Here is a 57,671-nt window from a genome sequence, read left to right as displayed (position 1 = left end):
TGGCGCAGCACCACCAGGTCGCCCATGTGGTGCGGCACCTCGTGCGCGAGCACCGAGACGGCCGCGATCATGCCCAGACGGATGTCGGCCATGAAAGCCGAGGCGATCAGGATGCCGTCACCAAAGCAGTGCACGCTGTCGCCCGTGAGCACGGCCCAGCCGCCGGCGCGCGGGGCGCCATGGTGATGGTGGTGGTGGCCATGCCCGTGGTCATGGCCCGCATGGTCATGGTCGTGGCCGTGGTCGTGCCCTGTGGCGGGCGCTGCATGGCTGTGCTCATGGCCGTGGTGCCAGAGCTCGGCCTTGTCCAGCAGGAAGAAGAACACCACGCCGATCAGCAGCGTGGCGAACAGGTCGTGCGCGCCCGCCTGGCTCTCGAAGGCCTCGGGCAAGAGGTGCATGAAGGCCGTGGCCAGCAGCGCGCCGGCCGCCAGGCTCAGGAGGTGCTGGGGCCCCACGCTGTCGCTGCGGCCGCCGAGCCCCAGGCGCATCAGCAGCGCGGCCAGCCACACGCTGCCGATGCCGGCCGCCAGGGTGGCGAGGATGATTGCTATCAGAGTCATAGCTGTATGTGCCCGTCCATTGAGCGTTATGGATTGATTCTTATGTCAATCGGGTGGCACCATGGGCTCTAAAAAAAAGCCGCCCCCTGGATGCAGGGGCGGCTGATTGTAGGAGAGCGGACCGGTCAGACGACGCCGTGCGTCTTGAACCAGGCCAGCGCCCGCTTCCAGCCGTCTTCGGCCGCTTCCTTGCGATAGCTGGGGCGGTAGTCGGCGTGGAAGGCGTGGGGCGCGTCGGGGTACACCACAAATTCCGAGGCCTTGCCGGCGGCGGTGCCACCGGCCAGGGCTGTTTTCATCTTATCAACCGTGTCAAGGGGGATGCCGGTGTCTTTTTCACCGTACAGGCCGAGCACCGGCGCCTTGAGGATGGGCGCGATGTCCACGGGGTGCTTGGGCGTGAGGTCGCTCTGCTGGCCCACCAGGCGGCCATACCAGGCCACGCCGGCCTTGACCGGGCCGTGCGCCGCATACAGCCAGGTGATGCGGCCACCCCAGCAAAAGCCGGTGATGCCCACGCGCGCGCCGTCGCCGCCATTGGCGGTGGCCCAGGCCACGGCGGCGTCCAGGTCGGCCATGACCTGCGCATCGGGCACCTTGGAGACGATTTCGGCCGTGATCTTGGCGGCTTCGGTGTACTTGGAGGGGTCGCCCTGGCGCGCGTAGAGCTGCGGGGCAATGGCCAGGTAGCCGGCCTTGGCGAAGCGGCGGCAGGTGTCGGCGATGTATTCGTGCACGCCGAAGATCTCCTGGATCACCAGCACCACGGGCAGGCCGGTCTTGCCGGCCGGCGCGGCACGGTAGGCGGGCACCTTGAAGTCGCCCACGGGGAAGCTGATCTCGCCCGCCGTCAGGCCGTCGGCCGGGGTGGCGATGGCCGTCTGCGCCATCAGCGGTGTGGCCGCGGCGGCATAGCCCAGGCCCAGGGCCGTCTGCAGGGCCAGGCGGCGCGAGGGGCCGGCGTCGGTGGTGCGGCCGGGCACCAGGGCCTCGGCATCCTGTCGGTGGTCGTCGCTCAGCATCGGTGATCTCCAAAAATGAATGGGGCAAGGCGAGCGCGCAGTCTAGGCGGTTTGCGCGGGGGCTGCCACCGCCCGCCCAAACCCATGGGGCAGCGAACGGCTTTTCGGCACTATGGGGGAACGTAGTCGCTCGGGTACTTGAGCGAATCCACCAGCAGGTGCGGCATGCGCATGCCCAGATTGATGCCGCGCGGCAGGATGGGCGCGGTGAACCATTTGTCGTAGAGGCGATGCAGCTCCCGCGTCGCGATGAGCCGGCGAAGTTCCCCATCCACCAGGGCCTTGAGCGCGGGGTTGTCCTTTTCGAAGGCGATCGCATAGGGCTCGATGGTCATGGGCTTGCCGATCACCCGAAGGTCCTCGGGCCGGGCATGGCTGGCGCGCAGGCCGAACAGCAGCACGTCGTCCATGGCGAAGGCGTCCACCTTGCCCTCGACCACCCAGGCAAAGCCCTGGGCATGGTCGCGCGCCGGCTCGATGCGGAGGCGCACGGACTTGGCCTGCGCCTCCCGGGCGAGCGAGTCGATGTTGGTGGTGCCGGCCGTGGACGCCACCACCTTGCCGTCCAGGTCCTCGATGCGCTCGTAGAACCGGCTGGACAGCACCACCATGCGCGAGGACGCGACGAAGTGCGGGATGGTGAACGCCACGCGCTGGCGGCGAGCGGCGGTGTTGGTGGTGGAGCCGCACTCGAGATCCACCTCGCCTTTCTCGATGGCATCGAAGCGGTTGCCGGAGGTGACCTGGCGGTACTCCACCCGGGTCTCGCGCAGGCGCAGGTGCCGGCCCAGGGCCTGGGCGACCTGCAGGCAGACATCGACGCTGTAGCCCATGGGCCGGCCATCGGCCACATAGGACAGGGGCAGGGACGACTCCCGGTGGCCGATGACCACAGCCCCGCGCGCCTGAATGCGTTGCAAGGTGCCCGCGGCAGGCGCTTCGGTGGCCGCCGGCTGGGCCAGGGCGGGGCTGGCGGCCAGCAGCCCGCACCAGGCGAGCAGCGCGGCAAGAGCGCAGGCACAGAGACGCCACCCACGGGCAGACACGCAAGCCATGGTCGAACTCCTTGGAGGAAAAGCGCTGCGGGCGCATGGCCCGCAGCCGATCACGTGGCCGCGGGCACCGCGTCAACAACAATCACGTGGCCGCGGGCACCGCGTCCAGATAGGCCTGCCGCGCCAGCGCAGCAGCCAGCACGGCCGAGGGGTTGACCAGCGCCAGGCCGGGCAGGCGGCCGCCCTCGGACAGCGCCAGCGGGATCTCGGTGCAGCCCATGACCAGGGTGGCCACGCCATGGCGCTGCTGCAGTGCCAAGGCCACCGACTCGAAGCGCTGGCGCGCCAGCACGTAGTTGCCGGCCTTCACGCCGTCGTAGATGCCCTGCATGAGGCGCTCGCGTTCGTCCTCGGTGGGCAGGTGGCAAGTGATGCCCGCGCGCTCGAGTTCGCCCTGGTACAGGCCGGCATCGTAGGCGCCGCGCGTGGCCAGCAGGCCCACGCTGCCCACCTGGCGTGCGGCCAGGCGGGCCACCACCTCCTGCACGCCGTGCAGCACCACCAGTTGCGGAAAGCGCTGCTGCAGCAGGCCATGCCAGGCATGGGCCGTGTTGCAGGCAATGGCCACGGCGCGCGCGCCCAGGGCCGCCAGCCGCCCGGTGGCCTGCAGCAGCGGCTCGGCGGGCTGGTGCGCGCCCGCCCGGGTGTCGTCCAGCGCGGCTGTGCGGTCCGGAATGGGCACCTGGGCCAGCCAGTGCTCGGGGTAGGCCTGGTCGTGCACGGGAATGCCCAGTTGCACCATGCGCTCGCTGCAGGCCTCGACGAACAGGCGCGCGAAGTCCGCGCCCGCCGCGGGCCCCATGCCGCCCAGGATGCCCACGGTCTGCGTGGCGGGGCGAAGCGGTGCCATCAACATGCTCGGTGGCTCCATTCAGACGGCCGGCTTGTCGCTCTGGGCCGTGAGGTTGTCGCGCAGCTCCTTGCCCATGGGCAGCCTGAGGTTCTGGCCGCGCGGCGCGATCGGCGACATGAACCACTTGGTGTAGAGCTTCTCGAACTCGCCGGACTTCATCATGCCGCCGATGACGCCATTGACCAGGGCCTGGAACTGCGGGTCGTCCTTGCGCAGCATGCAGGCATAGGGCTCGACCTGCAGGGCTTCGCCCACCACCTCCCACTCGGCCGGGTTGCGCGCATTGGCCATGAGCCCGTAGAGCAGGATGTCGTCCATGGCAAAGGCCTCGGCCCGGCCGGTCTCGACCAGCAGCATCGAGTCCTCATGGTCCTTGCCCATGAGCATCTCCATCTCCAGCTTGTTGTCGCGGTCGTACTTGCGCACCACCTGGGCGTTGGTGGTGCCCGAGGTGGTGGACAGCTTGCGCTTGGCCATGTCGCCAAAGCCCTTGATGCCCGAGCTCTTCTTGGCCAGCAGGCGGGTGCCGGTGTAGAAGTAGTTGGTGGCGAACTGCACGTCCTTGCCGCGCACCGTGTTGTTGGTGGTGGAGCCGCATTCCAGGTCCACCGTGCCGTTCTGCACCAGGGGAATGCGGTTGAGCGAGGTCACGGGCTGCAGCTCGACCTTGATCGCGGGGTTGTTCAGGCGCTTCTTGACGGCGTCGGCCACGGCGCTCGCGATGTCCACCGCAAAGCCCACGGGCTGGCCGGGGCCGGCCAGGTAGCTGAAGGGAACGGACGATTCGCGGTAGGCCAGCGTGATCTTGCCGGTGTCGGCGACCTTCTTGAGCGTATCGGCCTGGGCGGCGCAGCAGGCGAGCAGGCAGGCGGCCAGCAGGGTGGCACGGGCGGCGGCGGAGGTTGGCATGGGGTTCCCTTTGCGACGGAGAAAAGAAATGGAATGGAAAGGCGTGGGTGCACTGTAGAAATTCAGCGCCGCCTTGAACAATTCATTTCTCCGGGTGGGCCATGCCGGAAAGTTATGGGGGCCGCCTGCCCCCTCCGATCACGGTCGGGGAGCCGGCAGCGCCTTGCTGGCCATGGTCTCGGCCACGGCCTGGCGCATGCAGGTGGCCATGGCGCTGGCCAACAGCGAGGCCGGCCGGTTGACGGTGCGCAGCGACTGGATGGGCACGGGGATGTGCGGCGCCAGGGCCAGCACGTCCACCTGGCTGCGGTCGGCCGAGGCGGCCGTGCAGGCATCGACCAGCGCCACGCCATGGCCGTGCTGCGCCAGGGCCAGCGCGGCGTGGTAGGTCTGCACCGTGATGGCCGTGCGCAGGCCCACGCCGGCCTCGCGGCAGGCATGGCCCATGACGGTGCCGATGGGATCGCGCACATCCAGGCGCACCACCGGCGTGTCCGCCAGGTCCGTGAGGTGCACGCAGCCGGCCTGCACCAGTGGCGGCGCCAGCAGGCCCTTGGGCGCCACGCAGACCATGTAGCCGTCGGCAATCAGCTCCTGGCTCAGCGAGGGGTGGGCAATGGAGCTGAACACAAAGCCCACGTCCGCCTCCTGCAGCACCAGGGCCGAGATGATCTGGGGCGAGTGCAGCGCGTCGATGGTCACGTCCACATCGGGGTGCAGCGCACGGAAGCTGCGCAGCGCACGTGGCAGCACCTCGTAGCTCAGCGCCAGCACGGTCAGGATGTGCAGCGAGCCTTCGCGCCGGTCGCCCTTGAGGCTGGCGGCCAGGCGCTGCACGTCGTCGAGCTGGGCGAACAGGCGCTCGATGTGCGGGTACAGGGTCTGCGCCTCGGTGGTCGGCACCAGCCGGCCCTTGAGCCGGTGGAACAGCGCAAAGCCGAGCTGCAGCTCCGCATGGGCCAGGATGCGGCTCACGGCCGGCTGGGTGACGTTGATGAGCCGCGCGGCAGCGCTCACGCTGCCGGTGAGCATCACGGCGTTGAAGACTTCGATGTGGCGCAGGCGCATGGCTTCCTACCTTGCAATGAACGGGCCAGACATGCAAACGCCTCTCGCAGGTCATAGGGCCTGCGGCCGACAATACTGGCGCTGCCCAAGCCAGGACCGCCGCGCAAGGGCCGCCCCGCCGCGCTGGCGGTGTCCCCCTTCCCGAATGGCGCAGCCATTCGAGAGAAGGGAGAAGGCGCGAAGCGACTCAGGGGGTTGTCCTCAGTGGGCTTTGTCCCAGTTGGGGCCCACGCCGACCTCGGCCAGCAGCGGCACCTTGAGCGACGCCACCTCGGCCATGAGGCGCGGAATGTGGCTGCGCACCCAGTCCACCTCGCCCTCGGGCAGCTCGAACACCAGTTCGTCGTGCACCTGCATGATCATCTTGACCTGGGGCTTGTGCGCGTCGAGTTCCTTTTGCACCGCCACCATGGCCATCTTGATCAAATCGGCCGCCGTGCCCTGCATGGGGGCGTTGATGGCCGCGCGCTCGGCGCCGCTGCGGCGCGGGCCGTTGGGCGAGTTGATCTCGGGCAGGTACAGGCGCCGGCCGAACACGGTCTCCACATAGCCCATGGACTTGGCGGCGGCCTTGGTCTCGTCCATGTACTGCTTGACGCCGGGGTAGCGCTGGAAGTACTTGTCGATGTAGGCGGCCGCGGCCTTGGTCTCGATGCCCAGGTTCTTGGCCAGGCCGAAGCTGCTCATGCCGTAGATCAGCCCGAAGTTGATGACCTTGGCATAGCGGCGCTGCTCGCTCGTGACCTGGTCCACCGCCACGCCAAAGACCTCGGCCGCGGTGGCGCGGTGCACGTCCAGCCCGGCATGGAAGGCGTGCAGCAGCGACTGGTCGCCGCTGATGTGGGCCATGATGCGCAGCTCGATCTGCGAGTAGTCGGCACTCGCGATCACGCTGCCCGCGGGCGCCACGAAGGCCTCGCGCACGCGCCGGCCTTCGGGCGTGCGGATGGGGATGTTCTGCAGGTTGGGGTCGTTGCTCGACAACCGGCCCGTAACGGCCACGGCCTGCGCGTAGTGGGTGTGCACCCGGCCGGTGCGCGGCAGCGCCAGCAGGGCCAGCTTGTCGGTGTAGGTGCCCTTGAGCTTGACCAGGCTGCGGTGCTCCAGCAGCTTGGCGGGCAGCGGGTAGTCCTCGGCCAGCTTTTCCAGCACCTCTTCGTCGGTGCTGCGCGCGCCGGTGGCGGTCTTCTTGACCACGGGCATGCCAAGCTTGTCGAAGAAGATCTCACCGAGCTGCTTGGGGCTGCTCAGGTTGAAGGGCTGGCCGGCGATCTCGTAGGCCTCGGTTTCGAGCTGCAGGATGCGCTGGCCCAGCTCGTGGCTCTGGTTGGCCAGCGTGGGCGCATCGATCAGCACGCCGTTGCGCTCGATGCGGTAGAGGGCCTCGCTGCTGGCCATTTCCAGCGCGTAGATGGCGCTCAGCTTCTCATTGGCTTCGAGCAGGGGCCACAGGGCCTTGTGCACGTCCAGCGTCTGGTCGGAGTCCTCGCAGGAGTATTCGGCGGCCTTGGCCACATCGACCTGGGCAAACGGGATCTGGTGCGCGCCCTTGCCGCACAGGTCTTCGTAACTGATGCCGCTGCGCCCCAGGTGGCGGTCGGCCAGGCTGGCCAGGCCGTGCGGCTTGTGCACTTCGAGCACATAGCTTTGCAGCATGGTGTCGTGCACATAGCCCTGCACCTCGATGCCGTGGTTGGCGAACACATGGCGGTCGTACTTGGTGTGCTGGCCCAGCTTGTGGTGGCGCGGGTCTTCGAGCCAGGGCTTGAGGCGTGCCAGCACCTCGTCGATGGGCAGTTGCGCCGGGGCCTCGGGCCCTTCGTGGCGCAGCGGAACATAGGCCGCGGCACCGGGCTCCACGCTGAAGCTGATGCCCACGATCTCGGCGCGCATCTCGTCGAGCGAAGTGGTCTCGGTGTCCAGGGCCGTGAGCGGCGCCACGTGCAGGGTGGCCAGCCAGCGGTCGAACTCGTCCCAGGTCAGGATGGTGTCATAGCGCCCCTTGGGTGCCGGTGCCACGGCGGCGGCAGCAGCGGCCTCCCCCTGCGCCGCGGGCTCGGCGAACAGGTCGGCGGTGTCGGTGTCGCCGGCCTTCTTGCGTGCGGCCGGGGCGGCTTCTGCGGCGGCGGCCGGCTCGGCCGCCGCGCCCAGCGCGCGCGCCAGGCCCTTGAAGCCGTACTTCTCATAGAAGTTGCGCAGGCCATCGACCTGCTGCTCGCCCATGGCCATGGCGTCGAGCGCGGGCAGGCCCGCGACATGCTCGGCCAGGTCGCAGTCGGTCTTGATGGTGACCAGCTGGCGTCCCGTGGGCAGCCAGTCCAGCGTGTTGCGCAGGTTCTCGCCGGCCACGCCCTTGATCTCACCGGCGCGCGCCACGAGTTCGGCGAGCGAGCCGTATTCCATGAGCCACTTGGCGGCCGTCTTGGGGCCCACCTTGGGCACGCCGGGCACGTTGTCCACGGTATCACCCACCAGGGTCTGGTAGTCCACCATCAGGTGCGGGGGCACGCCGAACTCGGCCGTCACGCCGGCCACGTCGCGGCGCTTGCCGTTCATGGTGTCGATGATGGTGATGTGCTCGTCCACCAGTTGCGACAGGTCCTTGTCGCCGCTGCTCACGATGACTTCGATGCCCTGCTGTGCGGCCGTCACGGCCAGGGTGCCGATCACGTCGTCGGCCTCCACGCCGGGAATCGCCAGCACCGTCCAGCCCAGCATGCGCACCACCTCGTGGATGGGGTCGATCTGGGTGCGCAGGTCGTCGGGCATGGGCGCGCGCTGCGCCTTGTACTCGGGGTAGATCGCGTCGCGGAAGGTCGGGCCGCTGGCATCGAAGATGCAGGCCGCATAGTCGGCGTGCACTTCCTTGCGCAGGGCCTGCATCATGTTGATCATGCCGCGGATGGCGCCCGTGGCCGCGCTCGTGGGGTCGCCTGGCACGGCCCGCAGGTCGGGCATGGCGTGGAAGGCGCGGTACAGGTAGCTGGAGCCGTCCACCAGCACCAGGGTCTTTTTATTGCTCATGGGGAGCCATTGTGCACGGCCAGGGCACCCGCAGTACCCTGGCGCGGCGCGCTCTACAATCGGCCCATGCGCGCTGTTCACCTCTCCCTGCTGCTGGCCCTGGCTGGCGGCCCCGTACTGGCCCAGACCCCGGGCCAGAATGCCCCTGCGGGCACCCCCCGGCCCGCCGAGGCACTGACCACGCCCGAGCCCCTGTCCGGGCGCACCAACCAGCGCACCGAACGCATCCAGATCGAGGATGCGGGCAGCCGCGTCGACGAACTGCGCGTGGGCGGCCAGACGCAGAGCATCAACGTGCAGCCCAAGGCCGGCAACATGCCCAGCTACGAAGTGCAGTCGCCCGACGGCGCGCGCGGCCGCACCGGCGCCCTGAACGGCGCCGAGACCAACACCGCCCCCCGGGTCTGGAACGTCCTGAAGTTCTGAGCCCCGCTCCGTGTCCGCGCGCGCCTGCGCGCCGCACGCCCTGTTCCGCCCCTTCTTCCTTCTCCTTCCCGCACTTTCCCCGCTGAGCGATGGCCGTTTTCACTGAAGTCTCCAATGAAGAGGCGCGCGCCCTGCTGCGCCGCCTGAACCTCGGCGAGCTGGTCGCGCTGCGCGGCATCGAAGGCGGGATCGAGAACACCAACTACTTCCTCACCAGCGACCAGGGCGAGTTCGTGCTCACGCTGTTCGAGCGCCTCACGGCCGAGCAATTGCCCTTTTACCTGCACCTGATGAAGCACCTGGCGCACGGCGGCGTGCCCGTGCCCGACCCGCGCGGCGACAAAAGCGGCGACATCCTGCACAAGGTGTGCGGCAAGCCGGCCGCCGTGGTGAGCAAGCTGCGCGGCAAGAGCCAGCTGGCCCCCGGCCCGGTGCACTGCGCCGCCGTGGGCGCCATGCTGGCGCGCATGCACCTGGCCGGGCGCAACTACGACCGCCACCAGCCCAACCTGCGCGGCCTGCCCTGGTGGAACGAGACCGTGCCCGTGGTGCTGCCCCACATCGACGCCAGCCAGGCGGCGCTGCTGCGCGCGGAACTCGCCTACCAGAACCATGTAGCGGCCTCGTCCGCCTACGCCGCCCTGCCCACCGGGCCGGTGCATGCCGACCTGTTCCGCGACAACGTGATGTTCGACGGCGAGGAGCTCACGGGCTTCTTCGATTTCTACTTCGCCGGCGTCGACACCTGGCTGTTCGACCTGGCCGTGTGCCTGAACGACTGGTGCATCGACCTGCCCACGGGTGCCCACGACCCCGAACGCGCACGGGCGATGCTGGACGCCTACCAGGCCGTGCGCCCCCTCACCGCCGCCGAACGCGAGCTGCTGCCGGCCATGCTGCGCGCCGGCGCCCTGCGCTTCTGGATCTCGCGGCTGTGGGACTTCTACCTGCCGCGCGAGGCCTCCATGCTCAAGCCGCACGATCCGACGCACTTCGAGCGCGTGCTGCGCGGCCGCGTGGCACAGCCCGTGCACGCCGGCTGAGCCGCGCGCTGCCCAGAAAAACCGCCCCGGAACCGGCATTCCGCGAGGAATGTCACGCCCCGGGGGACTTTCGCAAGCCCCCATGCGGCCCCGGCCATGGTGGGCTGGGGTAAATTCGGCACTGTCTCGCCATCCATCCGCCAGGCCCGGGCACACGGGCCGTTGTCCAGAGCCGCCCTTCTCCGTCCCCATGAAACTCAACATCGTCCCCGCACGCACCGGCATGACCTGGGTACAGCTCGGCATCCGGTCGTTCTGGCGCCAACCCATGGCGCTGGCGGCGTTGTTCTTCATGACCATGGCCGCCATGTCGCTGGCCAGCCTGGTGCCCCTGGTGGGCCCGGCCATCGCGCTGGCCCTGCTGCCCTCGGCCACGCTGGCGATGATGGTGGCGGCGGCAGAAACCACCATGGGCCGCTTTCCCACGCCCGCCGTGCTGCTGGTGGCGTTTCGCACCGGCCAGCAGCGCCTGCGCGACATGCTCACGCTGGGCGCCCTGTATGCCGTGGGCTTTCTCTCCATCATGGGGCTGTCGGCGCTGATCGACGGTGGCCTGTTCGCCAGCGTCTACCTGGGCGGTACGCCGCTCAAGCGCGAGGTGGCCGAAAACGGTGCCTTCCAGGCCGCGATGTGGCTGTCCATGCTGCTCTACCTGCCGCTGTCGCTGACCTTCTGGCACGCGCCAGGCCTGGTGCACTGGCATGGCATCCCCCCGGTGAAGGCCCTGTTCTTCAGCCTGGTGGCCTGCGTGCGCAATTTCGGCGCCTTCCTCGTCTTCGGCCTGGGCTGGATGGGCGTGTTCCTGATGGCCGGCGTGGCCGTGGCCCTGGCCTCGGGCCTCATGCTCGCGCTCGGACTGGGGTCCGCAGCCAGCGGCATCATGGTCGGCACGGCCATGGTGCTGGCGGCGATGTTCTTCACCTCCATCGTCTTCACCTTCCGCGATTGCTTCCAACCGCCTGCCAAACCCTCATCGGAGGAATCCCATGACGAACAGCCAGCACCAGCTCCAGGGCCGCACTGAGGACGAAGTCACCTGGTACCAGCGGCGCAGCCTGCTGCAGGCGGCTGCAGCCTGGGCCGCCGCTGGCGGGTTCACCGCAGCGCACGCGCAGCAGGGCCGCAACGTGGTGGAGATGCGCGGCGACGTGCTGCGCAATGGCCAGGCCCTGGCCGCGGGCGAGGCCATTGCGCCCGGCGACCGGGTCGAGACCGGGCCGGGCTCCAGTGTGGTCTTCACCGTGGGCAAGGACGCCTTCATGGTGCGCCAGAACACCCGCATCGCCCTCGAAGGCGAGACCCCGGCGGCAGTGAAGGTGCTGCGCGTGCTCTCCGGCGCGGTGGCCAGCGTCTGGGGGCGTGGCAGCGAGCGCCAGGTGGTCATGCCCACGGCCACGGCCGGCATCCGCGGCACGGGAGTGTATGCCGAGGTGTTCCCCGAGCAGGATTTCCGCAGCTACTTCTGCAACTGCTACGGCACGGTGGACATTGCGGCCGGCGGCGAATCCGTCGTCAGCCAGGCCTCCTACCACCAGGCCTTCTGGGCCGAGGTGGCGCCGCGCAATGGCCGCATGCTGACGCCGGCCGGCGCCATCAACCACACGGACGAGGAGCTCGAATTCCTGGCCCGGCTGGTGGACCAGCGCACGGCCTGGCAGATCGCCGGGCGCAAGGGCAGCAAGGACGGCAGCGGGCAGATCGGCTACCCCGCAGCGCCTGGCGGCAGCGGTGGCAGCAGCACGCCAGCCGCACCGGCCCCGGGCCCCACCTCGCGCGCACGGCCCCCGTCGCCCTATGGCTCCGACTACTGAGTCTCACAGCCAGCTCTGCCGGGCAGCGCCCATGAAAAAAGGCTGCCACGCCTGCGCGTGACAGCCTGCAAAGAGGCAACAGACTGCCCAGCAAAAACCTCACACCCCGATAGGGCCGCCGTCCGCCTTCTGGATGACCACGGTGGACGAGCGGGGGCGCACGGTGCCCGTCGGGGCGGTCGTGGCGTCGTTCGTACCGTAAGCCGGCCAGTTCACCGGGTGCTGGATGTTCAGGAAGATGGTCTTGTAGTCCGGCGTGTAGGCAAAGCCGGTGATCTCGGCCTCGTTGGGGCCCACGAAGAAGCGGCGCAGATCGCCCTGGTTCTGGGCGTTGATGACCGGGCCCGTGCCCTTGCTGTCGGTGGTCATGGCGCCGGGGATCACGGCCAGCATCTGGTCGTTGGTGGCACGGGCCACGGCGTTGTTGCGGCCGCCATCGATGCCGTTGTCGGTCTGGATCCACATGATGCCGCGGTCGTCGAAGGCCAGGCCATCGGGGCTGGCCAACTGGTTCAGCGTGGTCAGGCCCGAGCGGTTGGTGTCGGCAGCCGCACCGGCGTCGGAGCCGAACACGAAGATCTCCCACTTGAAGGTGTTCGCATTGGGCGTGTCGTGCCAGCGCACGATGTGGCCGTTGGCGTTGTTCAGGCGCGGGTTGGCGGCGTTGGTGCCGGTGGTGGCGTTGCGGCTGGTGTTGTTGGTCAGCGTCACGTACACGTCGCCATTGGAGGGGTGCACGGCCGTCCACTCGGGGCGGTCCATCGGGGTCGCGCCCACGAAGTCGGCGGCGGCGCGCGTGTTGATCAGGATCTCGTCGATGGTCTTGTACTTGTCGCCGAGCTTGGTTCCGTCCTTGCCCACGGCGGCCAGCGTCAGCGGCAGCCAGGTGCCCGAGCCGTCTTCGTTGAAGCGCGCAACGTACAGCGTGCCCTTGTCCAGGTACTTGGTGCCCACGGCCAGGCGGTCGCTGCGGCGGGCATCGGCCGGATCCCAGTTGGCATCGGACACGAAGCGGTAGATGTACTCGAAGCGCGAATCGTCGCCGCTGTAGAAAGCCAGGGGCTTGCCGGCTTCGGGCTTGCCATAGGCCGCGCCTTCGTGGGCGAAGCGGCCCATGGCCGTGCGCTTGGTGGCCACGCTGTCGGGGTTGTAGGGGTCGATCTCGACCAGATAACCAAAGCCATTGACTTCGTTGCGCCAGTCGTTGAGGGCGCTGGTGCCGCTCGGGGTCACGTTGAAGCGCGCGAACTCGCCTTGCACTTCGGTGGCATCGCCGGCAGCGGTTTCCCACTTGTAGCGGCCGGCGGACGTGGGCACGCCCACGCGCACCTGGTGCGCAGGCTGGCCCGATGCCTGGGTGTTGACGAAGCAGGCCGCCCAGTTCTCCTCGGCGGTGATGTAGGTGCCCCAGGGCGTGGTGCCGTTGCCGCAGTTGTTGTTGGTGCCGCGCACCGTGGTGCCCGTGGGCGAGTACGGGGTCTTGACCCAGTCGGTGCCGCCGACCGGGCCATTGAGGGCCATGGGCGTGGCCGAGGTGAAGCGGCGGTTGTAGCGCGAGTTCTTGACGATGGCCCAGGCATTGCCCGTCTTGCGGATGTGCATCACGGCCACGCCATGGGCGTTGACTTCCTTGCGCACTTCTTCCGCGGGGCGCTTGTTGTTCACCGTGGTCGGGCCGGCGGGGTGCAGGGCCTTCTCGTCGATGTACTCGTGGTTGACCACCAGCAGGCCTTCGCTGGAGCTGCCGTCGAGCGGGAAGTAGTGCATGCCGTCGTGGTGCATGCCGGTGGAGTTGAGCAGGTCCTTGGAGGTGTTCTTGCCGTCGCGGTCCCATTCGGCGGCGCTGTCGTTGAGCGGCGTGCCCCAGGCACCCAGCACCTGGGCCACATAGCCCGGTGGCACCACGCAGGCGTCGGTCATGGAGTTGGCCAGCGAGGTGAAGCCCAGCTTGAGCGGCTCGTCGTCGCTGCCGCCGCAGGCGGACAGGCTGGTGCCGGTCAACAGGGCCAGCGCCGCACTCAGGCCACCGCGCGTGACAGTGCGGCGTGACAGCTGAACCTCCAGGATGGCACTGAAGGGGGTGTTGCCCGCGTCGTTGCGAACGACCTTGTCAGAAATAGTTTTGCTCATGAGAGCCGCACTCCTCGTGGTATTGGTTGGTCATGGGAGAGCGCAGTCTAGGAAGCGGATATGACTGATCCGTGACGCAAGAGCATTCGGCACGCAGGGCGATTCGGGGGCTGTGGAGCAGCCGCCACAGCACCGTCAAATGCTTGTCACACAGTGTTCTTAGCATCCGCCACCAAGAGAGCAGCCCGGCTGCCTGGCCCTGCCCGCAGGGCACAAGGGCACCGGAGCGCTCTCTATAAAAACCCATATAACAAACCACGGAAGCTGCACTCCACCATGACCTCTGCGTCCACCCCTTCGCGCCGCCAGGCCCTCCAATTCCTGGCCGGCATTCCCCTGCTTCCCCTGACCACGGGCGGCGCTGCCGCCGCGCTGCTGACCGCCTGCGGCGGCGGCGACGATGGCGCCAGCTATGTGTCCACGGCCTTCACCTCGATGGCCGCGCCCTCGCTGGCCAACCCGGCGGCCATGGCCACCAACACCGTGGGCTCGACCATGCAGGTCACGCTGAGCGACAACTCGGTGCAAAGCTACGCGCTGGCCTACCAGCCCTTCTTCATCACCGGCGACACGGTGGCCAACGTCAAGGGTGGCACCATCGTCGCCGGCAGCTACTACGACATCAACAACCAGCCCATCATCGACACCACGGTGGCCGGCAAGGAGCGCCAGTTCTTCTCGGACGCACCCGATGGCACTTCGCTGCTGACGGTGCCCAACGCCAAGGTCGACGGCGTCAAGGGCAACCACGTGTTCGCCGTGGTGCAGTTCGAATACACCACCTGGGCCCAGGACGGCAAGACCGACATGTACGGCAAGCTGCCCTCGCCCATCGCCGTGCTCACGCTGGACCAGGACCCCAACACCGGCAAACTGAGCCTGGTGAAGTACCACAACGTGGACACCTCCAAGGTGCACGGCCTGTGGATCACCTGCGGCGCCAGCCTCTCGCCCTGGGGCACGCACCTGTCGAGCGAAGAGTACGAGCCCGACGCGTTCACGGCGTCCACCAACGCCCAGTTCCAGGCCTATGCCAAGAACCTGTACGGCGACGCGAGCCGCGCCAACCCCTACCACTACGGCCACATGCCCGAAGTGACGGTGAACGCCGACGGCACCGCCAGCATCAAGAAGCATTTCTGCATGGGCCGCATCTCGCACGAGCTGGTGCAGGTCATGCCCGACCAGCGCACCGCCCTGATGGGTGACGACGCCACCAACAGCGCCTACTTCGTGTTCGTGGCCGACCGCGAGAAGGACCTGTCCTCCGGCACGCTGTACGCCGCCAAGGTGGGCGCCGGCTTCACCGTCGATGCCAAGGCCACCGCCGGCGCGCCGCTGACCTGGATCAAGCTCGGCTCTGCCAACAGCGCCGAGATCGAAGCCCTGGCCAACACGCTCAAGCCCACGGACATCATGGCCGTGGCCACGGCCAACCCGAACGATGCCAGCTACACCCGCATCGTCGCCAATGGCAAGGAAGAGTGGATCAAGATCAAGCCCGGCATGGAGAAGGCCGCAGCCTTCCTCGAAACCCACCGCTACGCCGCCTTCGTGGGCGCCAGCATGGGCTTCACCAAGATGGAAGGCACGACCGTCAACGCCAAGGACAAGATCGCCTACTCGGCGCTGCAGAACGTGCAGACTTCGATGGTGGCCGGCAACGCACTGAACGTGGCGGGCAACGGCGTCTCGGTGCCCAAGGCCATCAACGCCGGTGCCGTGATGGCGCTGAACCTGCGCGGCGGCCAGAAGGACACGGCCGGCGCCGCCATCAACAGCGACTGGATGCCCGTGGACACCAAGGCCCTGCTGGTGGGCGAGGACATCACGGCCGACGCCCTGGGCAACACGGCCAACCCCGACACCATCGGCAACCCCGACAACCTCAAGTTCTCGGAAAAGATGCGCACCCTGTTCATCGGCGAGGACAGCGGCCAGCACGTGAACAACTTCCTGTGGGCCTACAACGTGGACACCAAGAAGCTGTCGCGCCTGATGTCCATCCCCGCGGGCGGCGAATCCACCGGCCTGCATGCGGTGGACGAGATCAATGGCTGGACCTACATCATGAGCAACTTCCAGCATGCCGGTGACTGGGGCAGCATCCACAACGTGGTCAAGCCCACGCTGGATCCGCTGATCATCGCCAACTACAAGAACAAGGCCGGCGCAGCGGTCGGCTACCTCACGGCCACGCCCAAGCAGCCACGCCTGGGCTGATCGGCAACGCCGCGCGACAGGCAGTCATGGGATGCCGCGCCTGGCGCGGCTGGGCGGGGCCCTGCAGCGATGCAGGGCCCCGCCCTTTTTCGTGGGTCGCAGGCCGCTGCGCCCTGGATGCCGGAAAATTCCCTTCCCGCACCAATGCAAATAAAACCCATTCTTATAATCACTGCGATCAAAGGCGGGCTGCACCGTGGCGCCGCCTTCCCCAGCGGGCTTGCGCCCCACCCCTGTCCACTGGACTTCCCACGGCCTGGCGCCTTGCCGGACCAGACCGTTCCCGGCAGGTCTGCCTTGTCACCCGTCTTCGTTGTTTGAGGAGAAACGCATGAAAACCAAGCTGTTGCACACCACCACCCTGGCCGCGGCCCTGATTGCTGCGAGCCCCCTGGGCCTGGTGGGTGTGGCGCAGGCGCAGGGCACGACCGCCCAGGCCCAGCAGGCCGTGACGGCAGCGGCGGTGGCTGCGCAGTACGCCACGCTGGTGCATGCCAACTACGAAGACACGCTCACCAGCGCCAAGGCCATGCAGGCGGCCATCAAGGCCTTCACGGCCCAGCCATCGGCCGAGGCCCTGGCCGAGGCACGCAAGACCTGGCTCGCAGCGCGCGAGTTCTATGGCCAGACCGAGGCCTTTCGCTTCTATGGCGGCCCCATCGACGACGACAAGGGCCCCGAGGGCCAGATCAACGCCTGGCCCATGGACGAGTCCTACGTGGACAGCGTGGAAGGCAAGCCCAAGGCCGGCCTGATCAACAACCGCAAGATCGCCATCACCAAGAAGGCGCTGGCGGCGCAGAACGAGCGCGGCGGCGAGGAGAACATCGCCACCGGCTGGCATGCCATCGAGTTCCTGCTGTGGGGCCAGGACCTGTCGGAAACCGGCCCGGGCAATCGCAGCTTCGAAGACTTCGTGGACGGCAAGAAACCCAACGCCGATCGCCGCCGCCAGTACCTGAACGTGGTGACCGAGCTGCTGATCGACGATTTGTCCTTCCTCGTGAAGTCCTGGGCGCCCGAGGGCAAGTCCAACTACCGCGCCAAATTCGCCCGGGGCAACATGGAGTCTGTGCGCAAGATGCTCGTGGGCCTGGGCTCGCTCTCGCGCGGCGAGCTGGCGGGCGAGCGCCTGGAGGTGGCGCTCAACAGCCAGGACCAGGAAGACGAGCACTCGTGCTTCTCGGACAACACGCACCGCGACGCCGTGACCAATGCCCGGGGCATCCAGAACGTCTGGCTGGGCGAATACAAGCGCGCCGACGGCAGCCTGGTCAAGGGCGCTTCGCTGCGCGACCTGGTGGCCGCCAAGAACCCGGCCCTGGCCGACAAGACCAGCCAGCAGATCGCCGCCTCGGTGGCCGCGGCCGAAGGCATCCAGGCGCCGTTCGACCGTGAGATCATTGGCGGCAAGGACGCGCCGGGCCGCCAGCGCATCCAGAAGACCATCGACAGCCTGACCCAGCAATCCAAGGACCTCGTGGAAGCCGCCAACGCCATCGGCATCACCAAGCTCACGCTGGTCCAACCCTGAGGCGTTCTGCGCCTTCCTTTCGCTCCCATGCCCCTTTTGCAAGCCCCTTACCGCCAGCGCGCCCTGCGCCTGGCGGTTGCCAGCATCGGCCTCGCGGCCCTGGGCGGCCTCATGGCCGACACCCCCGCCGACCCGCTCGGCGAGAAGGTCGGTGGCAACACCACGGTGTTCGCCACGGGCCGCAATGCCTTCTCCTTCCCCGCCGCCAACCTGGACGATGCCGAGCGCACGCGTTTCGTGATCGGCAATTCGTTCTTCCGCCGCAACTGGGTGGAGGCACCGGCCTCGACCAAGGCGCGCGACGGCCTGGGCCCGCACTTCATCGCGCGCTCGTGCGGCGGCTGCCACGTGCAGGACGGCCGGGGCGAGCCGCCGGCCATCTTCAACCGCCTGGGTGAGACCAAGGACCCGACGGTGGCCCTGCTGATCCGCCTGTCCATTCCGGGCGCGGATGCGCATGGCGGCCCCAGGCACGACCCGGTCTATGGTGACCAATTCAACAACGCGGGCGTGCAGGGCGTCAAGCCCGAGGGCCGCGTGACCCTGCGCTACAAGACCATCAAGGGCAAGTTTGCCGACGGCACGCCCTACGAGCTGCTCGACCCGAGCTACGGCTTTGCCGACCTAGGCTACGGCCCCATGCACCCCGAGATCATGGCGAGCCCGCGCATCGCGCCGCAGATCATCGGCGTGGGCCTGCTCGAAGCCATCGCCGAGGCCGACATCCTGGCCAATGCGGCCGACCAGGCCGCCGCGGGCGGCCCGATCAAGGGCATGCCCAACCGCGTGTGGGACGCGCCCTCGGGCCAGATGAAGCTGGGCCGCTTCGGCTGGAAGGCCAATGTCGCGACCATCGCGCACCAGACCGGCGGCGCCTTCCAGGGCGACATGGGCATCACCTCGAAGCACTTCGCCAACGAGACCTGCACCCCCACCCAGAAGGACTGCCTGGCCGCACCGAGCGGCAAGAGCGCCGCCGCGCAGGGCCAGCCCGGCGTGGAGATCGATGACAAGACCTTCGACGACGTGGTCTTCTACCAGGCCACGCTGGCGCCGCCCGCGCGGCGCAACCCCAAGGATGCCCAGGTCGTGCGCGGCCAGGCGCTGTTTGCCGCCGCTCAGTGCGCCACCTGCCACCGGCCGAGCTATGTCACCCAGGAAGGCCCGTTCCCGCACCTGACGAGCAAGGCCCTGTCGGGCCAGCGCATCTGGCCCTACACCGACATGCTGCTGCACGACATGGGCGAGCGCCTGGCCGACAACCGGCCCGACTTCGCCGCCAATGGCCGGCAGTGGAAGACCCCGCCTCTGTGGGGTACGGGCCTGATCAAGGACGTGAACGGCCACACCCGGCTGCTGCACGACGGCCGCGCGCGCGGCGTGCTCGAAGCCGTTCTGTGGCATGGCGGCGAGGCCGAAGCGGCCAAGAACCAGGTCCTGAAGATGAACAAGGCCGAGCGCGATGCGCTGGTCAAGTTCGTGGAGTCGCTATGAAACACCCATCCCTTCGTGCAACAGCCGCCGCACTGGCTTTGAGCGCCCTGCTGCTGCCCGCCCAGGCCCAGACCGGCTGGAAGCGCAACGCCGTGCCCTTCTACGACACCACGCATGCGCTGCAGAGCCTGTATGGCCACTGGGGCAAGCCGCGTGCGCAGGAGCTGGCCACGGCCGCACAGGCCCTGGCACCGGCCGTGCGCGCGCTGTGCGAGGCCCCTGCGGGCCAGTCGCAGGCCGCCCTGGCCAACGCCCGCGGCGCCTGGCAACGCAGCATGATGGCCTGGGAGACCCTGGGCGCCGTGGCCGTGGGCCCCGTGATCGCGCGCCGCACGCAGCGCCAGATGGACTTTGCACCCACGCGCCCGGCGCTGATCGAGCGCGCCATCAAGACCCAGCCGCAGGGCGCCAAGGCCTTCGAGCGCGTGGGCACGCCCGCCAAGGGCCTGCCAGCGCTGGAATGGCTGCTGTGGACGCAACCCGTGGCACCGGCATCGCCCGCCTGCAGCTATGCGGTGGAGGTGGCGCTGGACATCGAGCGCGAGGCCGTGGCCGTGGCCGGCGCCTTCGACACCGCGGCCGGCACCGACTGGGCGGCCGAGGACGAGCAGGAGCGCTCCACCGCCGCCATGGGCGAGTTCATCAACCAGTGGGTGGGCGGCATCGAGCGCCTGCGCTGGGCCCACATGGAAAAGCCGCTGCGCGCCGCGCAGGGCACGCGCACGCCCGAATACCCGCGTGCCGCCAGCAACCAGGCATCTGCCGCCTGGAAGGCCGAGTGGAGCGCCCTGCGCACCCTGGCCGTGCTGCCCGAAAGCGCCGCCACGCCCACGCCCGGCGAGGCCCTGGTGCCGCTGGAAACCTACCTGCGTGGCCGCGGCCTGAACCCGCTGGCCGACCAGCTGCTGGCCACCACGCAGCGTGTGGACAAGGCCCTGCAGGCCATCGACCAGTCGGGTGCCACAGGCAAGGCCGGTGGCGAACGGGTGCTGCAGGCCTCCAAGGAGCTGGCCGCGCTCAAGCGCCTGGCCGAGGCCGAGATCGCCCCGGCACTGCAGGTGAGCATCGGTTTTTCGGATGCGGATGGAGACTGAAGTGCGCGCAGCGCTGAGCCGCCGCCAGGCCCTGGTGTTCATGGGCAGCCTGGCCGCCGTGCCCTTGGCCGCGCAGGCCGCACCCCAGGGCACAGAAATGCAGCTGCTGGGCGCCTGGCAGCAGGCCGATGGCAGCTACCGCGTCGGCGTGCTCGCAGCCCAGGCCGGCGGCCCCTCGCCCCTGCGCGCGCGCCATGTGCTGGAAGTGCCCACGCGCGCCCACGGCTTGGCCCAATTGCCCGATGGCAGCATGCTCGCCACCGCACGCCGCCCCGGCGACTGGCTGGTGCGCTGGCACCCGGGCCAGCCGGCCGCCAAGGCCCAATGGCACTGGGTGGATGCCACGCGCTCCTTCAACGGCCATGTGCTCGCCAGCGCCGATGGCCGCCACCTCTACACCACCGAGACGGATGCGGACACCGGCGCCAGCCTGGTGGCCAAGCGCGACGCGCGCAGCCTGGAGACCGAGGACGAGTGGGCCACGCACGGCATCGATGCGCACGAGCTGATCTGGGCACCCGCGGCCCGCGGAGAAAAGCCCACTCTGATCGTGGCCAACGGCGGCGTGCCCACGGCGCCCGAGACGGGCCGCGTCAAGCGCAACCTGCACACCATGGATTCGAGCCTCGTGCGCCTCAACGGCGAGAGCGGCGAGCTGCAGGGCCAGTGGCACTTGCCCGACCCACGGCTGAGCCTGCGCCACCTGGCCTGGAATGCCGAGCGCACGGTGCTGGGCATCGCCCTGCAGGCCGAGCACGATGAGGCGGCGGACAAGGCGGCCGCGCCCATCCTCGCGCTGTTCGATGGCCAGGCACTGCGCCTGTGCCCGGCCGGCCAGTCCATGGCCGGCTACGGGGGCAGCATTGCCAGCACCGCCGAGGGCTGGGCCGTGAGCTGCCCGCGCAGCCAGGGCGTGGCCACCTTCACGCCCGAGGGCCAGTGGCGCGGACTGGTGGGGCTGGAAGAAGTGTGTGCGCTGGCCGTGGGCAGCGGCCGGCTGTGGGCGGCCGGGGTTTCGCACTCACTCGAAAACGCGCGCTCACCCACACCCCTTGCCCATGCACACGCCAAGGAACTGGCTGGCGCACGCATGGACAATCACTGGATCAAATTCGGCTGACCCCGGCCCAGCGCCACATCCCGCAGGCTGCCATGCAGCGCCAGCTTGCGCACGATGGTGGAAAAGGCGCGCGTGGGCACCGATTCGCGTGCCACGGGTGACCACAGCATGCCCGGCGTGCGCACGGGCGTGGGGCTTTCGAGCCGCACCACCACCAGACCGGAGCCCGGCGCCACCACATTGGCCGCGACGATGGAGGCCAGCTGTGTCTTGCCCACCAGCTCCATCATGGGCGCCAGGGTGTTGATCTCGGCCACCACCTGCGGCTCGGCGCCGCAGGAGCGAAAGCATTCGTCCAGCATCTGGCGCGTGGCAAAGCTGGCGGGCAAGAGCGCCATGGGCATGCGGTGCAGTTCCACCATGCGCACGCGCTTGCGCCGCGCCAGCGGGTGGCCACGCGCCACCACCAGCACCATCTCCTCGTTGTACAGCGGCTCAAACTGCAGCGGCCCGGGCGAGGCGGGCCGGTAAGCAATGCCCAGGTCCAGCGTGCCCTGCTGCAGGCGCGCGGCGATCTGGTCGGCGGGCAGTTCCTCCACCACCACCTTCACGCGCGGGTGGCGCTCGTGGAAGGCCGCGATGCAGCCCGGGATGAAGCCCAGGTTGAAGGTGTGGGTGGAGCCGATGTGCAGCTCGCCCGCGGCCTCGGAGCTGTTCTGGCGCAGCGCCCCCAGGCCCAGGTCGATCTCGCGCAGCGCCTTGGTGCAGTGGTGCAGGAATTCGTCGCCCGCCTCGGTCAGTGCCACGCGCTTGCCCGCACGGTCGAACAGCGTGGCGCCGATCTCCTCTTCCAGTTGCTTGATCTGGTGCGACAGCGTGGACTGGGTCACGTGCAGCCGCTCAGCGGCGCGCGTGAAGTTGAGCGAACCGGCCAGGGCGATGAAATAGCGCAGGTGCCTCAGTTCCATGGCAGTGCCACCGGTGGTTGATCGATGCCATCGATGGTAACCATGAAAAACAATCATTTCCAGGAATCCTGCGCGCACCCTACATTCGCTGACAGCCCCCTGCGGGGCCCCATACAACGACAGGAGACAACGAGGTGCACAAAGTCCTCAGTGGCATCAAGGTGCTGGAACAAGGCACGTTCATCACGGGCCCGGCGGCAGGCATGTTCCTGGCCGACCTGGGCGCCGAGGTCATCAAGATCGAGCAACCCGGCGCGGGCGACCCGTTCCGCGCCTTCCGCGGCGGGCTCTATAGCCCGCACTTCCAGACCTACAACCGCAACAAGCGCAGCATCACGCTCAACCCCAAGCTGCCCGAAGACGCGGCCGTGTTCGACGAGCTGGTGAAGGATGCCGACGTCTACATCCAGAACTTTCGCCCCGGCGCGGCCGAGCGGCTGGGCGCGGGCGAGGCCCGGTTGCGCGGCCTGAACCCGCGCCTGGTGTACTGCGCCATCAGCGGTTTCGGCCAGACCGGCCCGGCCGCGGGGCGCCCTGCCTACGACACCGTGGCCCAGGCCGCGAGCGCCTTCCTCAAGCTGCTGGTGAACCCCGCCAACCCGCGCGTGGTGGGCCCGGCGCTGGCCGATGCGATGACCGGCTTCTACGCCGCCTACGGCGTGCTGGGCGCCATCGTGGAGCGCGGGCGCACGGGCCTGGGCCGCAAGGTCGAGGTGTCCATGCTCGAAGCCATGTGCCACTTCAACCTCGATGCGTTCACGCACTACTTTTCGGAGGACGAGGTCATGGGCCCCTACAGCCGGCCCAGCGTCTCACAGTCTTACGTGCTCGAATGCGCCGATGGGTTGTGGATCGCGCTGCACATGTCCTCGCCCGAGAAGTTCTGGCAGGGCCTGGCCAACGCCATCGAGCGCCCGCGCCTGTTCGACGACCCGCGCTTTGCCACGCGCGAGGCGCGCATCGTGCACCAGGAGGATCTGATCGACCTGCTCGGCGGCCTGTTCCGCACCCAGCCGCGCGCCACCTGGTGCGAGCGCCTCGAAGCCGAGGACGTGCCCCACGCCCCCATGTACGACACCCGCGAGGCCATGCAGGACCCGCAGGCCCGCCACCTGCAGCTGGAGGTGAGCACCACCCACCCCGAGGGCGGCACCTGGCGCACCATCCGCTCGCCCGTGAGCTATGACGGCGAACGCGCGCTCGAGGTCACGGCGCCGCCCACGCTGGGGGCGGACAACGCGGCCATCCTCGGGCCGATACGCCAGCGGCTCGGGCAGCCCACCTGAGCAGCACATCAAAGAGAAAGCCATCCGGAGACAAGAACAATGACCCCATCGAACGAGAACGAGTTGACCCAGGCCGTGCTGCAGCGCCTGGAGGGCGCGGGCGACCCGCGCTTTGCCGAGATCATGCGATCCCTGGTCACGCACCTGCACGCCTTCATCCGCGAAGTGGATCTGAAGCCCGATGAGTGGATGCAGGGCATCGAATTCCTCACCGCCGTGGGCAAGGCCTGCACGGGCCAGCGGCAGGAATTCATCCTGCTGTCGGACACGCTGGGCGCCTCGATGATGGTGGTGATGCTCGACCAGTTGCGCGCCACGGCCCATGCCAAGGGCAGCCAGCGCATGACCGAAGCCACCGAGGCCACGGTGCAAGGCCCCTACTACTGGGAGGGTGCGCCCGAGCTGCCGCTGGGCGCCAACCTGTCCGAAGGCGTGAAGGGCGAACCCACTTTCTACAGCGGCCGCGTGACCGACACGCACGGCCAGCCGCTGGCCGGCGCGCTGCTCGACATCTGGTCGGGCGACGGCGAGGGCGTGTACGACATGCAGGTCGAAGGCTCGGGCATGGCGGCGCGCGCCCGCATCCGCACCGACGACCAGGGCCGCTACTGGTTCTGGTCCATCCGCCCGAGCTTCTACCCCGTGCCGGTCGATGGCCCCGTGGGCCGCATGCTCGACGGCATGGGCCGCCACCCCAACCGGCCGGGGCACATCCACATGATGGTTTCGGCGCCAGGGCACGCACGGGTGACCACCCACCTCTTCGTGGCGAACAGCCCCTACATCGAGTCGGACGCCGTGTTCGGCGTGCGGCCCAGCCTGATCGTGGACTTCGAGCAGCATGCCGCAGGCCAGGCGCCCGACGGGACGGCCCAGGCCGCGCCCTGGTGGTCGGCGCACTACGACTTCCGCCTCGAACCCCAACACTGAGACCTGCCCCATGAAAATCGGAAAATCCACCGTCCCGCGCACCGCCATCTGCACCTCCGACGAGCACACCATCGTCGTGCGCGGCCAGGACCTGTGCCAGGACCTGATCGGCCACCTGTCGTTTGCCGACTATTTCTTTCTGCTGCTCACCGGTCGCCGGCCCGACGCGGCCTGCAGCGCGGTGCTCAACGCCACGCTGGTGGCGATTGCCGAGCACGGCCTGGTGCCCAGCGTGCAGGCCAGCCGCATGACCTTTGCGGCGGCGCCCGATGCGCTGCAGGGCGCGGTGGCGGCCGGCATCCTGGGCTGCGGCTCGGTGATCCTGGGCGCCTCGGAAACGGCGGGCCGCCTGTTCGCTGACGTGGCGGCGCGCATCGATGCCGGCGCCACGCTCGACGAGGCCGCCACCGCGGTCATCACCGAACTCAAGGCCGCACGCCGCGCCATCCCGGGCTACGGCCACCCGCTGCACAAGGAGGTGGACCCGCGCGTGGGCCGGCTCATCGCCGTGGCCACCGAGGCCGGCGCCGACCTGCGCTATGTGCAGATCGCCCAGGCGCTGGAAAAGGTGATCCCGGGCATCGTGGGCAAGGAGCTGCGCCTGAACGTCTCGGCCGCGATCCCGGCCGTGCTGATGGGCGTGAGCTTCCCGGTGGCCTCGCTGCGCGGCGTGCCCATCCTGGCGCGCACCGCGGGGCTGATCGCCCACCTGGCCGAAGAGGCCGAGACGCCCAGCGGCTTCGCGCTGTCCTACCAGGCCACGCGCGAGCTGCAGTACGAGGGCGAGGTGCCCGCAGGCTTTGGGGAGGCGCCATGAAGCGCCGCCAGATCCTCGCCGCCACGGCCCTGGCGCTTGTGGCCGCCGGCGCCAGCGCCCAGGGCAATGGCCGCCCCCTCAAGCTCGTCGTGCCCTTTGCGGCCGGCACCTCGACCGACATCGTGGGCCGCGTGCTGGCCGAGGCCCTGGGCCGCCAGCTCGGGCAGACGGTGGTGGTGGAGAACAAGCCCGGCGCGGGTGGCACCATCGGCAGCGAGATGGTGGCGCGTGCGGGCGCCGATGCGAACACCCTGCTCATGGGCACCGTGGGCACGCACGCCATCAACCCCACGCTGTACAAGAAGCTGCCCTACCAGCCCGTGCGCGACTTCGTGCCGCTGGGCTTTGCAGGCGCCACGCCCACCCTGCTCGTGGTGCCGGCCAGCGCGCCCTGGAAGAGCGTGGCCGACCTGCGCCAGGCCAGTGGCAAGGCGGTGAGCTTTGCCTCGGCGGGCAACGGCACCTCGGGCCACCTGGCGGGCGAGACGCTCAACATCCGCCTGGCCAAGGACTTCGTGCACGTGCCCTACCGCGATGGCGCCCAGGCGCTCACCGAGCTGATGGGCGGCAACGTGCAGTTCATGTTCTACCACCCGGCCGCCGTGCTGCCGCACATCCGCGCGGGCAAGCTGCGCGCGCTGGGCGCATCGAGCGCCAGGCGCAGCGCCGCGGCCCCGGACGTGCCCACGCTGGCCGAGCAGGGCGTGGCGGACTTCGACCTGGTGGCCTGGTTCATGCTGTATGCGCCCGCCTCCATGCCGGCCGCGCAGCGCGACCCGCTGCGCGATGCCACGCAGGCCGTGCTGGCCCAGGCCGAGGTGCGCGAGAAGCTCGCTGCCCAGGGCATTGAATCCGCCGCCATGAATGCGGCCGAGATGGCCGCCTTCGGCACGGCCGAAATCGCCAAGTGGGGTGAGGCGGTGAAACGATCCGGTGCCCAGGTCGACTGACCCCAGACCCAGCCATGAAACCCCAACCCACAGCCCGCCCGGATCGGCGGCGGCTCTGGCGCAGCCATGCCCGGTCCGAAAGGAGTGACGCCATCGATTGACCGAGGGACGGAGCGATCCACACGACGCGGCGCGCGCCATGGCGGCGAGGCACCGCAGACATTCCAAGCAAGCCAACCACACAAGCGGGCACGAATGACCCGCCACAGGAGACAAGCCATGCGCAGAAAAATGCTGATGAAGACGATGCTGGTGCTGGCCACCAGCGCACTGCTGGGCGGCACCGCCCTGGCCCAGGGGGCCGAGTGGCCGAGCAAGCCCATCAAGATCGTGGTGGGCTTTGCGCCCGGCACGCCGCCGGACATCTTTGCCCGCATGTACGGCGACTACGTGGGCAAGAAGCTCGGCGTGCCGCTGGTGATCGACAACCGGCCCGGCACGGCGGGCAACCTGGCCTCGGACGCGGTGGCCAAGTCGCCGGCGGACGGCTACACCTTCGTGTACAACCTGTCCACGGCCTTCACCATCAACCCCTACATCTACAGCAAGCTGCCCTTCGACCCCGACAAGGACCTGGTGCCCGTGGCCACCACCATGCGCCAGGGCCTGGTGCTGATAGCGACCAACAAGTTCCCGGCCAAGACCGTCAAGGACATGGTGGCCGCCGCCAAGGCCAAGCCGGGCATCTACTCGCATGCCTCCTACGGCGCGGGCAGCCCTTCGCAGCTGATCGTCGAGTCGCTCAAGGACGAGGTCGGCATCGACATGCTGCACGTGCCCTACCGCGCCAGCCCCATCGCCGATCTGGTGGGCGGCCAGGTGGACACGCTGATGGAGCCCATCGCCACGGGCTACCAGCTCATCAGCAGCGGCAAGGTGCAGGCGCTCGCCTATTCGGGCCCCACGCGCCACCCGGCCCTGCCCGACGTGCCCACTCTGTCGGAGGTGATGCCCGGCTTCTCCATGATGTCCTGGCATGGCATCTGGGCGCCCGCGGCCACGCCCCAGCCCATCCTCACCCGCTTCAACGCGCTGATGGTGGAGGCCAGCAAGGACCCCGACCTGTCGCGCCGCATCCGGGAACTGCACAGCGAGCCCCTGGGCGCGACACGCACCGAGATGGCCGCCATGGTGCGCCGCGATGCGGAGATCTACAGCCGCGTGGTCAAGGCGCGCAATATCAAGGTCGATTGATCCGCTGCTTGGCTATCGGGCTGGCGCAGGGGCAGGTGCCACAGCAGGAGGCGGCGCCTCCTGCGCCTTGGGCTTGGGCACCTTGTCGCAGCCGCTCAGGGCCGCCAGGGCCAGCGCACAGACGCCGGCCACGGCCGCGCGGGACAGGGCAGATGGATGGAACAGCATGGGCGCAAACCTCCCTGGCCGTCGAAACGGAGGGCGTGCGCCGGACGGCGCGGGCGCAGCCCTTTCGGGCCTCCATCTTGCGCCCCCGGGCTTGCGATGTCTGTAAGAAAGGGCGCCAACAAGGCGCGCCCGGTCGTCAATCGACGATGGTGAGCTTGGCCACCGACAGCGCCAGCCACTTGGTGCCATGGCGCGGAAAGCTGATCTGCGCGCGCGCATCGTCGCCCGTGCCTTCGAGCGCCAGCACCTTGCCCTCGCCGAACTTGGTGTGGAACACCGCCAGCCCCACGCGCAGGCCGTGCGAGGGCGCGGCCTTCTGCACCGGCACCGGCGGGCTGGCGAAGTGCTCGCTGCGCACGGCGCCGTAGCCGCTGCGGTCGCGCTGGGCAAAGGGGTTGCCGCCACCCGTGTTGGGCGCATAGCTGCCAAAGCCCTGTTGTTTGGGTGTGATCCACTTGAGCGCCGACTCGGGCAACTCGTCGAAGAAGCGGCTCTTGATGTTGTAGCGCGTCTGGCCGTGCAGCAGGCGGGTCTGTGAATGGCTCAGGTACAGGCGCTTGCGCGCGCGGGTGATGGCCACGTACATCAGGCGGCGCTCTTCCTCCAGGCCTTCGCGTTCGTTGGCCGAGTTCTCGTGCGGGAACAGGCCCTCCTCCATGCCGCCGATGAACACGCCGTCGAACTCCAGACCCTTGCTGGCGTGCACCGTCATCAGCTGCACGGCGTCCTGCCCGGCCTGGGCCTGGTTGTCGCCGGCCTCCAGCGCCGCATGGGTCAGGAAGGCGGCCAGGGGTGAGAGGGTCTCGCCCGTGTCGGCATCGACGATGCCGGCCACTGCGGGCAGGGCCTCGTCGGTCACGGGGGCATTAGGGTCCAGGCCCTGGCTGGCGGGGCTTTGCGTGAGGCGGTCGTTGCGCAGCTCGTCCACGGGCAGGGCCACGGCGTCGCGGCCAAAGCCCTCCTGCGTGACGAAGCTTTCGGCCGCGTTGACCAGTTCCTCCAGGTTCTCGATGCGGTCAGCGCCTTCCTTTTCGGTGCGGAAATGCTCCACCAGGCCCGTGGACTGCAGCATGGTCTCGATGATCTTGCGCAGGTTCATGCCCTCGGTCTGCTCGCGCAGCACGTCGACCATGGCGACAAAGGCCGAGAGGTTGGCGCCGGCCTTGCCGGGCACGGCGCTCACGCCGTCGTGCAGCGAGCAGCCGGCGGCGCGTGCCGCGTCCTGCAGCACCTCGATGCTGCGCGCGCCGATGCCGCGCGGCGGGAAGTTGACCACGCGCAGAAAGCTCGTGTCGTCGTGCGGGTTCTCCAAGAGGCGCAGGTAGGCCAGCGCGTGCTTGATTTCGGCGCGCTCGAAGAAGCGCAGGCCGCCATACACGCGGTAGGGCACGCTGGCGTTGAACAGGGCCGATTCGATCACCCGGCTTTGCGCATTGCTGCGGTAGAGCACGGCGATCTCCTTGCGCTCGAAGCCGTCGCTGCGCACCAGTTGCTTGATCTCATCCACCATCCACTGCGCCTCGGCCAGGTCGGTGGTGGCCTCGTACACGCGCACCGGTTCGCCCGGGCCCTGCGTGGTGCGCAGGTTCTTTCCCAGGCGGCGGCTGTTGTGGCTGATCAGGGCGTTGGCCGAGTCGAGGATGTTGCTGTAGCTGCGGTAGTTTTGCTCCAGCTTGATCTGTTGCTGCACGTCGAACTCGCGCACGAAGTCGGCCATGTTGCCCACGCGCGCACCGCGGAAGGCATAGATGCTCTGGTCGTCGTCGCCCACGGCGATCACGCTGCCGCGCGCCTCGTAGCGCCCGCCCACGTCGTTGCCCGCCAGCTGCTTGAGCCAGGCGTACTGCAGCTTGTTGGTGTCCTGGAACTCGTCCACCAGGATGTGCGCAAAGCGGCGCTGGTAGTGCTCGCGGATGGCATCGTTGTCGCGCAGCAGCTCATAGCTGCGCAGCATGAGCTCGCCGAAGTCGACCACACCCTCGCGCTGGCACTGCTCTTCGTACAGCTGGTAGATCTCGACCTTCTTGCGGCCATCGCTGTCGTGGGCGTGCACGTCGCCCGGGCGCATGCCCTCTTCCTTGCAGCCGGCGATGAAGTACACCAGTTGCTTGGGCGGAAAACGTTCTTCGTCAACGTTGTGCTGCTTGCACAGGCGCTTGACGGCCGAGAGCTGGTCCTGCGTGTCCAGGATCTGGAACGACTGCGGCAGGCCGGCCGGCTTGTGGTGGGCGCGCAGCAGCCGGTTGCACAGGCCGTGGAAGGTGCCTATCCACATGCCGCGCACGTTCACGGGCAGCATGGCCGACAGACGGGCCACCATTTCCTTGGCCGCCTTGTTGGTGAAGGTCACGGCCAGGATGCCGCCCGGCGTGGCATAGCCGTTCTGCAGCAGCCAGGCGATGCGGGTGGTGAGCACCCGGGTCTTGCCCGAGCCGGCACCGGCCAGGATGAGCGCATGCCCCGCCGGCAGGGTGACGGCGGCCAGCTGCTCGGGGTTCAGGTTGGCCAGCAGGGGGGGCGTGGCAGAGGGGGCCGCAGGCGTGGAGGGCTCCAGGGGCTCGGGCGCACCCGGAAACAGGTCTTGTGGGAACATGGGGGCATTGTAGAAAGCGCAAGCACCTGCCATGAAAAACATTGCCCCTGCCGCAGCCATGCTGCTGGCCCTGCACGCCCCCCACCTCGCGGCCCAGTCGAGCTGCAGCAGCGACGGCGTACCCCGCCCCACTGCCCTGTTCGAGCGCTTCGTGAGCGCCGACTGCGACAGCTGCTGGGCCGACAAGGCCACGCCGGCCCCCAAGGCGCCCGGCACCGTGGTGCTGGACTGGATCGTGCCCGGCACCCAGGGCGACGATGCCCCGCTGTCGGCCGCCGCCACGCGCGACGCGCTGGCCCGCCTGGCGGCCCTGGGCCGCACCGCCCCCAAGGCCACGGACGTGAACACCGCCCCCGTGCAGGGCGTGCAGGGCAGCCGGCTGCGCGTGTCGCACGGGCCGGCCTTCAACGACTATGTAGGCGCCTCCATCGCCTTCTCGCCGGTGGCCACACGGGGGACGCCCCCTGCAGCAGGCCCCGATGCCGGCGGTTTCTACCTGCTGCTGGTCGAAGCCATTCCCGCGGGAACCGAGGGCTCGCCCGTGGCGCGCAACCTGGTGCGCAACGTCTACCAGCGCGCGCTCGACAACCCGCACACCCTGTCCAAGGGCGAGCGCTCGGGCTGGCGCGACTCGCGCCCGATCTACATCCCCGAAGGCACCAAGACCGACCGCCTGCACCTGGTGGGCTGGGTGCAGGACAAGGACGGCCGCATCATCGATGCGGCGCAGTCGCGCTGCGTGCCCTAGAACCCGATGCCGATGGGGTAGATACGAGTAGGGATATACCGGCGCGCGCTGGCGCGGGTAGAATCAATCACCGGGCCCAAGTTTCTTGCAGCCCGGTTTTTTTGCGCCTGCGCACAGCAGGGTTCGTTGCGTTCTTCTCGAACGCAACCGCAGAGCCGGTCTCCAGGCCAAGCGCCCACCACAGCAGAAATTGGTTTGCTGTGTCCTTTTATGGAGCTTGGAAATCTCATGGAAATCTTCGACTACGACAATATCCTCTTGCTGCCGCGCAAGTGCCGGGTGGAAAGCCGCTCGGAATGCGATGCCGGCGTGGAGCTGGGCGGGCGCACCTTCCGCCTGCCGGTCGTACCCGCCAACATGAAGACGGTGGTGGACGAGAGCATCTGCGCCTGGATGGCGCAAAACGGCTACTTCTACGTCATGCACCGCTTCGACCTGGACAACGTGCAGTTCGTCAAGGACATGCACGCCAAGGGCTGCTTCGCCTCGATCTCGCTGGGCGTCAAGCAACCCGACTACGACACCGTGGACCAACTGGCCGCGGCCGGCATCACTCCCGAGTACGTGACCATCGACATCGCGCACGGCCATGCCGACAGCGTGAAGAACATGATCGGCTACCTCAAGTCCAAGCTGCCCGCCACCTTCGTGATCGCCGGCAACGTGGCCACGCCCGAGGCGGTGATCGACCTGGAGAACTGGGGCGCCGACGCCACCAAGGTGGGCGTGGGCCCGGGCAAGGTCTGCATCACCAAGCTCAAGACCGGTTTCGGCACGGGCGGCTGGCAGCTGTCGGCGCTCAAGTGGTGCGCGCGCGTGGCCACCAAGCCCATCATTGCCGACGGCGGCATCCGCAGCCATGGCGACATCGCCAAGAGCATCCGCTTCGGCGCCAGCATGGTCATGATCGGCTCGCTGTTCGCGGGGCACGAGGAATCGCCCGGCAAGACCGTGGAACTCGACGGCGCCCTGTACAAGGAGTACTACGGCTCGGCCAGCGACTTCAACAAGGGCGAGTACAAGCACGTCGAGGGCAAGCGCATCCTCGAACCCATCAAGGGCAAGCTGGCCAACACACTGGTCGAGATGGAACAGGACGTGCAAAGCTCCATCAGCTACGCCGGCGGCAAGAAGCTCATGGACATCCGCAAGGTGAACTACGTGATCCTGGGCGGCGACAACGCGGGCGAGCACCTGCTGATGTAAACCCCAGGGGCCGGCCTCAGGCCCTCAGCAGGATGAGCGCCATATGGTGCACGTCATGCCCGGGCTTGGCCAGGGCATCGACGATGCTGAAATGGTTCAGGCCCTCCTGCACCTGGCAGCGCGGCACGGCGGCCGAGCCCCAGGCGTCCTGCACCAGGCGCGCCTGGCGCAGGAACTCCGGGCTCTCGTCACCGCCCACGGCGCAGTACAGCATGCCCTGGCCGGGTGCCTGCAGGCGGGCCGGGCTGTACTGCAGCACCTGCTGCTCGGTGAGCTTGAGCGTCTCCTGCAAAAAGGGCGTATGCATCAGCGGATCAAGGTCGTGCAGGCCCGAGATCGACAGCGCGTTGCGCACCGCGCCATCGGGCAGGTTGCCGATCAGGGGCCAGACGCTGGTGAGCAGCATGGCCGCCAGTTGCCCACCTGCCGAATGGCCTGCCACCGTGATGCGGTGCGGATCGCCTCCATAGCGCCCAATGTTCTGCCAGATCCAGGCAATGGCCTTTTCCATCTGCCGCATGATCTGGGGAATGCCCACCGGCGCCTCGGGCGTGCCCGGGCACAGCGCATAGTTGACCACCACCACGCAGACGCCCTCGCGGTTGAAGGCCGGCGCGATGAAGGAGTGGTCGGACTTGTCGAGCGCACGCCAGTAGCCGCCGTGGATGAAGACCAGCACCGGCGCCCCCTTGCCGGAGCCGGGCGGCAGCTGGGTGGTGGGAAACACATCCAGGGTCTCGCGCGTGCCCTTGCCATAGGCCAGGTCGGGCACGCAGGGGTGCTCGGCCCGCACCTGGGCCGACTCCTTGGCCCAGCGCGCGAAGTAGTTCACATGCTCGGGCACCAGGGCCCGGTTGTTGTACATCAGCTCCAGCCAGGAGGGGTCGTGCGGCGTTTTCGTGTCCAGGGCCATGGGGTGTTCTCCTCTGGCGCAACATCATCCTGGCAAGCGACGCCGACTGCAAGCCCGCTGACAGGCTGGCGCGGCAAAAAGCGCCGATGATGGCGGCAGAGACCAGCAAGCACACCCGGAGACAGACCATGAACAACAACAACACCCCTCGCCTGCGCACCGCCGTCCTGGGCATCGGCATGATGGGCGCGCCCATGGCGCGCCGGCTGCACGCCGCCGGCCACGAGGTGCATGCCTGGAACCGCACGCGTGCGGCGGCCGAGCCGCTCGCGGCCGATGGCATCACCGTGCACTCCGATGTGCGCGATGCCGTGGCCGGCGCGGACGTGGTGATCAGCCTGCTGGCCAACGGCCCCGTGGTGGGCGAGGTACTGTTCGGGCTGGGTGCGGCCCAGGCCCTGCGCCGCGATGCACTGTTCATCGACATGGCCTCGATCCAGCCGCGCGAGGCGCGCGACCACGCGGCCCGCCTGGGCGAGATGGGCATCGCCCACCTCGACGCCCCGGTTTCCGGCGGCACCGTGGGGGCCGAGAACGGCACCCTGGCCATCATGGCCGGGGGCCGGCCCGAGGACTATGCGCGCGCCCAGCCTGTCTTCGCGGCCTTTGGCCGGGCCACGCACGTGGGACCGCACGGCGCAGGCCAGCTCGCCAAGCTGGCCAACCAGATGATCGTGGGCATCACCATCGGCGCCGTGGCCGAGGCTCTGCTGTTTGCCGCCAAGGGCGGGGCCGACATGGCCAAGGTGCGCGAAGCCATCAGCGGCGGCTTTGCCGACAGCCGCATCCTGCAGCTGCACGGCCAGCGCATGGTGGAGCGCAACTTCGCCCCCCAGGGCCGCATGACCGTGCAGCTCAAGGACATGCGCAACGCCCTGGCCACGGCCAGCGAGATCGGCTTCGATGCGCCCATCACCGAACTGTTCGAGGCGCTGTACGCCCAGGGGGTGGAGCACGGCCTGGGCGAGCTGGACCACAGCGGCCTGTTTGTGGAGCTGGCCAGCCGCAATGCGATGCCGTGAGTGAAAAAAGTGAAGAAATTTGGTTCGGATTTGCCAACGCCCCAAAAACTAGTGCATAATTCGAGGCTCTGCAGCGATGCAGACAGATCAACAAAAGATTTGGGTTCTTAGCTCAGTTGGTAGAGCAGCGGACTCTTAATCCGTAGGTCGAGTGTTCGAGTCACTCAGGACCCACCAAATCTCAGCCGCAAGGCACATGAAGCCGATGCATCCGAACAGGAGCATCGGCTTTCTTGTTTCCGGCGCCAGCCAGGCGGCCGCCCCCTCCCACCCCACCTCTGCCACGCCCACCACCGGTCGGGCACGGCCTGCTTTCCCGACCAAAGCCAGCGTGAATTTTGCGCGACAGGAATATTTTTTCTGCCTGCGCATCCAATCGGTTTTTTCCTGCGTACCGGCAGGTACGCGACCTGTCTCTTTGTGCCCAAATTGCAAACTAGTGTCTTTCTGCATTCCATAGTCAAAATTTATCAATACACTTTGTCACGCCAATGACATCGTGGGCCGATATGTCGCGGGCGCCCTTTGCACCACCACGCCAGAACACCTTCCAAAGCACCGTGATCTCTCGTCGAAAAACCACCCAAACAGTTCCCCTGCTGGCTGCGTTGATGGCCCTGGGATGGACCGCCGCCCCGCTTCCCCTCGCCCATGCCCAGGCGACCTCGGCCCAGGAATCGCCGGCCAAGGAGCGCGCCCGGGCGCGTGCAGCCCGTGCAGCAGCGGCTGCCGCTGCGGCGGCCCCGGCCGTGGCCGCGAGCCCTGCCCCCGCGGCAGGTGCCACAGCTGTGGCAGCGCCTGCCGCACCGGCCTTGCCCCTGCGCCAGTGGAAGACCAGCCTCAAGGACCTGGGCCTGGCGCGCCCCGTCTCCCTGCGCGGCGTGGAGAGCGAAGCGAGTATCGGCGTGGGCGTGCGGCGCGACGAGGTGGTGGAGGCCGCCCGGCTGCGCCTGACCTTCACGCTCTCGCCCGCGCTGATCCCCAGCCTGTCGCACCTCAAGGTGATCCTCAACGACGAGACGCTGCAGACCATCGTGCTCGACAAGGAGCGCTTGGGCACGCCGCAGACGGTCGAGCTCAATATCGACCCGCGCTACTTCACCGACTACAACCGCTTTCGCTTCCAGTTCATCGGCCACTACACGATGGAATGCGAGGCGCCCAACCATTCGAGCCTGTGGGCCACCATCAGCAACGAGAGCCAGCTCGACCTGTCGCTGCGCCAGATCCCGCTGCGCGATGACCTGGCCCTGCTGCCCGCGCCCTTCTTCGATCCGCGCGACAACCGGCCGGTGAACCTGCCCTTCGTCTACGGCAGCAAGCCCAGCACGGGCACGCTCAAGGCCTCGGGTTCCATCGCCAGCTGGATCGGCATGCTCGCCGGCTACCGCGGCAACCAGTTCCCGGCGTTCGAGAACCAGCTGCCGCGCCAGCACGCCGTGGTGCTGGCCACCAACGACAACCGCCCCGCCTTCCTGCAGGCGATGGCGCCGGTCACCGAACCCACGCTCTCCGTGGTGCCCCACCCCGAGGTCCCCGGTGCCAAGCTGCTGCTGGTGCTGGGCAAGGACGATGCCCAGGTGCAGTTGGCCGCCGATGCGCTGGCCCTGGGCAAGGCCGTGCTCTCGGGCCAGACCATCGCCGTCAAGTCGCTCGACTACCCCGAACTGGCCAAGCCCTACGACGCGCCGCGCTGGATCACCACCAAGCGCCCGGTGCGCCTGGCCGAACTGGTGCAGAGCGCAGCCGACCTGCAGCTGCGCGGCTCGGTGCTCAACGACACGGTGAACGTCTACACGCGCATGGCGCCCGACCTGTTCACCTGGAACGCCAAGGGCGTGCCGCTGGACCTGACCTACCGCTACACGCCCAACAGCGTGTCGGACCATGGCGCGCTGAACATCTCGATCAACAACCAGTTCATCCAGTCCTACCCGCTGCAGTCGCGCGAGGACCGCACCAGCGGCAAGAGCACGGTGATGCTGCCGCTGTTCGACGACGGCAACGCCCAGACGCGCTCGGACCTGAAGATCCCGGCCTTCATGATCGGCGGCGACAACCAGCTGCAGTTCGCCTTCCAGATCCCGCCCAACGACCTGGGCCGCTGCAAGTCCGCACCGCCGACCGAGCTGTACGCGGCCATCGACCCGCAGTCCACCATCGACCTCACGGCCTTCCGCCACTACCTGGCCATGCCCAACCTGGCGGCCTATGCCAACAGCGGCTTCCCCTTCACGCGGGTGCCCGACCTGGCGCAGACCTCCATCATCCTGCCCAACCAGCCCACGACCTCGGACGTGGAGGTCTTCCTCACCGCCGTGGGCCGCATGAGCGCCTCCACCGGCTACCCCGGCACGCGCTTCAAGCTGCTGCGTGCGGCCGACGCCGACAAGGCTGCGGACACCGACATCCTGGTGATCTCGCAGGCCGACAGCGATGGCCTGCTGCAGAAGTGGCACAGCCACCTGCCGGCCCTGCTGGCGGCGGGCGCGCGCTCGGTGCAGCCGCTGGAGCGTGCCATGGGCTCCTTCATCGACCTGTTCAACCTCGAATCCAACCAGCGCCTGTCGGCCTCGGGCGGCCAGGCGATCCTGCAGGGCAACGGCCCGCTGGCGGCCGTCACGGGCTTCGAGTCCCCCCTGTCGGGCGGGCGCAGCGTGGTGGCGCTCACGGCCACCGACAAGGAGGCCATGTCCCTCTTGAGCCTGGGCCTGAACGACGCGGGCAAGATCAAGAGCCTGCGCGGCGACCTGGGACTGATGCGCGGCGACGCGATCGAGAGCTTCCGCATCAAGCCCGTGTACTACGTGGGCGACCTGCCCTGGTGGCAGCGCCTGTGGTTCCACATGCACAGCCACCCGCTGCTGCTGGCCCTGGTGGGCATCGGCACCGGCCTGCTCCTGACCTTCATCGTCTATGCCGCGCTGCGCAGCATGGCACGGCGCCGACTGGCGGCCCGCAATGACTGAGTTCCTGTCGCGCCGCACGGCACTGCAGGCCGGCGCCGGTGCCGCCCTGCTGGCCAGCCTGCCCACGGCACGGGCCCAGCAGGCGAGCGCCGCCGGCCGCCTGGCCTGGCCCGCCTGGGATGCCTTCAAGGCCCAGTTCATCAACGAAGGCGGCCGCGTGGTCTCCGATGACGATGGCGGCGGCCAGACCTACTCCGAAGGCCAGGCCTACGCGCTGTTCTTCGCGCTGGTGGCCAACGACCGGCCGATGTTCGACAAGCTGCTGCGCTGGACCGAGAACAACCTGTGCGGCGGCGACATGACGGCACGCCTGCCCGCCTGGCTCTGGGGCAAGCGCCCCGATGGCACCTGGGGCGTGATCGACAGCAACGCCGCCTCCGACGCCGACCTGTGGATCGCCTACGCCCTGGGCGAGGCCGGCCGGCTGTGGAACGAGCGCAGCTACCGCGCCCTGTCGGCCCTGCTCGCCGCGCGCGTGCTGCGCGAGGAAACCGCCGACATCCCGGGCCTGGGCCCCACGCTGCTGCCCGCACCCAAGGGCTTTGTGCAGGCCAATGGCCGCTGGCGCCTGAACCCCAGCTACCTGCCCATGCACCTGATGCACTGGCTGGCCGCCAGCGACCTGGACCCGCAGTGGAAGCCCCTGGTGGAAAGCTCGCTCAAGGTCATCCGCGGCTCGTCGCCCAAGGGCTTCACGCCCGACTGGACGGTGTACGACGCCAAGCAGGGTTTCCTGGTCGACACCGAAGGCAAGGAAAAGGGCCAGGGCACCTACAACGCCATCCGCGTCTACCTCTGGGCCGGCGTGATGCACCCCGACGCGCCGGGCCGCAAGGCCTTGCTCGACACCCTGGCGCCCATGGCGCGCTACGTGCGCGACCAGGGCTACCCGCCCGAGTCCATCGACATCCTGACCGGCCAGGCCTCGGGCCCGGCGCCCTCGGGCTTCTCGGCCGCGATGCTGCCCTTTCTGCGCGCCGTCGGCGACGACAAGGCCCTGCAATCGCAGCGCATGCGCCTGGAGGCCCGCCCCCTGCGGCCCACGGCCTACTACGAGCAGACCCTGGCCCTGTTCGGCCAGGGCGCCTTCGACGGGCAGTACCGCTTCACGGCCACCGGCCAGCTCATCGTGCGGTGGAAACCTTGATCCGAATGCCCTCCCGCCAATGGCTGCCCTCGCTCACCCTGCTGGCGGCCGCCTGCCTGCCCGCCAGCCACGGCGTGCTGGCCAGCGCACCGCCCGCCATCGAGGCCGAGCTGCTCAGCGGCGCGCGCCTGTGGGCATCGAAGAACCGGCCCGACATGGCGCGCCAGCTGATCGACAAGCTGCTGGCCATGGACCCCTACTCCCCCCAGGGCCTGGGCGCCCTGGGTGACCTAGCCCTGCGCGAGAAGAAGACCGAGGAGGCCAAGCGCATCCTGGAGACGCTGCGCACCCGCCACCCCCAGCACAAGGTCACGCAGGAGCTCGAAACCCTGGTGCGCGTGTACGGCCCCGAGCGCGAAAAGCTCTCGCAGATGCGCCTGATGGCGCGCGCCGGCCGCAAGGCCGAGGCCGCCGACCTGGCGCGTGAGCTGTTCCCGCAGGGCCCGCCCGAACTCGGCGGCCTGGCGCTCGAATACCACCAGATCATGGGGGGCTCGGGCGCCAAGGGCAGCGAGTCCGTGCGCCAGCTGGGCAAGCTCTACCAGGACACGGGCGAGTCGCGCTACCGCCTGGCCCAGCTAGAGATGCGCATGTACGGCGGCGAAAACCCCACGGCCGTGGTGCAGGAGATCGAAGCGCTCTCCAAACAACCCGACGTGAACGCCCAGCAGTTGCAGGACCTGTGGCGCCGCGCGGTGGACCGGCTGCCCAACACCGCCGGCAACCTGCCGCGCGTGCGCAGCTTTCTGCAGCGCTACCCCGGTGACCAGGCCATGGTGGAGCGCCTGGCCGCCATGCAGCAGGCCGTGGAGCGTGCCGAGCGTGCGGCGCGCGACCCCGCCAACATCGCGCGCAACGCCGCCCGCGTGGCCTTGGACCAGGGCAACACCGAGCGCGCCGAAGAGCAGCTGCAGACCGTGCTGGCGCTGCGCCCCTCCGATGGCGAGAGCCTGGGCAACCTGGGCATGATCCGCCTGCGCCAGGGCCAGCATGGAGAAGCCCAGGACCTGTTCGGCCAGGCCTTTGCGCTCACGCGCCAGGGCAAGTGGAAGGACCTGCAGGCCACGGCCCGGTTCTGGGGTTACCTGCGCCAGGCCGACGTGGCGCTGGAGAAGAACGAACTGGCCACGGCCGCCGACCTCGCAGGCCGGGCCCTGGCCATGCAACCGAACAATGCCGAAGCCCTGACCACGCTGGCCAGCATCCGCGACCTGCAGGGCGAGCGCACCCAGGCCGAAGCCCTGTACCAGAGCGCCCTCAAGGCCGAGGCCAACAACAGCTCGGCCTTCAAGGGATTGGCCGGGCTGTATGCACGCACGGGCCGCGCCGGCGAAGCCCTGGCGCTGCTGGAGAAAGCCTCTGCCAGCGACGCGACCCTGGGCGACAAGCTGGTCGGCACGCGGGCCGACATCCTCGGCGCCCAGGCCGACGAGCACCTGGCGGCCCAGCGCCTGAGCGCCGCCATGCGCACGCTGGAGTCGGCCGTGCTGCTCACGCCCGACGATGCCTGGCTGCGCCACCGCCTGGCACGCCTGTACCTGCGCCTGAACCTGCCGCGCGAGGCGCTGAGCGTGATGGACGATGGCGTGGCACGCACCACGGCCAGCGCACCAATGGCGGCGGAGGACCGCAGCGCCATGCGCTATGCGCGTGCGCTGGTCCGCTCGGCGGTGGACGATGACCAGGGCGCCCTCTCCGACCTGGCGCAGATCCCCACGGCCGCGCAGACCGATGCCATGCGCGCGCTGGTGCAGCGCTCCACGGTCAAATCGCTGGTGGCCCAGGGCGGCGCCAGCCGCAGCCCGGCGGAGGCCCAGGCCCTGCTCGACCGGGCCGAGCAGGTGGCCGGCAACGACGCCGAGCTGCTGTACGCCGTGGCCAACACCTGGTTCCGCCGTGCCCAGCCGGCGCGTGGCGTGGCCGTGTTCGACCGCCTGGCCGCACGCAGCCCCAGCCTGCCGATGGAGGTGCAGCTCGACCACGCCCTGCTGCTCAACCGTGCGCAGGACGACGTGGGCCTGGCGGCCCGCCTGCCCGCGCTGCTGCAGTCGCCCGGCTGGAGTGCCGAGCAGGAGACACGCCTCGTGGCCCTGTACACCGCACACCGCGAACGGCTCATCGAGCAGCAGCGCCAGGCCGGCCGCCTTGGCGAGGCCCTGCGCCTGGCACGCCAGCCCCTGCAACTGCCCGACACACCGGCCACCGCACAGCAGCGCACGCAGACCCAGGCCCGCCTGCTCCTGGCCGCCGGCGAATACGCCGATGCCGCCCGCTTGCTGGCCCCGCTGGCCCAGACCCAGCCCGAGAGCCTGGAGATCCGCATGGGCCTGGCGGATGCGCTGTCGCGCCTGGGCGACGCGCAGGCCACCACCGTGCACGCCCTGTGGCTGCAAGAGCACCTGCCGCCTGCCGATGCAGGCCAGCAACTGGCGCTGCTGCGCATCTGGCAGCGCGTGGGCCGCATGGACGAAGCGCGTGCGCTGTCCGTCCGGCTGCTGCAGGACTTTCCGCAGGACAGCGATGTGCTGCTGCACGCCGCGCGCCTGGAACGCGCCAACCGCAACTACGCGCAGGCCCTGGTGTTCTTCCGCAGCGCACTCACGCTGGAGACACGCGGCGCAGCCCTGCCGGCAGAGCCGGCTCCTGGCGAGCCCGCCGAGGCGGAAGCACCGCTGAAACTGCAGCAGAGCTACGCGCTCTCGCTGCCCGTGGACACGGCCGTGGTGGCCAAGATCCAGGGCGAGATCGATGCCATCGAGGCGCGCCGCCAGGTCTGGATCGAGGCCGCCCACACGGGCCTGCGCAAGAACTCCACCGAAGGCATCTCCAGCCTGCGCGGCTGGGAGCGGCCCGTGGTGGCCTGGATGCCGCGCGGCTACGACGGCCACTACTTTTTGCACGTGGACCGGGTCAAGCTCGACGCGGGCGAGCTGCCGGCCGATGGATCGGACTTCACCGACTTTGGCCAGATCGCGGCGCTGCCGCCCAACTCGCCCCTACTCTACCGGCGCCAGCGCGGCATGGGCACCAACCTGGGCTTCGGCTTCGTGGGCGATGATTTCCAGTGGGACATCGGTGCCACGGGCGTGGCCTTTCCGGTGACCAACCTCGTGGGGGGCGTCGCCAGGACGGGCACGCTGGGCCGCTACGGCTACAAGCTCGAAGCCTTTCGCCGGCCCATCACGGGCAGCCTGCTGTCCTATGCGGGCGCGCGCGACCCCATCACCGGCCAGGTGTGGGGCGGTGTGGTGGCCACCGGGGCGGCCGGCCGGCTGTCCACCGACTTCGGCCCCTACAGTGCCTCGGCCAGCCTGAACCTCGCCGCGCTCACGGGCAAGAACGTGGAAACCAACACCCGCGCCCAGCTGCGCGTGGCCGTGGACCGCGATGTCTGGAAGAGCGACGCCAGCGTGGTCAACACGGGGGTCACCTTCTCGGCCTGGCACTATGGCAAGGACCTGTCGGAGTACAGCTTCGGCCACGGCGGCTACTACAGCCCGCGCAGCTATGCCTCCATCGCGCTGCCCATTGAATGGAGCGGCCGCAAGGGCGCCTTCACCTGGCTGGCGCGCGGCGCCATCTCGGTCTCGCGCAGCAGCAGCGCCGACACCGACTACTTCCCGCAGAGCGCGCTGCTGCAGTCGCTGGCGCGCGCGCGCCTGGCCGAAAGCGGCAGCGTGCCGGTGTACACGGGCAGCTCGGGCTCGGGCTTCGGCCGCTCGTTCCGCGGGGTGCTGGAGTACCAGGTCAACAAGAACCTGTCGCTCGGTGCCCAGCTGGAGCTGGACCGCTCGGCCTACTACGCGCCCACCAACCTCATGGTCTACGGCCGCTACCGCTTCGACCCGGTGCTCGCGCCGCTGGAAAACCGCCCGCGCCCGGTGCAGCCCTATTCGAGTTTCTGACATGTCTTCCGCCCTCTCTTCCCCACGCAAGACGGCACCGCCCCCCGGGCTGCTGCGCTCCGCCGCGCGCTGGCTGTGGCCTGCGCTGCGCAAGGACACGGCCGCCAGCGCTACGCCCACGCGCATCGGCATCGAAGGCCTGCCCGATGGCGTGGGCCTGCTGCCCCCGCATGTCCCGGTGTCCCTGGTGGCGGCCGATGACCGCAGCGCCGCGCTGTGGTTCCCGGCCCTGATCGAGGATGCCGTCGCCGCCGGCCCGGTGGCCCTGGTCGCATCGAGCGCGCCGTGGGCCGACGCGCTGCTGCAGCGCCCCGCGCTGCAGGCCGCCTACCGCGCCGGGCGCCTGCAGCTGTGGCTGCTGGCACCGGGCCTGCAGGCCGAGGTGCGCCGCCACGGCCTTCCCCCGCTGCTGGAAGAACTCGAACGCACCGGCCTGCAGCCCGGGCACGCGCTGTACGTCTGCGATGCGCAGGGCCTGCTCAGCGGCCTGAGCGTGGCCGAACTCGCGCGCGTGAGCCGCCAGCTCAGCGCCCTGTGCCGTGAACGCCTGCGCCCGGTGGTGCTCGGCTTCTTCCCGCCGCTGGAACCCGAGGTGCTGCTGCCCGCGCTGCGCAACCTGTGCCAGATGTCCATGCACATCGCCACGCTGCGCGCCGAGGCCGACCGCTGGAGCCTGGGCCTGGAGCGCTGGAACACGGACGCCGGCGCCCTGTTCCAGACCGCCTTCGGCCTGCTGCACGATGGCGCCACGGACCGCCTGGCGGCCGACGGCACGCGCACCCGCGGTGCCGTGCGCGAGCTGGTCGAGGCCGTGGACCAGTCGGAGGTGATCGCCACGCGCGCCTCGGTCGACGGCCAGCGCGGCGTGCCCGGCCACTGGCGCATCGTCGACAGCCTGGCCGACCTGGAAGTGGCGGCCGCCGCCAGCGTGGCCGCGACGGTGCTGATCGATGCGGGCCAGGCCTCGGACTTCGAATCGCGCGCGCGCCTGGTGCACCAGCTGCGCCTGTCGCGCCCGCGCACGCTCAAGATCGTGGTGCGCGAGAACCTGGGCAAGCTGCGCACGCACAGCGAGCAGGCCCTGCTGCAACTGGGCGCGAGCACCGTGGTCTACAAGGAGGTGGGCTTCTCGCGCCTGCTGCAGCTGCTGCAGGACATCAACGCCCAGAGCCACACCCGCAAGGTGCACCCCGACTACGAGCAGGCGCTGGACAGCTTCATGCCCGCGCGCGAGCGCGGCTACCAGCCGCCCGCGCAGTTCTGTGCCCTGGTGCGCGGCATGCTGGACCGCACCCGCGGCATCGGCCTGTCGCACAGCCTGGTGCGCCTGAACGTGCTGGCGCAGATCCCGCACCTCGATGCGCTGCGCGCCTGCCACACTGCGCGCGACGGCGACCTGCTCACGGCCGACCATGAAGGCGTCTACGTCTTCCTGTTCGCCTGCCGCGAGCCCGACGTCGAGCTGGCGCTCCACCGCCTGTTCACCCTGCCCCTGACCCAGCTGTTCGCCAGCGAAGCCACGGACAGCACGGACACCGGCATCCGCGCCATGCTGGCGCCGCTGCAGGAGTCGCTGCGCAAGGGCCTGCCGGACTACAGCGCCGCCCTCGCAAACACCCCCCGGCCCGCCGCTGCCGCGCCTGCACCGCAGGCCGCGCCGGCGGCCAGCCCCGCCCCGGCGGGCATGCCGGTCCTGCCGCCGGCATCCGGCCTGGCGCCCGAGGCCGCCGGCAGCGAGCCCCGCGCGCTGCAACCCATGGCCGGCGGGCCGGGCGTGCAGCACCGGCCCATTGCGCGGCGTGCCGTGCCGCGCCCTTCACCGAGGTCGATGGCATGAAGTTCCTGATCGAGTTGTTGTTCTACATCGTGCTGGGCGCCCTGCTGGCCTGGCCCTGCTGGCTGCTGCTGCGCCGCGTGCGGCACGCGCACCGGCCGCTGCGCTGCGTGCAGCCCTACCGCCCCGCACTGCCACCCGCGGGTACAGCGACCCCGCCGCCTGCGCCATGAGCCACCGAATGAAGAGAGACCCTGCATGCGTGTGATTGCCGTCGTATCGCCGCTCGGCGGATCGGGGCGCACCACCCTGACCGCCCACCTGGCCACGCTCCTGGCGCGCCAGGGCCAGCCCTGCCTGGCGGTGGAGCTGAGCGCCCAGAACCTGCTGGCCAGGCACCTCGGGATGCAGGAGCCCAGCGCCCTGGGCTGGGCGCCCCTGGCGGCGGCCGGCCGGTGGTGGGCCGATGCCGCTTTCGAGAACACCGAGGGCGTGGGCGTGCTGCCCTATGGCAAGGCGCCACCCGAGGCGGCCGATGCCCTGCACCGGCAACTGCAGGTGCAGCCGCGCTGGCTGCAGGACCAGCTGGAGCTGCTGGACGTGCCCGAGGCCTGCACCGTGGTGCTGGACACGCCGGCCTGGCCGTCCCCGCTGGCGCAGGCCGCACTGCGCTGCGCCGATGCCGTGCTGGTGACCCTGGAAGCCTCGGCCCGTGCCTGCGCCGACCCCGCCGCCGTGCAGGCCATGCTGGCCGAGGCGGCAGCGGCGCCGGCCGACCAGGGCGTGCTGGTGACGCGCTTCGACCCGCGCCGGGTCTCGCACCGCGATGCCCTGCAGGCGCTGCGCGCGCAATGGGGCGAGCGGCTGATCCCCTACACGCTGCACGAAGACGAGAACATCCCGCGGGCCCTGGCGCGCGCGATGTGCGTGGGCAGCTTCGCACCCCAGGCGCAGTCCGCCCGCGACCTGCAGGGGGTGTGCAACTGGCTCACCGGCCCCCGCCTGGCACCGCCCTCGATGCTGGCCACCGGAGCAGGCCGGCCATGACCGAACCGTCCGCCCCCGGCCTGGCCCGGCCCGCCGACACCCCCGTGGCACGGAACGCCCGCACCTGGCTGCGCCTGGCGCTGGCCTGGCTTGCACGCCAGCTCGAAGTGGCGCCCGGCGCACCCTGGTGGATGTGGCTGTGGCGCTGTGTGGTGCTGCCCGCCACGCCCGACCGCGCCCTGCTGCCCTGGCTGCTGCGGCCGGTGCAGGCGCTGTTCGCCGCCCTTGGCTGGGCCCTGCGCTGGGGCTGGAAGGGCCTGTCGCTGGCGCTCTTCGCCGCGTTCTGGCCGGTGCGGCTGTTCCTGCGCGCCATGGACCGGGTGGCCACCCACGTCAACGTGGCCAAGGGCATGCGCCTGGCCGACCAGGTGCTGTCGCCCGCCATGGAGATCCCGGGCCTGCGCTGGGTGGTGCTGGCCGTGGGCATGCTGGCCGGCCTGGTGGTGATGACCACGCCCTTCAACTGGTTCGGGCAGACCCTGTTCATGCTGCTGTGCTGGAGCCTGTCGCTGGTGCTGCGCCGCCTGCCGGGGCGCTACCCCTCGCTGGCGCTGGCAGCCATCAGCCTGCTGGCCATGGGCCGCTACGCCTGGTGGCGCCTGACCTCGTCGATCGAGTTCGACACGGTCATCGAGTCCTTCCTGGGCTATGGCCTGCTGGCCGCCGAGGCCTACACCTGGCTGGTGGTGGTGCTGGGCTTCATCCAGACCGCCTGGCCGCTGCAGCGCCGCCCCGCCGCGCTGCAGGGCGTGCCGGCCTCCTGGCCCACGGTGGACGTGTACATCCCCACCTACAACGAGCCGCTGAGCGTGGTGCGCACCACGGTGCTGGCCGCCATGGCGCTGGACTGGCCCGAGGACAAGGTCAAGGTCTTCATCCTGGACGACGGCCGGCGCGAGGAATTCCGCGCCTTTGCCGAGTCCATGGGCGTGGGCTACATCGTGCGCCCCGACAACAACCACGCCAAGGCCGGCAACCTGAACCACGCCCTGACCAAGACCGACGGGGAACTGGTCGCCATCTTCGACTGCGACCACATCCCCACGCGCTCCTTCCTGACCACGGCCGTGGGCTGGTTCCAGCGCGACCCGAAGTGCGCCATGCTGCAGACGCCGCACCACTTCTTCTCGCCCGACCCGTTCGAGCGCAACCTGGGCACCTTCCGCCGCGTGCCCAACGAGGGCGCGCTGTTCTACGGCCTGATCCAGGACGGCAACGACTTCTGGAACGCCACCTTCTTCTGCGGCTCCTGCGCGGTGATACGCCGCGGCCCGCTGCTGGAGGTGGGCGGCATCGCCGTGGAGACGGTGACCGAGGATGCGCACACGGCCCTGAAGCTGCACCGGCGCGGCTACACCACGGCCTACATCAACGAGACGCAGGCCGCGGGCCTGGCCACCGAGAGCCTGTCGGCCCACGTGGGCCAGCGCATCCGCTGGGCGCGCGGCATGGCGCAGATCTTCCGCGTGGACAACCCCTTCCTGGGCAAGGGCCTCACGCTGTGGCAGCGCATCTGCTACGCCAATGCCATGGTGCACTTCTTCTTCGGGTTGCCGCGGCTGGTGTTCCTCACCGCGCCCATGGCCTTCCTGTTCTTCGAGTGGCACATCATCAACGCCGGCGCCATCATGATCGCGCTGTACGTGCTGCCCTACATCCTGCAGTCCAACATCGCCAACGCCCACGTACAGGGTGAGCACCGCCACACCTTCTGGGCCGAGGTCTACGAGACCGTGCTGGCCTGGTACGTGGCCCTGCCCACCACGGTGGCGCTGATCAACCCGCGCCTGGGCAAGTTCAACGTCACGGCCAAGGGCGGGCTGGTGGAGCAGCCGTACTTCGACTGGGTGATCTCGCGCCCCTACACGGTGCTGGTGCTGCTGAACTTCGCGGCCTTTGCCATGGGCATCGGGCGCCTGTTCTTCTGGAACACCGACGAGACCGCCACCGTGCTGCTGAACCTCTTGTGGACCACCTACAGCATCCTGATGCTGGGCGCCGCGCTGGGCGTGGCCTCCGAGGCGCGCCAGGTGCGCCGCATGCACCGCGTGGCGACCCAGCTGCAGGCCACGCTGTACCTCGATGACGGCAGCGTGCTGCAGGCGCAGTGCATCGACTTCTCCATGACGGGCCTGGGCCTGCAACTGGCGGACGGCGCGCCGCTGGCCGTGGGCGACCGGGTCCAGGTGGGCCTGTGGCGCGGCGATACCGAGTGCACCTTCCCCGCCACCATCATGCTGCACCGGGGCCAGGGCGCCACGGGCCTGCAATTCGACCCCATGACCCGCGAACAACAGATCGACCTGGTGCAATGCACCTTTGCGCGCCCCGATACCTGGCGCGAGTGGAACGACAGCCACGACACCGACCGCCCCCTGCACGGCCTGCAGGAGATCGCCCAGCTCGGTGTGCTGGGCTACCGCAAGTTCTGGGAGTCGCTGGTGGAGGCCACCCGGGCCCGCTGGTCCCGGGGCCGCAAGCGCGCACCGCAAGGGCTGCGCGCATGAGCTACTGGAACCTGTATTTCCTGGTCAAGGTGGGCCTGTATTTCACGGGCTACATCGGCTTCAACTGGTGGCTGAACCTGCTGCTGTGGCTGGCCCTGCTGCCGCCCATCGGGCACCGGCTGGCGCGGCGCACGCGCGCCGTGCTGGCCTGGCCCGCTGCCATCGCGCTGCTGTACTACGACTCCTACCTGCCCACGCTGGAGCGGGTGCTGTCCCAGCTCAAGGCCCTGGCGGGCTTCAGCGCCGACTACTGGCTGGAGCTGGCCGGGCGCCTGGTGAGCCCCGTCGCCCTGGTGGTCGCGATTGCCGGCCTGTTCCTGTACGCGGCGCTGGCGCGGCGCGTGCGCTTTGCCACCTTTGCGCTGGCCGGCATCCTGAGCGTGCCGCTGGTCGCCGCGATCCAGGAGCGCAAGGCCGAGGAGAACGCCGCCGGCACCCTGGCCAGCCAGGGCGATGGCAGCCAGGCGGCCGATGCCGCGGACCCCGACGCCCTGCTGCAGAAGTTCTACACGGCCGAAGCACAAAAGCGCCTGCAGTTCACCCCGGCGGCGGGCGGCACGCCGCCGTTCGACATCATCCTGCTGCATGTGTGCTCGCTGTCCTGGGACGATATGGAGTTCGTCGGCCAGCGCAACCACCCGCTGCTGCAGCGCTTTGACGCGCTGTTCACCAACTTCAACAGCGCGGCCAGCTACAGCGGCCCGGCCTCGCTGCGCGTGCTGCACGGCTCCTGCGGGCAGACACCGCACAAGAAGCTCTACGAAGGCATCGATCCGCAGTGCTACGTGTTCCCCAACCTGGAGAAGCTGGGCTACCAGACCGCGGGCCTGCTCAACCACGACGGCGTGTACGAGGAGTTCGCCCACACGCTGGAGCAGCGCGGGGGCCTGGCCGGCAAGCTGCAGCGCAACCAGGATGCGCCGGTGCACATGCAGAACTTCGACGGCTCGCCGATCTACAACGACCATGCCCTGCTGTCGCAGTGGTGGAAGAAGCGCAGCGCCCAGGGCGGCGCGCCCGTGGCCCTGTACTACAACACCATCTCGCTGCACGACGGCAACCGCGTGCCGGGCATGAGCTCGCGCAGCAGCCTCGACACCTACAAGCCGCGCCTGGTGCAGCTGATGGCCGACTTCGACAAGTTCATCACGGAGCTGGAGAGCGCCGGCCGCCCGGTGGTGGTGATGCTGGTGCCCGAGCATGGCGCCTCGCTGCGCGGCGACAAGATCCAGATCTCGGGCATGCGCGAGATCCCGGGCCCGCGCATCACGCTGGTGCCGGCTGCCGTGAAGCTGGTGGGCATGAAGAAGGCCCCCGATGCCGCACCCACGGCCCCGGTGGTGGTGAACCAGCCCATGAGTTACCTGGGCCTGTTCACGCTGCTGGGGGACCTGATGGCCGACAACCCGTTTGCACCCACGGCACGTCCACTGGCAGAGCGCCTGCAGGCGCCCGAGACCACGCCCTTCGTCTCGGAAAATGCCGACGTGCTCGTGGTACGCAACCCGGCCGGCAAGTACCTGATGAAGTCGGGCAATGGCGAGTGGATCCCCTACAGCTATTGAGACGCGCAAGTAGCCCCATGTTGGTGCAAGGATTGCACCGGCGCGGCACCTGAACGGGTGGGTTCCCGCATAATGCAGTGAGGCGCACCGGCCTGCCCGGTGCGCTCTTTTCTTTGAGCCCCGCGCGGCGCCCTCCCCCACGAACCCGGTCCCCTTCTTCGCATGCACCCACAAGCCCACTTGCTCTGGAAAGCGCCCCGCTGGGCCTTGGCGGTGCTGCTGGCGGTGCTGGGCATGCTGGGGCCGTTCTCCATCGACACCTACATCCCGGCCTTCTCGGGCATCGCGGCCGCCCTGGGGGCGACGCCGGTGCAGATGCAGCAGACGCTGTCGGCCTACCTGTTCGGCTTTGCCTTCATGAGCCTGTTCCATGGGGCCCTGGCCGACAGCTTCGGCCGCCGGCCCGTGATCCTCTGGGGCATTGCGGTCTTCACGCTGGCCTCGGCCGGCTGCGCGCTGTCGCAGACCATCGGACAGCTGGTGTTCTTCCGCGCGCTGCAGGGCCTGTCCACGGGCGCCGGCATCGTGGTCTCGCGCGCGGTGATCCGCGACATGTTCCCGCCCGCCCAGGCGCAGAAGGTGATGAGCCAGGTCACGATCTACTTCGGCGTGGCGCCGGCCATCGCGCCCATCGTGGGCGGCTGGCTGTTCGTGCACACCGGCTGGCACAGCATCTTCTGGTTCCTGACCCTGGTGGGCGTGGCGCTGTGGACCACCAACTACCGCCTGCTGCCCGAGACGCTGCACCTGGACCAGCGCCAGCCCTTCAACATGCGCCACCTGGTGCGCGGCTATGTGCAGCTGGGCTCCAGCGCGCGCTTCGTGCTGCTGGCACTGGCCAGCGGCGTGCCCTTCAACGGCATGTTCCTGTACGTGCTGTCGGCACCGGCCTTCCTCGGCGACCACCTGGGCCTGGCGCCCACGCAGTTCTTCTGGTTCTTCGTCCTCACCATCTCGGGCATCATGGGCGGCGCCTGGCTCAGCGGGCGCCTGGCCGGCCGCATCCCGCCCAAGCGCCAGATCCGCCACGGCTTTCTGATCATGTTCACGGTGGCCGTGCTCAACCTGGTGGCCAACCTGCTGTTCCCACCCCATGCCGCATGGGCGCTGCTGCCGATTGCCGTGTTCGCTTTCGGCTGGGCGCTGATGGTGCCCGTGGTGACGCTGCTGGTGCTGGACCTGCACCCCGAGCGCCGCGGCATGGCCTCGTCCATGCAGGCCTTCGTAGGCTCCACGGCCAACGGCCTGGTGGCCGGCGTGATCGCGCCACTGGTGATGCACTCCACCCTGTGGCTGGCCCTGTCCTCGCTGCTGATGATGGGCGTCGGCCTGGTGGCCTGGGTCTACCTGCACCACCGCTGGCCCGACATCGGGCGCAACGCCGTCAATCTCTGAGGCAGGCCCCGGGCCTCAGCCCGGGAACGTCGGCAACTGCCGGCGGTCATGGCCCGATTGCTGGTAGTAGCGGTTCTTCTCCGCGTACATGGCCTGGTCGGCGCGGTTGATCGCGGCCTCCACGCCGTCGCCGGACTGGCAGCTGGCGATGCCCATGGCCAGGCTCAGGTGCTGGCCAGGGTAGAACTGGTTGTTCAGCTCCAGCATGGAGATGATGCGCTCCTGCAGTGCCAGGGCGCCGCGTTCATCGGTGCCGGGCAAGAGCACGGTGAACTCGTCGCCGCCGATGCGCGCCGCGCAGGCGGGCGCATCCACGGCCTTGGCCAGCACTTCGCCGACCCGGCGCAGCATGGAGTCGCCGGCCGCATGGCCCTGCTCGTCGTTGACGGCCTTGAGGCCGTTGAGGTCGATGGCGATGACCGACAGCGGCCAGGGTCCCTTGCGTGTGAGGCGGTTGAGTTCCTCGGCATAGAACGCGCGGTTGCGCAGCTGGGTCAGCACGTCGTGCTTGCCCAGGTATTCGAGGTAGGCCTCGGCCTTCTTGCGCGCGGTGATATCCACCAGCGACAGCAGCACCAGGCCCCAGTCGTGCCGGTGGCTGTCGAGCACCGCGAACTGCATGTGGATGTTCACCGCATCGCCCGAGAGCGAATAGTTGGTCACCTCGCGCTGCTGGAAGGTCTTGCCGTCCCACAGGTCCTGCAACTGCTCGGCAAAGGATTCGTGCATCTCGCCACGGAACACGCGGCCGATGTTGTTGAGCAGCATTTCCTTGCTGGAGGCGCCGAACATGCGCAGGGTCTGCTGGTTCACGTCGATGACGCGGATCTCCTGCATGCAGCGGCCCACGAAGTCAGGGTGCACCTTGAGGAAGGTCTTGAAGTCCCCAATGCCCTGGGCGCGCACGCCGTCGAGCAGGTTCTTGACGGCGCTGAAGTCCTCGACCCACAGCGACACGGGCGAATGCTCGAACAGGTCGCGCGCGTACTGTTCGCTGCGCTGGATGCGGCGCGCGTCGTTGAACTGCGCGGTGTTGTCTTCCAGCGAGACCAGCACGCGGCTCCAGTCGTGCTCGTGGCCCGGCAGGATGCGTGCACGCACCTGGACATCCAGGCGCCGGCCATCGAGCGCGTAGTTCACAGTCTGGTTGGCGAACTCCAGTTGCCCATCCCACAGCTGCGCCAGCTCGTGCGAGGCCGTGTCGTGCCGGTCATCGCGAAAGACCTTGTCGAGGTTGGCGACCAGGTGCTCCAGGCTGTCGGCGGCAAACAGCTCCAGCGTGCGGCGGTTGACCTGCAGCACGCGCAGGGCGGCGCTGCACTGGCGCAGGCGCACCCGGTCCTGCGCCAGGTGGGCACGGATGTCGGTCACCCCTTCCGCGCGCCAGCCGTCGAACAGCTGCTTGAGCGCGCTGAAGTCCTCCAACCACAAGGACACGGGCGCCAGCTCGAACATGTGCTCGTAATCGGCCCCCGAGGATAGAGATGACACCACGACAAATTCCTCCGTGGGCAATTATTGACGACACGGCCGCAGAAAACGGGCCCGGCGTGGCAGTGCGACGCAAAAAAGGGCTGGCACCTTGCGGTGCCAGCCCTTCATGGGCCCTTCAGAGCGAGGGTCCGTGCGATCAGCGCGCAGGGCGGGCAGGACGCTTGCGGGCGTCGTGGGCCACAAAGGGCTTGCCGCCACCACCAGCGCCTGCAGGCTTGGAGAACGCGGGCTTGCGCGGAGCGAAGTCGCCACGCGGTGCGCCGGCATCGCCGCGCGGGGCGAAGCGGCCCTGGCCGCTGTCACCGAAACCGGCCTTGCGGCCATAGCCCTCGGCATCGCGGCGGGGTGCGCCGCCGCCAAAGCCACGGTCTTCACGGGGCGCGCCGTAGCCGCCACCGCCGTTGCCGCCTTGGTAACCACCGTCACGGCCGCCAGAGAAGCCGCCGCGGTTGTCGTTGCCACGGCCGGCAAAGCCGCCGCCGAAGCCACCACCGAAACCGCCACGGTCGCCACCGCGGTCGTTGCCACCAAAGCCGCCACGGCCGCCGTTGTTGCCACCGAAACGGCGGTCACGCGAGGCGTTGTCGTACGAACGGCCGCCACGGCCACCGAAGTCGCCGCGGGGCGCCTGGGGGGCGCGCTGCGTGGGCTCCAGGCCGGGGACCACTTCCGACTTGAATTGCTGGCGGCTGTAGCTCTCGATGTCGTAGATCTTGCGGCGGTCGCGGAACTCGGCAAAGGTCACGGCCAGGCCATCGCGGCCGGCACGGCCGGTGCGGCCGATGCGGTGGGTGTAGTCCTCGGCCTTCATGGGCAGGCCGAAGTTGAACACGTGGGTGATGGTGGGCACGTCGATGCCGCGCGCCGCCACATCGGTCGCCACCAGGATCTGCACCTGGCCGTTGCGCAGTGCCATCAGGCGGCGGTTGCGCAGGCCCTGGCTCAGGGCACCGTGCAGGGCCACGGCCGAGAAGCCGTCCTGCTGCAGGTCGTTGGCCAGGCCGTCGCACTCCACCTGGGTGCTGGCGAACACGATGGCCTGGTTGATCGAGGTGTCACGCAGCCAGTGGTCCAGCAGCTTGCGCTTGTGCTGGGCATTGTCGGCCCAGTACAGCACCTGCTTGATGTTGGAGTGTTTCTCTTGCGGGGAATCGATGGTCACCTTCTGCACCGACGAGCCGCCGTCGTGCATCACGCGCATGGCCAGTTGCTGGATGCGCGGCGCGAAGGTGGCGCTGAACATCATGGTCTGCTTGCGCTGGCTGGTCAGCTGGTTCAGCTCGGCCAGGTCGTCCGAGAAGCCCAGGTCGAGCATGCGGTCGGCCTCGTCGACGACCAGGAACTGCACCTTGTCGAGCTTGATCTGCATGGAGCGCTGCAGGTCCAGCAGGCGGCCGGGCGTGGCGACCACGAGGTCGGCGTTCTGCAGCTTGGCGATCTGCAGCTGGTAGGGCATGCCGCCCACCACGTTGGCCACGCGCAGGCCACGGCAGTGCTTGACCAGGTCGATGGCGTCGTGCGCCACCTGCTGGGCCAGCTCGCGCGTGGGGCACAGCACCAGGGCGCCCGGCGTGGCGGCCTTGAAGTTGCGGGGGTTGGTGGGGTCCTTGCGCTTGGTGCGCTTGGGGGCGGGCTCGCCGCGCTCGGCCGCTTCGGCCACGGCGCGTTCGAAGGCGGCGCGCTCTTCGGCTTCGGCAGCGGCCTGCTGCTTGATCAGGGTGTGCAGCACGGGCAGCAGGAAGGCGGCGGTCTTGCCGCTGCCGGTCTGGCTCGACACCATCAGGTCGATGAAGCGGGTGGAGTCCTGGTCGCCGCTGCCCATGGCCAGGGGGACGGCCTTGCGCTGCACCTGGGTGGGCTGGGTGTAGCCCAGATCGGCCACGGCGCGCACGAGCTCAGGGGCCAGGCCCAGCTCGATGAAGCCGTTGGGCTCAGCGGTCACTTCGGCATCGCCTTCAACGGCGGCAGCAGCCACCACGGCGTCCAGAGGGGAAGGCTGCACGGAAACGTCGGCAGCAAAGGAGGTATCGGCAGGCGCGAATTCGCCCTGCACCAAGGAGGTGTCGGTCATGAATTTTTCTCTCACGAAGACGGTCACGGGCGCTGCCCGTGATTGGCTTCGTCAAATGGTTAAAAAACATCAACCATCAAACGAAACCTGCGCCGGCACCAGAGGCCAGGGCGGGTGGGCGTTATGCGCCAGTCCTGCACTGTCGCAAGGACAGTCGGCTGGCAAGCCCGGTGTGTGAGGGGAGATGCACAATCTGCGAGGGCACTGTTCCCGCGCAGCCAGCGATTATGGCACGAATAAGGGTTTCCCCGCAATACCCGAGACGGGTGCCGGGTATGCGGGAAGCCTGGGGCCATTCAGACCGAGAGCAGGTGCTGGCGGTAGTGCGCCAGCTCGTCGATGGACTCATGCACATCGGCCAGTGCCGTGTGCTTTTGCGCCTTCTTGAAGCTGGTATAGGCCTCGGGCTTCCAGCGCTTGGCCAGCTCCTTCAAGGTGCTGACGTCGACGTTGCGGTAGTGGAAGAACTTTTCGAGCTTGGGCATGTAGCGCACCAGGAAGCGCCGGTCCTGGCCGATGCTGTTGCCGCACATGGGCGCCGTGCCCTTGGGCACGTACTGGGACAGGAAGGCGATGATCTGCGCTTCAGCCTCTTCTTCGGTGATGGTGGAGGCCTTGACCTTGTCGATCAGCCCGCTGCGGCCATGCGTGCCCTTGTTCCAGGCGTCCATGCCATTGAGCAGTGCATCGGACTGGTGGATGGCGAACACCGGGCCTTCGACGCGGGGTTCCAGGCTCGGGCCGGTCACGACCACGGCGATCTCCAGCAGGCGGTCGGTGTCGGGCTCCAGGCCGGTCATTTCGCAGTCAAGCCAGACCAGGTTCTGGTCCGACTTGGCAAGCTTTTCGGGGATGGGGGTGTTGGCTTCTGACATGGCCGGCATTGTCTCCTATCCCCTAAACTCCCCTGTACATGCCGAATACCAACGATTTTTCCCCCTCGATGCTGCTCACGCTGGCCTTTGCCGCGGCCCTGGTCATCGGCCTGGCGCTGAAGTTCTGGCTGGCCAGCCGGCAGATCCGCCATGTGGCGCGCCACCGTGCCAGCGTGCCACCCGCCTTTGCCGAGCGCATTCCCCTGGCCGCACACCAGAAGGCCGCCGACTACACCATCACCAAGGCCCGCCTGGGCATGCTGGGGATGGCGCTGGGTGCCGCCGTGCTCATGGGCTGGACCCTGCTCGGTGGCCTGGACGCACTGAACCAGGCCCTGCTGTCCCTGCTGGGCGGCGGCATGTGGCAGCAACTGGCGCTGCTGGCCGCCTTTGCCGCCATCAGCGGGCTCATCGACCTGCCGCTGTCGCTCTACCAGACCTTCGTGGTGGAAGAGCGTTTTGGCTTCAACAAGATGACCTGGCGCCTGTGGCTGGCCGACGCGCTCAAGGGCCTGCTGGTGGGCGCCGCCATCGGCCTGCCCATCGTGGCCCTGATCCTGTGGATCATGGGCGCCACCGGCCCCCTGTGGTGGCTGTGGGCCTGGTGCTTCTGGATGGGTTTCAACCTGCTGCTGATGGTCATCTACCCGACCTTCATCGCACCCTTGTTCAACAAGTTCCAGCCCTTGGAAGACGAATCGCTCAAGGAGCGCGTGACGGCCCTCATGCAGCGCTGCGGCTTCTCGGCCAAGGGCCTGTTCGTGATGGACGGCAGCCGCCGCAGCGCGCACGCCAACGCCTACTTCACGGGCTTCGGCGCGGCCAAGCGCGTGGTGTTCTTCGACACCCTGCTGCGCCAGTTGGCGCCGGGCGAGGTCGAGGCCGTACTGGCCCACGAGCTGGGCCATTTCAAGCACCGCCACATCGTGCAGCGCATCGTGGCCATGTTCGCCATGAGCCTGGTGGGTTTCGCGCTGCTGGGCTGGCTGTCCAACCAGGTCTGGTTCTACACCGGCCTGGGCGTGCGGCCCAACATCTCGCTCGACCCGGCCACGGCGGCGGCGCCCAACGATGCGCTGGCCCTGCTGCTCTTCATGCTGGCCGTGCCGGTGTTCACCTTCTTCATCTCGCCGGTGTTCGCACGGCAATCGCGCCGCCATGAGTTCCAGGCCGATGCCTACGCCGTGGCCCAGGCCAGCGGCGCCGACCTGTCCTCGGCACTGCTCAAGCTGTACGAGGACAATGCCTCCACGCTGACACCCGACCCGGTCTACGTCGCGTTCTACTACTCGCACCCGCCCGCCACCGAACGGCTGGCGCGCATGCACACCAGCCCTGCCCCCAGCCTATGACCGCCACCCTTGCCACCACCTCCATGCTCCCGAAGAAGGACTGGTCCACCACCCGGCGCCGCGCGCTGACCGCGACCGAGGTCGTGACCCAGCTGGCCCAGCTCGACGGCTGGAGCCTGGCGGGTGACGGGGCCGATGTGGCGATCGAAAAGACTTTTCGCTTCGCGAACTACCACGAGACCATGGCCTTCGTGAACGCGGTCGCCTATGTGGCCCATGTGCAGGACCACCACCCCGACCTGTCGGTGCACTACGGCCGCTGCGTGGTGCGCCTGAACACGCACGACGTGAAGGGCATCTCGCTCACCGACTTCGAGTGCGCCAAGCGCTTCGATGCGCTGCTCACCGCAGGATGACGATGATGATGCGAGCACACCATGGCTGAGCGCAGCGCCCTGATGGAAGGCACGGTGGTGTCCAGCCACGGCCGCCACAGCGTGGTGGAGACACCCGATGGCGAGCGCCGCATCTGCCACCCCCGCGGCAAGAAGAACCAGGCCGTGGTGGGCGACCAGGTGCTCTGGCAAGCCCCCCCTCCCGGCCAGGGCGAAGAAGGCACGATCGAGAAGATCCAGGAGCGGCGCAACCTGTTCTACCGCCAGGACGAGATCCGCACCAAGTCCTTCGCCGCCAACCTGGACCAGGTGCTGATCCTGATCGCGGCCGAGCCCGTGTTCTCCGAAAGCCAGCTCTCACGCGCCCTGATCGCGGCCGAGGCGGCGCAGATCACCCCCATCATCGCCCTCAACAAGAGCGATCTGGTCGAGCCCTTCGCGCGCGCCTGGGAGCGCCTGGTGCCCTACCGCCACATGGGCGGCGGGCAGCACTACGGCGTGCTGCCACTGTCGCTGCGCCTGTCGAGCGAGGTGGACCGCGCCCTGCTCATGCAGCACCTGGCCGGCAAGACCACGCTGGTGCTGGGCCCCTCGGGCTCGGGCAAGAGCACGCTGATCAACCTGCTGGTGCCTGGCGCCACCGTGCTCACGGGCGAGATCTCCCAGGCCCTGAACTCGGGCAAGCACACCACCACCAGCACGCACTGGTACTGGATGGACAAGGAGCGCACCACGGCGCTGATCGATTCACCAGGTTTCCAGGAGTTCGGCCTGCACCACATCGCGCCCATGCAACTGGCAGCGTGCATGCCGGACATCGCGGCGCATGCCACGGATTGCAAGTTCTACAACTGCACGCACCTGCATGAGCCGGGGTGCGGGGTGATCGAGGCGTTGAAGCGGAGTCCTCTGGAGGATGGGATCAGTGAGAGCAGGTACCGGATTTATGGGGATCTGTTTGCTGAGTTGAGCCATACGCGGTATTGAGGTTTCCTCGGCTTCTTTGGCTATGGTTGCTTCTGTTGCTTGCCAAGGACGGAGGCCGGGATGTGCGCCCGGCGGCGCACCTACCTTCTTTTGCTTCGTCAAAAGAAGGTAGGCCAAGAAAAGACGACCCCGCTGCCCGTGTCC

General features: G+C 68.9%; 45 protein-coding genes and 1 tRNA gene (1 of these 46 running past the window's edge). 31 read left to right on the top strand and 15 right to left on the bottom strand.

The window, feature by feature from the left end; all coding sequences use genetic code 11:
• The 7 genes from HNP48_RS14285 to polA all read right to left on the bottom strand — a co-directional run.
• Positions 1 to 563, bottom strand: partial view of a ZIP family metal transporter gene (locus tag HNP48_RS14285; protein WP_184857979.1) — the 5' portion only. Its footprint begins 283 nt before the window's first position; only the first 563 of its 846 coding nucleotides appear in the window; its start codon is at positions 561 to 563; the stop codon falls past the left edge of the window.
• Between the two features lie 125 nt (positions 564 to 688).
• Positions 689 to 1,585, bottom strand: a complete 897-nt coding sequence (locus tag HNP48_RS14280; RefSeq protein ID WP_184857977.1) for a dienelactone hydrolase family protein — start codon at positions 1,583 to 1,585, stop codon at positions 689 to 691.
• 110 nt (positions 1,586 to 1,695) lie between these two features.
• The gene (locus HNP48_RS14275) at positions 1,696 to 2,640 is read right to left on the bottom strand and encodes an amino acid ABC transporter substrate-binding protein (RefSeq protein WP_184857975.1); all 945 of its coding nucleotides are present in this window, start codon (positions 2,638 to 2,640) and stop codon (positions 1,696 to 1,698) included.
• 82 nt (positions 2,641 to 2,722) lie between these two features.
• Positions 2,723 to 3,490: an aspartate/glutamate racemase family protein gene (locus HNP48_RS14270; RefSeq protein WP_409362556.1), complete on the bottom strand. Its 768-nt coding sequence runs from the start codon at positions 3,488 to 3,490 to the stop codon at positions 2,723 to 2,725.
• Positions 3,491 to 3,511: 21 nt separating this feature from the next.
• The gene (locus HNP48_RS14265; protein ID WP_260420234.1) at positions 3,512 to 4,402 is read right to left on the bottom strand and encodes an amino acid ABC transporter substrate-binding protein; all 891 of its coding nucleotides are present in this window, start codon (positions 4,400 to 4,402) and stop codon (positions 3,512 to 3,514) included.
• Positions 4,403 to 4,540: 138 nt separating this feature from the next.
• The gene (locus HNP48_RS14260; protein ID WP_184857971.1) at positions 4,541 to 5,470 is read right to left on the bottom strand and encodes a LysR substrate-binding domain-containing protein; all 930 of its coding nucleotides are present in this window, start codon (positions 5,468 to 5,470) and stop codon (positions 4,541 to 4,543) included.
• Between the two features lie 201 nt (positions 5,471 to 5,671).
• Positions 5,672 to 8,494: a DNA polymerase I gene (polA, locus tag HNP48_RS14255; protein ID WP_184857969.1), complete on the bottom strand. Its 2,823-nt coding sequence runs from the start codon at positions 8,492 to 8,494 to the stop codon at positions 5,672 to 5,674.
• A gap of 66 nt (positions 8,495 to 8,560) precedes the next feature.
• Here polA and HNP48_RS14250 point away from each other — a divergent pair, with 66 nt between their 5' ends.
• The 4 genes from HNP48_RS14250 (at position 8,561) to HNP48_RS14235 (ending at position 11,774) form a co-directional block, all read left to right on the top strand.
• Complete coding sequence (locus tag HNP48_RS14250) at positions 8,561 to 8,920, top strand: hypothetical protein (protein ID WP_184857967.1); 360 nt, start codon at positions 8,561 to 8,563, stop codon at positions 8,918 to 8,920.
• An 89-nt stretch (positions 8,921 to 9,009) separates the two neighbouring features.
• Positions 9,010 to 9,963: a homoserine kinase gene (locus HNP48_RS14245; protein ID WP_184857965.1), complete on the top strand. Its 954-nt coding sequence runs from the start codon at positions 9,010 to 9,012 to the stop codon at positions 9,961 to 9,963.
• A gap of 190 nt (positions 9,964 to 10,153) precedes the next feature.
• Positions 10,154 to 10,987, top strand: coding sequence for a BPSS1780 family membrane protein (locus tag HNP48_RS14240; RefSeq protein WP_184857964.1), 834 nt, complete (start codon positions 10,154 to 10,156; stop codon positions 10,985 to 10,987).
• A complete protein-coding gene (locus HNP48_RS14235) occupies positions 10,950 to 11,774 on the top strand; it encodes an iron dicitrate transport regulator FecR (RefSeq protein WP_184857962.1) in 825 nt (274 codons plus the stop codon). The genes HNP48_RS14240 and HNP48_RS14235 overlap by 38 nt, the downstream gene beginning before the upstream one ends.
• Positions 11,775 to 11,873: 99 nt before the next feature.
• Here HNP48_RS14235 and HNP48_RS14230 read toward each other — a convergent pair whose 3' ends face one another.
• Positions 11,874 to 13,904: a PhoX family phosphatase gene (locus HNP48_RS14230; RefSeq protein WP_184857961.1), complete on the bottom strand. Its 2,031-nt coding sequence runs from the start codon at positions 13,902 to 13,904 to the stop codon at positions 11,874 to 11,876.
• A 276-nt stretch (positions 13,905 to 14,180) separates the two neighbouring features.
• Between HNP48_RS14230 and HNP48_RS14225 the strand changes: the two genes are divergently transcribed.
• From HNP48_RS14225 to HNP48_RS14205, 5 genes are all read left to right on the top strand, one after another.
• Positions 14,181 to 16,127 carry a PhoX family phosphatase gene (locus tag HNP48_RS14225; RefSeq protein ID WP_184857959.1) on the top strand — a complete coding sequence of 649 codons (1,947 nt, stop codon included), beginning with the start codon at positions 14,181 to 14,183 and terminating at the stop codon, positions 16,125 to 16,127.
• 331 nt (positions 16,128 to 16,458) lie between these two features.
• On the top strand, positions 16,459 to 17,661 hold the full coding sequence (locus tag HNP48_RS14220; protein ID WP_184857957.1) for an imelysin family protein: 1,203 nt from the start codon (positions 16,459 to 16,461) through the stop codon (positions 17,659 to 17,661).
• A 27-nt stretch (positions 17,662 to 17,688) separates the two neighbouring features.
• Positions 17,689 to 19,155, top strand: a complete 1,467-nt coding sequence (locus tag HNP48_RS14215; RefSeq protein ID WP_184857954.1) for a di-heme oxidoredictase family protein — start codon at positions 17,689 to 17,691, stop codon at positions 19,153 to 19,155.
• Positions 19,152 to 20,249: an imelysin family protein gene (locus HNP48_RS14210; protein WP_184857952.1), complete on the top strand. Its 1,098-nt coding sequence runs from the start codon at positions 19,152 to 19,154 to the stop codon at positions 20,247 to 20,249. The genes HNP48_RS14215 and HNP48_RS14210 overlap by 4 nt, the downstream gene beginning before the upstream one ends.
• Complete coding sequence (locus HNP48_RS14205; protein WP_184857950.1) at positions 20,239 to 21,369, top strand: DUF1513 domain-containing protein; 1,131 nt, start codon at positions 20,239 to 20,241, stop codon at positions 21,367 to 21,369. The genes HNP48_RS14210 and HNP48_RS14205 overlap by 11 nt, the downstream gene beginning before the upstream one ends.
• Here HNP48_RS14205 and HNP48_RS14200 read toward each other — a convergent pair.
• Complete coding sequence (locus HNP48_RS14200) at positions 21,348 to 22,277, bottom strand: LysR substrate-binding domain-containing protein (protein ID WP_184857948.1); 930 nt, start codon at positions 22,275 to 22,277, stop codon at positions 21,348 to 21,350. The two genes, HNP48_RS14205 and HNP48_RS14200, sit on opposite strands and share 22 nt — an antisense overlap.
• Positions 22,278 to 22,411: 134 nt before the next feature.
• Here HNP48_RS14200 and HNP48_RS14195 point away from each other — a divergent pair, with 134 nt between their 5' ends.
• The 5 genes from HNP48_RS14195 to HNP48_RS14175 all read left to right on the top strand — a co-directional run bounded on the left by HNP48_RS14195 (position 22,412) and on the right by HNP48_RS14175 (position 27,454).
• Positions 22,412 to 23,563, top strand: coding sequence for a CaiB/BaiF CoA-transferase family protein (locus tag HNP48_RS14195; RefSeq protein WP_184857946.1), 1,152 nt, complete (start codon positions 22,412 to 22,414; stop codon positions 23,561 to 23,563).
• Between the two features lie 39 nt (positions 23,564 to 23,602).
• Positions 23,603 to 24,493: a dioxygenase gene (locus tag HNP48_RS14190; protein WP_184857944.1), complete on the top strand. Its 891-nt coding sequence runs from the start codon at positions 23,603 to 23,605 to the stop codon at positions 24,491 to 24,493.
• A gap of 10 nt (positions 24,494 to 24,503) precedes the next feature.
• The gene (locus HNP48_RS14185) at positions 24,504 to 25,310 is read left to right on the top strand and encodes a citryl-CoA lyase (protein ID WP_184857942.1); all 807 of its coding nucleotides are present in this window, start codon (positions 24,504 to 24,506) and stop codon (positions 25,308 to 25,310) included.
• A complete protein-coding gene (locus tag HNP48_RS14180) occupies positions 25,307 to 26,260 on the top strand; it encodes a tripartite tricarboxylate transporter substrate binding protein (protein WP_184857940.1) in 954 nt (317 codons plus the stop codon). Before HNP48_RS14185 ends, HNP48_RS14180 begins: the two co-directional genes overlap by 4 nt.
• Positions 26,261 to 26,479: 219 nt before the next feature.
• Positions 26,480 to 27,454 (top strand): tripartite tricarboxylate transporter substrate binding protein, encoded by a 975-nt coding sequence (locus HNP48_RS14175; protein ID WP_184857938.1) that lies wholly within the window; start codon positions 26,480 to 26,482, stop codon positions 27,452 to 27,454.
• Positions 27,455 to 27,466: 12 nt separating this feature from the next.
• On the opposite strand, the gene HNP48_RS14170 is transcribed toward HNP48_RS14175, so the two are convergent.
• On the bottom strand, positions 27,467 to 27,622 hold the full coding sequence (locus tag HNP48_RS14170) for a hypothetical protein (RefSeq protein ID WP_184857936.1): 156 nt from the start codon (positions 27,620 to 27,622) through the stop codon (positions 27,467 to 27,469).
• 136 nt (positions 27,623 to 27,758) lie between these two features.
• Positions 27,759 to 30,215, bottom strand: coding sequence for a UvrD-helicase domain-containing protein (locus tag HNP48_RS14165; protein ID WP_184857934.1), 2,457 nt, complete (start codon positions 30,213 to 30,215; stop codon positions 27,759 to 27,761).
• 31 nt (positions 30,216 to 30,246) lie between these two features.
• On the opposite strand from HNP48_RS14165, the gene HNP48_RS14160 reads away from it, so the two are divergent.
• Positions 30,247 to 30,963, top strand: a complete 717-nt coding sequence (locus tag HNP48_RS14160) for a hypothetical protein (protein WP_184857932.1) — start codon at positions 30,247 to 30,249, stop codon at positions 30,961 to 30,963.
• A gap of 228 nt (positions 30,964 to 31,191) precedes the next feature.
• Positions 31,192 to 32,169 (top strand): GMP reductase, encoded by a 978-nt coding sequence (locus HNP48_RS14155; protein ID WP_184857930.1) that lies wholly within the window; start codon positions 31,192 to 31,194, stop codon positions 32,167 to 32,169.
• A 16-nt stretch (positions 32,170 to 32,185) separates the two neighbouring features.
• Here HNP48_RS14155 and HNP48_RS14150 read toward each other — a convergent pair whose 3' ends face one another.
• Positions 32,186 to 33,082, bottom strand: a complete 897-nt coding sequence (locus HNP48_RS14150; protein ID WP_184857928.1) for an alpha/beta hydrolase — start codon at positions 33,080 to 33,082, stop codon at positions 32,186 to 32,188.
• An 89-nt stretch (positions 33,083 to 33,171) separates the two neighbouring features.
• Between HNP48_RS14150 and HNP48_RS14145 the strand changes: the two genes are divergently transcribed.
• The 11 genes from HNP48_RS14145 to HNP48_RS14095 all read left to right on the top strand — a co-directional run bounded on the left by HNP48_RS14145 (position 33,172) and on the right by HNP48_RS14095 (position 50,413).
• Complete coding sequence (locus tag HNP48_RS14145; protein ID WP_184857926.1) at positions 33,172 to 34,104, top strand: NAD(P)-dependent oxidoreductase; 933 nt, start codon at positions 33,172 to 33,174, stop codon at positions 34,102 to 34,104.
• A gap of 101 nt (positions 34,105 to 34,205) precedes the next feature.
• Positions 34,206 to 34,281: transfer RNA gene (locus HNP48_RS14140), tRNA-Lys, on the top strand.
• Positions 34,282 to 34,715: 434 nt separating this feature from the next.
• Entirely contained in the window at positions 34,716 to 37,073 is a 2,358-nt protein-coding gene (bcsB, locus tag HNP48_RS14135) for a cellulose biosynthesis cyclic di-GMP-binding regulatory protein BcsB (RefSeq protein WP_184858595.1), read from the top strand.
• Positions 37,066 to 38,220, top strand: a complete 1,155-nt coding sequence (gene bcsZ / locus HNP48_RS14130) for a cellulose synthase complex periplasmic endoglucanase BcsZ (RefSeq protein WP_184857924.1) — start codon at positions 37,066 to 37,068, stop codon at positions 38,218 to 38,220. The genes bcsB and bcsZ overlap by 8 nt, the downstream gene beginning before the upstream one ends.
• Before the next feature lie 5 nt (positions 38,221 to 38,225).
• Complete coding sequence (locus HNP48_RS14125) at positions 38,226 to 42,125, top strand: cellulose synthase subunit BcsC-related outer membrane protein (RefSeq protein ID WP_184857922.1); 3,900 nt, start codon at positions 38,226 to 38,228, stop codon at positions 42,123 to 42,125.
• Position 42,126: 1 nt separating this feature from the next.
• Entirely contained in the window at positions 42,127 to 43,962 is a 1,836-nt protein-coding gene (gene bcsE / locus HNP48_RS14120) for a cellulose biosynthesis protein BcsE (protein ID WP_184857920.1), read from the top strand.
• Positions 43,959 to 44,132 carry a hypothetical protein gene (locus HNP48_RS14115; protein ID WP_184857918.1) on the top strand — a complete coding sequence of 58 codons (174 nt, stop codon included), beginning with the start codon at positions 43,959 to 43,961 and terminating at the stop codon, positions 44,130 to 44,132. The genes bcsE and HNP48_RS14115 overlap by 4 nt, the downstream gene beginning before the upstream one ends.
• 25 nt (positions 44,133 to 44,157) lie before the next feature.
• Positions 44,158 to 44,946, top strand: coding sequence for a cellulose biosynthesis protein BcsQ (bcsQ, locus tag HNP48_RS14110; protein ID WP_184857916.1), 789 nt, complete (start codon positions 44,158 to 44,160; stop codon positions 44,944 to 44,946).
• Positions 44,943 to 47,453, top strand: coding sequence for a UDP-forming cellulose synthase catalytic subunit (gene bcsA / locus HNP48_RS14105; protein ID WP_184857914.1), 2,511 nt, complete (start codon positions 44,943 to 44,945; stop codon positions 47,451 to 47,453). Before bcsQ ends, bcsA begins: the two co-directional genes overlap by 4 nt.
• Positions 47,450 to 49,018 carry a cellulose biosynthesis protein BcsG gene (gene bcsG, locus HNP48_RS14100; RefSeq protein WP_184857912.1) on the top strand — a complete coding sequence of 523 codons (1,569 nt, stop codon included), beginning with the start codon at positions 47,450 to 47,452 and terminating at the stop codon, positions 49,016 to 49,018. The genes bcsA and bcsG overlap by 4 nt, the downstream gene beginning before the upstream one ends.
• A gap of 162 nt (positions 49,019 to 49,180) precedes the next feature.
• Complete coding sequence (locus HNP48_RS14095) at positions 49,181 to 50,413, top strand: multidrug effflux MFS transporter (protein WP_184857910.1); 1,233 nt, start codon at positions 49,181 to 49,183, stop codon at positions 50,411 to 50,413.
• Between the two features lie 15 nt (positions 50,414 to 50,428).
• On the opposite strand, the gene HNP48_RS14090 is transcribed toward HNP48_RS14095, so the two are convergent.
• Positions 50,429 to 51,907 (bottom strand): GGDEF domain-containing protein, encoded by a 1,479-nt coding sequence (locus HNP48_RS14090; RefSeq protein WP_184857908.1) that lies wholly within the window; start codon positions 51,905 to 51,907, stop codon positions 50,429 to 50,431.
• A gap of 136 nt (positions 51,908 to 52,043) precedes the next feature.
• Positions 52,044 to 53,978, bottom strand: a complete 1,935-nt coding sequence (locus tag HNP48_RS14085) for a DEAD/DEAH box helicase (RefSeq protein ID WP_184857906.1) — start codon at positions 53,976 to 53,978, stop codon at positions 52,044 to 52,046.
• Here HNP48_RS14085 and HNP48_RS35200 point away from each other — a divergent pair.
• The gene (locus tag HNP48_RS35200; protein ID WP_221480216.1) at positions 53,977 to 54,156 is read left to right on the top strand and encodes a hypothetical protein; all 180 of its coding nucleotides are present in this window, start codon (positions 53,977 to 53,979) and stop codon (positions 54,154 to 54,156) included. The genes HNP48_RS14085 and HNP48_RS35200 overlap by 2 nt on opposite strands.
• Before the next feature lie 118 nt (positions 54,157 to 54,274).
• Here the strand turns inward: HNP48_RS35200 and orn are convergent, their stop codons facing one another.
• Positions 54,275 to 54,853, bottom strand: a complete 579-nt coding sequence (gene orn / locus HNP48_RS14080; protein WP_184857904.1) for an oligoribonuclease — start codon at positions 54,851 to 54,853, stop codon at positions 54,275 to 54,277.
• A gap of 38 nt (positions 54,854 to 54,891) precedes the next feature.
• Here orn and HNP48_RS14075 point away from each other — a divergent pair, with 38 nt between their 5' ends.
• From HNP48_RS14075 to rsgA, 3 genes are read left to right on the top strand one after another with little or no spacing between them, the layout of a single operon-like run.
• Positions 54,892 to 56,205 (top strand): M48 family metallopeptidase, encoded by a 1,314-nt coding sequence (locus tag HNP48_RS14075; protein ID WP_184857902.1) that lies wholly within the window; start codon positions 54,892 to 54,894, stop codon positions 56,203 to 56,205.
• Positions 56,202 to 56,561, top strand: coding sequence for a 4a-hydroxytetrahydrobiopterin dehydratase (locus HNP48_RS14070; RefSeq protein ID WP_260420233.1), 360 nt, complete (start codon positions 56,202 to 56,204; stop codon positions 56,559 to 56,561). Before HNP48_RS14075 ends, HNP48_RS14070 begins: the two co-directional genes overlap by 4 nt.
• A 21-nt stretch (positions 56,562 to 56,582) precedes the next feature.
• Complete coding sequence (gene rsgA / locus HNP48_RS14065) at positions 56,583 to 57,527, top strand: ribosome small subunit-dependent GTPase A (RefSeq protein ID WP_184857900.1); 945 nt, start codon at positions 56,583 to 56,585, stop codon at positions 57,525 to 57,527.
• The last annotated feature ends 144 nt before the right edge of the window (positions 57,528 to 57,671 follow it).

The sequence above is a fragment of the Acidovorax soli genome (assembly GCF_014207955.1).
Lineage (GTDB): Bacteria > Pseudomonadota > Gammaproteobacteria > Burkholderiales > Burkholderiaceae_C > Acidovorax > Acidovorax soli_A.
Note: the sequence above shows the minus strand (reverse complement) of the source record. Positions and strands in the feature narration are given on the sequence as shown.

Coding starts and splice junctions, on each gene's coding strand:
- HNP48_RS14280 (WP_184857977.1), bottom strand. CDS start 1,585: ATGCTGAGCGACGACCACCGACAGGATGCCGAGGCCCTGGTGCCCGGC.
- HNP48_RS14275 (WP_184857975.1), bottom strand. CDS start 2,640: ATGGCTTGCGTGTCTGCCCGTGGGTGGCGTCTCTGTGCCTGCGCTCTT.
- HNP48_RS14270 (WP_409362556.1), bottom strand. CDS start 3,490: ATGGCACCGCTTCGCCCCGCCACGCAGACCGTGGGCATCCTGGGCGGC.
- HNP48_RS14265 (WP_260420234.1), bottom strand. CDS start 4,402: ATGCCAACCTCCGCCGCCGCCCGTGCCACCCTGCTGGCCGCCTGCCTG.
- HNP48_RS14260 (WP_184857971.1), bottom strand. CDS start 5,470: ATGCGCCTGCGCCACATCGAAGTCTTCAACGCCGTGATGCTCACCGGC.
- polA (WP_184857969.1), bottom strand. CDS start 8,494: ATGAGCAATAAAAAGACCCTGGTGCTGGTGGACGGCTCCAGCTACCTG.
- HNP48_RS14250 (WP_184857967.1), top strand. CDS start 8,561: ATGCGCGCTGTTCACCTCTCCCTGCTGCTGGCCCTGGCTGGCGGCCCC.
- HNP48_RS14245 (WP_184857965.1), top strand. CDS start 9,010: ATGGCCGTTTTCACTGAAGTCTCCAATGAAGAGGCGCGCGCCCTGCTG.
- HNP48_RS14240 (WP_184857964.1), top strand. CDS start 10,154: ATGAAACTCAACATCGTCCCCGCACGCACCGGCATGACCTGGGTACAG.
- HNP48_RS14235 (WP_184857962.1), top strand. CDS start 10,950: ATGACGAACAGCCAGCACCAGCTCCAGGGCCGCACTGAGGACGAAGTC.
- HNP48_RS14230 (WP_184857961.1), bottom strand. CDS start 13,904: ATGAGCAAAACTATTTCTGACAAGGTCGTTCGCAACGACGCGGGCAAC.
- HNP48_RS14225 (WP_184857959.1), top strand. CDS start 14,181: ATGACCTCTGCGTCCACCCCTTCGCGCCGCCAGGCCCTCCAATTCCTG.
- HNP48_RS14220 (WP_184857957.1), top strand. CDS start 16,459: ATGAAAACCAAGCTGTTGCACACCACCACCCTGGCCGCGGCCCTGATT.
- HNP48_RS14215 (WP_184857954.1), top strand. CDS start 17,689: ATGCCCCTTTTGCAAGCCCCTTACCGCCAGCGCGCCCTGCGCCTGGCG.
- HNP48_RS14210 (WP_184857952.1), top strand. CDS start 19,152: ATGAAACACCCATCCCTTCGTGCAACAGCCGCCGCACTGGCTTTGAGC.
- HNP48_RS14205 (WP_184857950.1), top strand. CDS start 20,239: ATGGAGACTGAAGTGCGCGCAGCGCTGAGCCGCCGCCAGGCCCTGGTG.
- HNP48_RS14200 (WP_184857948.1), bottom strand. CDS start 22,277: ATGGAACTGAGGCACCTGCGCTATTTCATCGCCCTGGCCGGTTCGCTC.
- HNP48_RS14190 (WP_184857944.1), top strand. CDS start 23,603: ATGACCCCATCGAACGAGAACGAGTTGACCCAGGCCGTGCTGCAGCGC.
- HNP48_RS14185 (WP_184857942.1), top strand. CDS start 24,504: ATGAAAATCGGAAAATCCACCGTCCCGCGCACCGCCATCTGCACCTCC.
- HNP48_RS14180 (WP_184857940.1), top strand. CDS start 25,307: ATGAAGCGCCGCCAGATCCTCGCCGCCACGGCCCTGGCGCTTGTGGCC.
- HNP48_RS14175 (WP_184857938.1), top strand. CDS start 26,480: ATGCGCAGAAAAATGCTGATGAAGACGATGCTGGTGCTGGCCACCAGC.
- HNP48_RS14170 (WP_184857936.1), bottom strand. CDS start 27,622: ATGCTGTTCCATCCATCTGCCCTGTCCCGCGCGGCCGTGGCCGGCGTC.
- HNP48_RS14165 (WP_184857934.1), bottom strand. CDS start 30,215: ATGTTCCCACAAGACCTGTTTCCGGGTGCGCCCGAGCCCCTGGAGCCC.
- HNP48_RS14160 (WP_184857932.1), top strand. CDS start 30,247: ATGAAAAACATTGCCCCTGCCGCAGCCATGCTGCTGGCCCTGCACGCC.
- HNP48_RS14155 (WP_184857930.1), top strand. CDS start 31,192: ATGGAAATCTTCGACTACGACAATATCCTCTTGCTGCCGCGCAAGTGC.
- HNP48_RS14150 (WP_184857928.1), bottom strand. CDS start 33,082: ATGGCCCTGGACACGAAAACGCCGCACGACCCCTCCTGGCTGGAGCTG.
- HNP48_RS14145 (WP_184857926.1), top strand. CDS start 33,172: ATGGCGGCAGAGACCAGCAAGCACACCCGGAGACAGACCATGAACAAC.
- bcsB (WP_184858595.1), top strand. CDS start 34,716: ATGGCCCTGGGATGGACCGCCGCCCCGCTTCCCCTCGCCCATGCCCAG.
- bcsZ (WP_184857924.1), top strand. CDS start 37,066: ATGACTGAGTTCCTGTCGCGCCGCACGGCACTGCAGGCCGGCGCCGGT.
- HNP48_RS14125 (WP_184857922.1), top strand. CDS start 38,226: ATGCCCTCCCGCCAATGGCTGCCCTCGCTCACCCTGCTGGCGGCCGCC.
- bcsE (WP_184857920.1), top strand. CDS start 42,127: ATGTCTTCCGCCCTCTCTTCCCCACGCAAGACGGCACCGCCCCCCGGG.
- HNP48_RS14115 (WP_184857918.1), top strand. CDS start 43,959: ATGAAGTTCCTGATCGAGTTGTTGTTCTACATCGTGCTGGGCGCCCTG.
- bcsQ (WP_184857916.1), top strand. CDS start 44,158: ATGCGTGTGATTGCCGTCGTATCGCCGCTCGGCGGATCGGGGCGCACC.
- bcsA (WP_184857914.1), top strand. CDS start 44,943: ATGACCGAACCGTCCGCCCCCGGCCTGGCCCGGCCCGCCGACACCCCC.
- bcsG (WP_184857912.1), top strand. CDS start 47,450: ATGAGCTACTGGAACCTGTATTTCCTGGTCAAGGTGGGCCTGTATTTC.
- HNP48_RS14095 (WP_184857910.1), top strand. CDS start 49,181: ATGCACCCACAAGCCCACTTGCTCTGGAAAGCGCCCCGCTGGGCCTTG.
- HNP48_RS35200 (WP_221480216.1), top strand. CDS start 53,977: ATGAATTTTTCTCTCACGAAGACGGTCACGGGCGCTGCCCGTGATTGG.
- HNP48_RS14085 (WP_184857906.1), bottom strand. CDS start 53,978: ATGACCGACACCTCCTTGGTGCAGGGCGAATTCGCGCCTGCCGATACC.
- orn (WP_184857904.1), bottom strand. CDS start 54,853: ATGTCAGAAGCCAACACCCCCATCCCCGAAAAGCTTGCCAAGTCGGAC.
- HNP48_RS14075 (WP_184857902.1), top strand. CDS start 54,892: ATGCCGAATACCAACGATTTTTCCCCCTCGATGCTGCTCACGCTGGCC.
- HNP48_RS14070 (WP_260420233.1), top strand. CDS start 56,202: ATGACCGCCACCCTTGCCACCACCTCCATGCTCCCGAAGAAGGACTGG.
- rsgA (WP_184857900.1), top strand. CDS start 56,583: ATGGCTGAGCGCAGCGCCCTGATGGAAGGCACGGTGGTGTCCAGCCAC.